Origin of the sequence: Marinomonas flavescens, from assembly GCF_004352835.1 — a bacterium.
Classification (GTDB): Bacteria; Pseudomonadota; Gammaproteobacteria; order Pseudomonadales; family Marinomonadaceae; genus Marinomonas; species Marinomonas flavescens.
The window spans coordinates 1-57671 of record NZ_SJSB01000012.1 but is presented as its reverse complement, the minus strand read 5'-3'; the positions used below and the strand labels follow the sequence as shown (position 1 = coordinate 57671).

Genomic DNA, 57671 nt, shown 5'->3' with positions numbered 1-57671 from the left:
TCTTGTAGAAAACGAAGCTGAATTTATGCGCAGCCAGCGTAAACTTCGTACTGTTTCAAAAGAAACAGGCCTAACGATTGCTCAGCTAAAAGAAATCAATCGCCGTATTTCTATCGGTGAAACTCGCTCTCGCCGTGCCAAGAAAGAAATGGTAGAAGCCAACCTACGCTTGGTTATCTCGATTGCGAAAAAATACACGAACCGTGGTTTACAATTCTTGGACCTTATCCAAGAAGGCAACATTGGCTTAATGAAAGCCGTTGATAAGTTCGAATATCGTCGTGGCTATAAGTTCTCTACTTATGCGACATGGTGGATTCGACAAGCAATCACGCGCTCAATTGCTGACCAAGCACGGACTATTCGTATTCCAGTACACATGATCGAAACCATTAATAAACTGAATCGCATCTCTCGTCAGATGCTTCAGGAAATGGGTCGAGAGGCCACACCAGAAGAGCTTGCTGCTCGCATGGATATGCCGGAAGACAAGATCCGTAAAGTGTTAAAAATTGCGAAAGAACCTATTTCAATGGAAACACCAATCGGTGATGATGAAGATTCTCATCTAGGTGATTTCATTCAAGATGATGGCGCAGAGTCACCAATTGATACAGCAACAATCGAAGGGTTACGTGAATCTACCACCATGGTACTAGCAGGCTTAACCGCTCGCGAAGCCAAGGTATTACGTATGCGCTTCGGTATCGATATGAACACTGACCATACCCTTGAAGAAGTTGGTAAGCAATTTGATGTAACTCGTGAACGAATTCGTCAAATTGAAGCAAAAGCATTACGTAAACTTCGTCACCCTAGCCGTTCAGAGCACCTAAGAAGCTTCTTAGACGAATAATTCATTGTTCTAAATTTTGCTATTAAAAGGCTATTGATCTTATCAATAGCCTTTTTTTATCTTCAATTAATCATAAGAAAAGAAAGCATCTTCTATCAAGCTGTCATAAACTAAAAATACAATCGAGCAAAAGACAGTGAGATTCAGCTTGAATAAACTTTATCGTGATAACAGACACGACAATTTTCTGAACGTTTTTCAGCAAGAAAAACGCTCAACAAAACCTCAACCAAGTGCCTCTAATACAAGCACTCGACATTATTTACGCCTAAATATTTTTTCAAACCCACCAATCAAACACGTACTTTCTAACCAATCAAAACTTCATAACAATTTTTTTGTTCCAAGGAGTAATGCTGTATGGAAAAAATTTACGTTCTAGATACCAATGTACTGCTTCACGACCCTTTAGCAATTTATGCATTTGCAGAGCATAAAGTTGTTATCCCTATGACTGTTCTAGAAGAACTAGACGTCATAAAAGATAGGCGCGATAAGGATGTCAGCAGAGAAGCACGACTCGCTATTAATATCATTGATAAAATGGTGGGTGATGCCTCACCTAAAGAACTACAAAGTGGCGTCCCTATCAAACAAGCGAATCACGCAGGAGACGACGTTTCTGATAAAACCACCGAAGGCTCACTCGCGGTTTTTCCAGATCAGAAAATCACCCACACCGACAACGTTCCCTTTCTTAATGGAAACCATGATCACGCTAATGACAATAGAATAATAAATGTTGCCCTAAGCTTACAAGCAACCAACCCAAGGGCCGCAGTCTGTCTTGTTACCAAAGACATCAACATGAGAATTAAAGCCAAAGGATCAGGTCTAGAGCGTGTTGAAGACTATAGAAAAGACAAAGTGCTTGATGATGTCGACCTAATGAGCAAAGGCTATATTCAATTTCCCAATAGCTTTTGGTCTACCGTTAACAACGTACGAACCGAATCTCATGGACTTCACACAATTCATTTAATTGAAAAATCCAGTATGCCAACCCTTTATCTCAATATGTTTATCATTGACGATGAAGACTTCGTCGGCTTTGTCGTCAACATTGATAAAGACTTCCTCTATATCTTAGACATCAACAAACAAAGCATCATGCACCAAAGCTTTTGGGGGATTAAACCTCGCAACTTAGAGCAAGCCATGGCTTTTTATCTACTACGCCATGACAATTCAGATCTAATGATCATGACTGGCCCCGCCGGATCAGGTAAAACATTACTAGCGCTTGCTTACGGCCTACAAGTCACGATGGAGGAAAAACGCTTTAATAAAATAATTGTGGCCCGCTCAACACCTCCGATGGCGGAAGATATTGGGTTCTTACCAGGTACCGAAGAAGAAAAAATGGCACCATGGCTTGCCGCTTTTGATGATAACCTAGAAATTTTACACGGCGCAGATGAGCATGCCTTTAGCAGCATTGATTACGTCAAACAAAAAGCCAATATCCAGTTTAAATCTCTTAACTTTATGCGCGGACGCTCTTTTAATAATGCACTAATCATTATTGATGAAGCTCAAGGCTTAACCCAGTTTCAATTAAAATCGATTGTTACTAGAGTAGGCAGCAATTCTAAAATCATTGTCCTAGGTAATCTTGCACAAATCGACAACAAATACATCAATCCACTAACATCGGGATTAACCTACCTTGTTGAAAAATGTAAGTCCTTTAAATACGCTAGTGTTATGCACGTTAATGGCATAGAGCGAAGCCGATTGGCAGAGTTTGCCGAAGAAAACCTTTAATCTTGCACTTCATGAAAAATCCTAAGCGATAAAAAAAGGGAAGGCTAATCGCCTTCCCCTTTTCTACACTTTCTACTTACAAAACACTGCCTACTGACTAACCGATTTAGCTAATTCAGTGATTTCTGCCCATTTACCCGCTTTTACTAAATCTGCTGGAACAATCCAAGAACCACCAACACAAAGCACATTTGGTAAAGCAAGGTATTCACGGAAATTATTTGCACCGATACCACCCGTTGGGCAAAATTTAATTTGCGACAAAGGTCCGCCGAATGCTTTCAGCGCTTTCACACCACCATTCACTTCTGCTGGGAAAAACTTGAAGTGGTCATAGCCATACTCCATACCCAAAAGAATATCTGAAATAGTCGCTACAGCAGGCAAGTAAGGAACATCATATTCTTTACCTACTGCTAGTAAATCTGCCGTCATACCTGGGCTGATTATAAATTGCGAACCAGCCTCAACAGCTTGAATATACTGTGCACGTGAGCACACAGTACCAGCTCCAACAATGGCCTCAGGCACTTCTTTTCGCAACGCAGTGATCGCTTCAAGAGCAACAGGAGTACGCAAAGTCACTTCTAAAACCGGAACGCCTCCTGCAACCAAAGCCTTACCAAGCGCAACGGCTTGTTCTACACTGTCTACTACAATAACAGGCACTACTGGTGTCGCTGTCATAACCTCAGCTGAAGTTAATGAAGTCGTCATAATCTATTCCTTCTAAACTTAATAGTCGTGCCAGTTACGGCCATCTTTAATCGGTAATGCCATAGAAGCCGCAGGGCCCCAAGAACCTGAAGCGTATTCTTTTGGACGCTCACTGGTTTGGTTCCACGCTGACATAATGCCATCAACCCACTTCCAAGCGGCTTCCACTTCGTCATAGCGCATAAACAATGTCGCATCATTACGCATTACATCTAAAAGCAAACGCTCATACGCCTCTGGGCTACGTTTATTATGGAAGGCTTCAGTCAAACTTAAGTTCAAATCAACGGGTTGAAGATTCATACCTTCACTCGCGCCAGGCACTTTATTCATGACAGTCAAAGATATTTTTTCTTCTGGCTGAAGACGAATAATAAGCTCGTTGCGTTGCAGCTGACGATTACTTTCATCACTAAAAATACTGTGCGGTACCGTTTTATATTGAATAACAATTTCAGAATAACGCTGACCAAGGCGCTTACCCGTTCTTAGGTAGAAAGGTACGCCAGCCCAACGCCAATTATCAATATCGGCACGTAGAGCAACAAAAGTTTCCGTACGAGATTCTGGGTTACTTCCCTCTTCATCAAAGTAACCAGTTACCTCTTTACCATTAACAACACCTTTAGCGTATTGGCCACGAACTGTTTTCGTGTAAGCATTTGCTCCCTCAATAGGACGCAATGCCTTCAATACTTTAATTTTTTCATCACGAACAGAATCCGCATCCATTCGTCCTGGAGGCTCCATAGCCACAAGGCACAACAGCTGGATAATATGGTTTTGCACCATATCTCGCATCGCACCAGCGTCATCGTAATATCCCCAACGCCCTTCGACACCAACCGTTTCAGACACAGTGATTTGCACGTTATCTATGTGCGCACTATCCCAAAGCGGTTCGAATAAGGTATTGCCAAAACGAATCGCCAACAGGTTCTGTACTGTTTCTTTGCCAAGATAATGGTCAATACGGAACACCTGTTGCTCCGTGAAGTTTTCCATTACTTCGTTGTTGATGGCTCTAGATGAGGCTAGATCACGCCCTAAAGGCTTTTCTAACACAACACGCATACGCTCTTTATTTAAACCATGCGTTGCCAATGAGGAACAAATAGAACCGAATAAACTAGGAGATGTTGCCAAATAGAAAACAACATCACGGTCATCACCACCTACTTTATCGTCATTTAAACGCGAGAAGTCAGATTCTTTCTGCGCATCGACAGACACATAACTTAAACGCGTTTTAAATTGAGACCAGGTCTTATCATCGCCCACGCTTGTAGGAACAAACTCGTCCAGCGCTCCGCGTACTTTATCTTGATAATCTTCTGCACTCATTTCTCGTCGAGAGGCGCCAATAATGCGTGTTGTTGGTGCTAACAATCCATCCATTTCAAGATGGTACAACGCGGGTAACAACTTGCGCATAGCAAGATCACCACCGCCACCGAAGATCACTACATCACAGGCTTTCAAACTTGCCTTCATATTCTTCATTCTCCAACTAGTCTAGGCTTTCGATACAAGATGAGACGCGTAACAAGCGCATCCCATCAGCCCTGGGTATTCAGACAGAACAACAAAGGTCGGAATCGGTGACACAAATTCTTTCATACGACCTTTTTCTTGCATGGCATTACGAAAGCCACTTTTTAGAATTTCATTCACATAACGCGGCACAATCCCGCCGGCAATATACACACCGCCACGAGACTCCACCGATAGCACAAGATCACCAATCACTCGACCTAAGAACACAAAAAACTGCTCTAATGCCGCTTCTGCAATAGGATCATTACCTGCTTTAAGCGCCGCGCCGATTTCTGGCGCTGTTAATCTACGATCGATACTTTGTTTAGCCGCTAACGCCTCGTAGATATTTTCTAACCCCATCCCCGATAAAACGCGCTCTGCCGACACTCGCTTATGACGAGTTCGCAAAAAGCGCAAAATATCATCTTCTTGCTCATTACATGTGGCCAAATCAACATGACCACCTTCACCAGAAAGTACGATATTAGGTCCCACATCCTGCGGCACCACACAAGCAACACCGAGACCGGTTCCAGCCCCTACAACCCAAGATGCTTCTTTTGAATCGACCGTAGACGACTCACCAACAACCACTAAATCGTCCGGCGTAAGCACCTCTAAACAGTGTCCTACAGCATCAAAGTCATTTAATAGTGCCACGGCTTTATGTTCGCCGAAGTAAGATTGCACTTCTGCTCGCGTAAACTGCCAAGAATTATTAGAAAAGCGAATAATAGGTAGGTCCACCGGACCGGCAATCGCAAGCACGATGGCGTCAATATTATCCATATCGACACTACAGCTATTGATGTAATCAGACGCAGCGTCAAAAAAAGTGTTGTAGTCTTTACAGGCAAATACACGAACTTCCTGAGGAATATATTCGTGTATTGGAACAAGAGCAAATCGAGCATTGGTGCCGCCTAAATCGGCGATCAAAGCGTGGGACATAAATGGACCCTATCTGATTTTTTTGAAATTTTATAACAAAATAACACTGAAAAATACCGAAAAGTGGAATTCTGGTGGAATAAAATGTAATAAAATTACATTTTATTTGATTCTATTTAGAAATTTAAAGACTTTTGTTGGCACCAGCCGCTTACGATTATTTTTATAATCATACAATCGTTCATCTGCCAGCTTCAACAGATGCTTATAGCTTGTAGGCGAATCACTGATCACACTAGCACCGCCGTAGCTGATGGTAATAGGTACTAAATTAGACTTATATTTTAGCGGATTAGATTGTAGGTATTCATGAATTGAATCAGCAATCAATAGCGCCTGATCGTAACTCTTTCCTGGCGTCACAAAAACAAATTCATCACCAGCAAAACGAAATGCTAAACCCTGCTTATGCACATATTTTAGCAAACGTTTGGCTATGTATTCCAATACCTCATCACCACAATTGTGGCCTAGCGTATCATTGATTGACTTAAAGGCATCACAGTCGATAAAAACAACGGTCAAATCTCTTTGTTGTTGCTTCGATCGAGAAAATTCACGATCCAACATAAGCTCCAACTGACGACGATTCAACAGCCCTGTCAAAGGGTCTCGCGTGGCCAAATATTCTAGTTTTTCGCGGGCTGTCACATTGCTTAAACAGATAGAGATTTTAATCGCCAACTGATCCAACAAGAAAGTATCTTTCGTCTCGGCATCATAACGAGTAATGTCGGAATCGGCCTGACAAAATAAACCAACCAACTCGCCGTCAATCGTTAATGGAGAAACCGCCATTGACGATATGATATCTCGATAGACAGGAGGAATAATCTCATGACATCCCGCAAGATCGTTATTAACCAATACGGTTTTGTTACTGGACTTAATGATATCAATCATCACATGACGACGAGTAAAAAGCACGCGATCTCTCAAATCCGGCGTTTTCTCTAAAGCTTCAATAAGATGAGATAAAGGGGCTTCATTGATTAAATTCACCCAAACGTAAGGCACGTTAAATTGCTTTTGAACTTCTCGAGTAAGTGTGGAAACAAACTGATCACAACGACCAATAGACAAAATACAACGCTCAATCTCAAAAAACTTAAGCGCAATTCTTTCATTGTGCCTTACATTGTCTATCAGCTCATTAATATCATGCATGTATCAAATGTCCCGACCGCCCTGTGGCGACATATAAAAGTCATAGCCATATTCAAAAAAGCAATTGATCTATATGCATTATAGTACGACGCTTCTAGCTTTTGAGCTATAAATAACATTAAAACAATATCAACCCATTCCAATTATATTCGCCAACCTCAACTTTTCACGAAGATAAAATAAATCGCTAAAGAGTTGTCACTTGAGCAATAAATATTTATTCACTTTTCTCTAACCTATTCACTTAAACGGCCGATAGCGTTAGCAACAGCAGCATGAGAGCGTAACATGAACATTAGAGACGTCGTCCAGACACAGTTAACCCAGAGCAATACGGCTGGCAAACCTGTATCTGGTAATGCTCAATTTGCTTTATTAATGAGCCTATTCAGCCAACCCGGCCCTGCTATCATGGATGCACCTGACACTCGTAGTATTCACGAGCCTCACGCGATTATTCGTCCAATCCAGTTTTCTAGCGGCATTATTGACAATCCATCTGCCAATATCGCTTTGCTCAAGGCATTAAATGAAGAACCCTTAGCGCAAGGTATGCCTTATCAATACAACACAGTAGAAGCACTAGAAAGCCAAATAAATACCCGTATTTAATATCTATCTAACGACCCGTGGTTAAAGCCATATCACAACGATGAAATAACCGACTCCAAGCCTGTGCATGATGCTGAGAAGCAAGCTGATAACGCCCCCAGAGACTTCCCTGCTGCCCCAACGACACTCTAGACAGGTACGAATTCAGTGCGACTGGTAAGGGCTTACCCACTGCTGCTGCTTGTTCAATTAAAGGTAATATTTGATAAGCACTGCCATTTATTCTTGCCATATATGGCTGTATGACCCTAATGTAATGCCGCTCAAACTGTTGTTTAAGGAATACCACTGGAGGCCCACAAACATCGGGCGACAGATTATTTATTGCACTTGATACGGCTTCCAAGAATCGACTCAGTTGCGCCACACTGTAAATCAATTGCCCAGCGTATTCACTGTCGCTTAGTGCTTTAAGATCCCCCTCAAACGCCTTGCCCTTTATTCTGGGTAAAGACGATAACTGCTCACCAACAGCATTAATATCACGCAATGAAGCAAGCAAGGTTTGGTAATGAGATAAGTCATTGTTAAGTGGTATAAAGCCATTAGACAAACTAAAAAAAGCTTGTCCTTCTGCACTATTAAACAGCGCATTAGTAAAAGCCATTGACAGCTCTTTTCGCTTAATCTCAGCAACACTCTTAAGCTTATTTGCCAATTGAGTATTTTCAATAGGACATGACTCAATCGCTCGAATGATATTAATCTCATATAAAAAACGCTGACTGGTAGGCATGACTCGACCTAGTACGCTATTTTTCTTACCGACTAAAAAACCCACGTCACACTGCTGTAATGAGAGAAAATCAAGTATGCTAACGTCAAATTGAGTTAAGGCTTGCTGTCGCTGCTGTAAAGGCGGATACAAATCAGGTGAAACAAAGTCTGGCACGGTAATTTGTATATATTTCGAGCGGGATAGATCATTTACGTAAGCCATTAATAATGACTCTGGCTGATACCGAGAAGTACAGCCATTCAGCATCAGCAAGCAACCCACTGCCAATACGACTTGAGGAAATATACGAATTAATATGAACAAGCTACTAATCCAAAAACGTGAAGAAATTTCTGAAACCCGCGTCGCAAAAATGGTTTTTCCTGGAACCACCAACCACTATGACACACTGTTTGGCGGAATCGCCTTACAATGGATGGACGAAGTTGCTTATATTGCCGCAACCCGTTTTGCGAGGAAACCTGTTGTTACTATTTCTACTGAACAAATAAATTTCACACAACCTATTCCTTCAGGTATTTTAATTGAACTGGTTGCTCGTGTTGTTAATGTCGGTAGGACATCTTTAAAAGTAGAAGTCTCTATATTTCTGGAGGCATTAGACAGCGATAAACGTACCAGAGCAATTACCGGGCATTTCAACTTTGTCGCAATTGACGCAAATAAAAAACCCACTCCAATTTTCCCTGAAGACGAATAAACGAAATCTAGCATCTAAAGATAAGTAAGAAGAAAGCTTATGCTTTCTCCTTACTTATCGCTTATGACGTTACTGAACTTTTTGTTTCGCTATTTCTGTTGCTAGCTCATCAAAGCTCTTTTTTGCTTGTAATTTCTGATAAATAGCCTGGTTATTTTTCATTGAAGTTCGCAAAATATCTGCTGATATATTTTCTGTTTGTTTAGGATCTAAACCAACTAATACCACCAAACCGCCACTTGGCGTTGGTAACTGACGCAATACGCGCGACCCTACAAGCGTTTGTTCTGTCACTTGTTTAGTCACAACACTGTTTACACGGTCAACGCTTTCAGCATCACCAGCTCCCGTCGTTTCAACGTATTGTTTCACCATGTTTTGCAAGTTTAAACTCAACACTTGAGCCAGCTCAACACGCGCTGCGGTTGCCGCCATTTGTTTCATATAATTTGGTCCAGCGGCTGATTTTTCACTATAACCAACAGCAGAGAGTTCAACACCTTCAACTGGCGCACCACAAACCCACTGAGGCGCTGCTTTATTGGAACCATCTGCAAACACACAGTCAGGCACAGGCTCGGCTTTATTAAGTACTTCTTTTGAACTACATGCGACCAATAACAACGCCACTGCTGCAACACCAAGTAACTTAAGCTTCATCATAACTTCACTCTCATATAAATAGTTTAGATTCTTTGTATAGTAGACGAATTCATATTATAAAAACAAAAAAAGGTGCCAGAAGGCACCTTTTTTAAACGTTATTACCAAACTAACTTATTCAGTAAAGTTCGCTTTTTCTTCTTCAGTAACGTCTTTCATAGACAATTTAATACGACCGCGCGCATCAACATCTAGTACTTTAACAATGACGTCTTGGCCTTCAGACAAAAAGTCTGAAACAGCGCGAATACGCTCTTCTGCGATTTGAGAAATATGAACCAAACCATCTTTACCAGGAAGAATGTTCACGAACGCACCGAATTCAGCAAGACGAACCACTTTACCTTTGTAAAGTTTTTCGATTTCTGCTTCTGCAGTGATTTCATGGATCTTCAATAAAGCCGCATCAGACGCCGCTTTATCCGCAGCATAAATACGTACTGTACCATCATCATCTAGATCGATGGAGGCGCCCGTTTGTTCAGTAATGGAACGAATCATCGCACCACCTTTACCGATTACATCACGGATTTTTTCTGGATCAATTTTGATCGTTGCCATAGATGGCGCATTTGGAGAAACTTCAGGACGCGCATAACCAATAACAACAGCCATTTCACGCAAAATGTGTTTACGCGCTTCCATTGCTTGAGTTAATGCGATATCCATGATTTCTTCATTGATACCTTCGATTTTAATGTCCATTTGAAGTGCAGTAATACCTTCTTCGGTACCCGCTACTTTAAAGTCCATATCGCCAAGATGATCTTCATCACCTAAGATATCAGTCAATACTGCAAAGCCGTCGTCTTCTTTAATAAGACCCATTGCAATACCAGCAACCGGTGCTTTAAGAGGAACACCAGCGTCCATCATAGACAAAGACGCACCACAAACAGAAGCCATTGAGCTTGAACCGTTTGATTCAGTGATCTCAGACACGATACGAATTGTGTATGGGAATTCATCTTCAGAAGGCAATACCGCTTGAACACCACGACGTGCTAGACGACCGTGACCGATTTCACGACGACCAACGCCACCCATACGACCACATTCACCTACAGAGTATGGAGGGAAGTTGTAATGCAACATGAAGCTGTCTTTGTTTTCGCCAGCTAGACCATCAGACATTTGGGCATCACGGCTAGTACCTAGAGTACAAGTCGCAATCGCCTGAGTTTCACCACGTGTAAACAAAGCAGAACCGTGAGTTTTGCTCAACAAACCAACTTCAACGTTGATTGGACGAACAGTTTTGTTGTCACGACCATCGATACGAGGCTGACCGTCAATAACACGACGACGAACAGTGCGTTTTTCAAGTTTAGAGAAAGCGCCTGTCACATCAGATTCAGAGAACTCGCCTTCTTCGGTAACCAAGGCAGCGACTGCAGCAGCACGAACTTCACCAAGTTTAGCGTAGCGTGCCATTTTTTCGCTGATGCCATAAGCTTCTTCAATTTGAGCTGCGTAGCCTGATGCTAGCGCCTCAGTCAAAGTGGCGTTAACAGCTTCCGCTTCCCATTCCCAACGAGGTTTAGCACACTCAGCAGCGAATTCAGTGATAGCAGAAATAGCAGATTGCATTTCTTTATGAGCATAAAGAACCGCACCTAACATTTCGTCTTCTGTTAGCTCTTGAGCTTCAGATTCAACCATTAGGACAGCGTCTTTTGTACCCGCAACAACCATGTCTAGCAAAGAACCATCTAGATCAGAGTAGCTTGGGTTAAGGATATAACCAGACTCATCGTTAAAACCAACGCGCGCTGCACCGATAGGACCATTGAATGGAATACCAGAAATTGTCAATGCGGCAGACGTTGCCAACATAGCCGCGATGTCAGCGTCTAAGTTAGTGTTTGTTGACATAACCATACAAACAACCTGAACTTCGTTCATGTAACCTTTTGGAAACAATGGACGAATTGGACGGTCGATCAGACGAGAAGTCAGTGTTTCTTTTTCAGAAGGACGACCTTCACGCTTTAAGAAACCACCTGGAATTTTACCAACTGCATAAGCACGCTCTTGGTAATGAACAGACAATGGGAAAAAGTCTTGACCCGGTTTAGCTGTTTTTGAACCAACAACAGTGGCTAAAACTTGCGCATCACCGATAGTACAAAGAACAGCACCGGTTGCTTGACGAGCAATGCGGCCTGTTTCTAAAGTTACGGTATCGTTACCGAACTGGAAAGTTTTTGTCGTAATACTCACACGTATTCCTTTTCATTAAAAAAATTACTTTCTCCCAAAGATCTTCTTTTAAAGCCAGTACTCATATGCACTCTTGTCGTCTTGTTTTCTCGTAACAAGAAAAATACATATGAAGTACAGGCTGTCCCTTGGGAGACCAATAAAAAAAGGGCCATAATAACTTATGGCCCTTCCTCAGTCTTAGCGACGCAGACCTAGTTTTTTGATCAAACTAGTGTAACGTGCAGCGTCTTTACGCTTAAGGTAATCCAACAATTTACGACGTTGGTTTACCATGCGAATTAGACCGCGACGAGAATGGTGGTCATGGATATGAGTTTTAAAGTGACCTTGAAGACCTTCGATGTTCTTAGTCAACAATGCTACTTGAACTTCAGGAGAACCAGTGTCGCCTTCCGCTACTTGAAACTCTTTAACCAATGCTGCTTTTGATACTGCAGTTAATGCCATAATCTATAACTCCAAATTAATATGCTATAAAAAATAAAGGGAAGCCGAGCATATTTTCAGTCACCCTATAGCCAGCAAGTTTAACACTCTTTTTAGCAGAACTCACTGCTATTTATTCGCGCTCTCGCTGGTATTTAATAGACGCTGTGGGCGAATATTTGTCTCTTTGATTTTACCCAATCCAAGGAAATCTTGACTGTCCTGATCGTAGAGTCTCACCAAGCAGCCTTCCTCTAATGAGATAGGGCTAGAAACAGTACGACCGAACAACATATCCTTCGTATCAAGGGTAGGTAGTTCTATGCGTTCTAAGTACTCAACCGCCGAATCCATTGGCATTAAGTAAGCATCAAGCGCGGCTTCACCCTGCTCTGCAATCGCCTCAAACTCTTCAAGGGTTAACATTCCTTCTGGGGAATATCCCGCCGTTGAGATGCGATGCAAAGACTTCAAGTGCGCGCCGCAACCTAACGCTTCACCAATGTCTTCGCCAATCGTTCTAATATAGGTTCCTTTAGAACACTGAATATCCAAGGTCAGCGAATCTTCCGTTCTTGACACTAAAGTCAGATCAGAAATAGTCACTTTCCTACGTTTGCGTTCGATGACAATGCCTTTGCGAGCATATTCATACAAAGGTTTGCCTTCGTGCTTTAGCGCAGAATACATTGGGGGAATTTGTTCTATGTCACCACGAAAACGATCCAGTACAGACTCAATCGCCTCTTCCGTTAAATCCGGAATGGGTTCCTCGGTCAGCACGTCGCCTTCACGATCTCCCGTTGTGGTTCTTTTGCCAAGCTGGATGCAGGTTAGATAACGCTTATTAGCGTCTAAAAGGAACTGCGAAAATTTCGTCGCCTCTCCCAGACACAAAGGCAACATTCCTGTTGCCAATGGATCTAAAGCGCCTGTATGGCCTGCTTTAGCTGCCCGGTACAAACGACGAACTCGCTGTAACGCCTGATTTGAACTTAAACCGATGGGCTTGTTCAGTAGTACAATACCGTCTACTGAACGCCATTTTGTTTTAGACATACCGACCAATTACTCGCTTTCGTTACCGTTTTTTGCTTCATCATCACGAATTACTTCGTCAATCAGAGCAGACATTCGTGAACCATTGACCACACTCTGGTCATAATGGAAGCGCAAATGTGGCATCACTCGAAGTTTTACTTCTTTTGCCAAACGGCCTCGTAAGAAACCTTTTGCACTGTCTAGCGCTTCTTGATTTTCAGCCAATACTTCTGGCTGATCGTCTTTGCCCAAAACAGTGTAATAAATGTCCGCATAGCCCAAATCTTTGGCTACACGCACTTCGTTGATAGTAACCAACCCTAAACGTGGGTCTTTTACTTCAAACTGGATCAAGGACGCCAGCTCCTTTTGGAGCTGGTCACCAATCCGACTAGTACGACTAAATTCGCCTGCCATGATTTTGCCCTATTAAAGAGTACGCGCAACTTCGACGGTTTCAAAAACCTCGATTTTATCGCCTACCTTAACATCGTTGTAGTTCTTCACACCGATACCACATTCCATGCCTTTGCTGACTTCGTTAACCACATCTTTGAAGCGGCGAAGAGACTCAAGTTCCCCTTCGTAAATAACAACATCATCACGCAATACACGAATTTGCTTGTTACGGTATACCGTACCTTCGACAACCATACAGCCAGCAATCAAGCCGAACTTAGGCGAGCGGAATACATCACGCACTTCCGCAGTACCTTGGATATCTTCACGAAGATCAGGAGACAACATGCCAGACAAAGCTGATTTCACATCATCGATAATATTATAGATAATGCTGTAATAACGAAGATCAATGCTTTCACGTTCAATGAACTGTTTAGCAGATGTATCTGCACGAACGTTGAAACCAAAGATAACCGCATCAGAAGCAAGTGCTAATGTTGCATCTGTTTCAGTAATACCACCAACGCCGCTAGAAACAACGTTTACTTGCACTTCATCTGTATTCAAATCAGTCAATGACTTGATCAAGGCTTCCAAAGAACCACGCACATCGGCTTTAAGCACAACGTTAAGCGTACGAACTTCGTCTTTACCCATTTCAGAGAACAAGTTCTCTAATTTCGCAGAATACTGACGAGCAAAGCGAACTTCGCGGTATTTGCCTTGACGGAAGTTAGCGACTTCACGCGCTTTACGCTCATCCGCAACAACGATGAATTCTTCACCGGCTTCTGGCGTGCCGTCTAGACCCAATATTTCAACAGGAATAGAAGGACCCGCACTTTCAATTGCTTCGCCATTTTCGTCCAACAAGGCACGAACACGTCCCATTTGTAGACCAGCTAAAACAACATCGCCTTTGCGTAAAGTACCGTTCTGAACCAACAAAGTAGCAACAGAACCGCGACCGCGATCAAGACGAGACTCAACCACAACACCTTTACCAGGAGAACTAGGTACGGCTGTTAATTCAAGTACTTCAGCTTGTAATAGAACCGCTTCTAAAAGCGCTTCAATACCTTCACCAGACTTAGCAGATACACCGATAAATTGAACGTCACCGCCCCATTCTTCAGGAACCACTTCTTGCGCAACTAATTCGTTCTTAACACGATCGATGTCAACGCCTTCTTTATCGATCTTAGTCATAGCGACAACCATAGGAACGTTAGCAGCACGAGCATGCTGAATCGCTTCAATAGTTTGTGGCATAACACCATCGTCAGCGGCACAAACTAGGATAACGATATCCGTAGATTTCGCACCACGTGCACGCATGGAAGTAAATGCAGCGTGTCCAGGTGTATCTAGAAAACTGATCATGCCATGTGGTGTTTCAACGTGGTAAGCACCGATATGCTGTGTAATACCACCAGATTCGCCTGCCGCAACACGAGTTGTACGAATGTAATCAAGTAGAGACGTTTTACCGTGATCTACGTGACCCATTACCGTTACAACTGGCGCACGTTTGATCGCTTCACCTTCGTAATCGATCGCTTCAATCATGTCGTTTTCAACGGCATTTTCATCGATGTACTTAACGGTGTGACCCATTTCTTCAACGATCAATGTTGCTGTATCGCGGTCAATAGTTTGATTTATAGTCGCCATGGCGCCCATTTTAAACAAAACCTTGATCACTTCAGCCGCTTTAACTGTCATTTTTTCAGCAAGCTCTGCAACCGTAATACTTTCCGGTAGAGCAACTTCATGGATTTTAGCAACTGTCGGTCGTTGGAAACCGTGCTCTTGTTTAGAAGGTTTTTTCCCCTTACGACCAAGCTTGCCACGACGCGCATAGTCATCGTCGCCATTCACATTCACACGTGAGCGCTTATTGTCTGAGGCGTTACGGCCTCGAGGTTTGTTTTCACCCTCTTGACGAGGTGCTCCTTTTTTACCTTTAGGCGCAACTGGCGATTTTTTATTATCCATCGCTGGTTGAGACGTTTTTTTCGTCACTTTAGGCTGTTTTGGTGCTTCCACGGGTTCTGCCGCTCCTATACCGGAGTTTTTCTGCTCCGTATCGTTTTGCACATCAACATTTGAAGGTGTATTTTTTACAGCCTCCTGACGTGCTTTTTCTTCGGCTTCAGCGTTAGCTTTTGCCGCCTTCTCTGCTTCAAGTTTACGTTCAGCTTCGAGACGAGCTTGTTCTTCGGCCTCTATACGCGCCTGCTCTGCCGCCTGACTTTGCGCTAGAACTTCTTGTTGCTTCTGAAGCTCTTCATCGCCGTCGCTGCGTTTCACATAAGTACGCTTTTTCTTAACTGCAACATTTACTGCTTTACCACCGTCATTACGAGATAAAGTGCTGGTTTTTTTGCGCTGCAATGTAATGCGCTGCGCCCCATCATCTTCGTCACCATGTTGGCGTTTTAAGTAGTTTAACAGTATTTGCTTTTCAACATCAGAGACTTCTTGACTTTCACTCTTTTGAGGAAGGCCAGCGTCTTTCATCTGAGCTAGTAGCTTATCGATTGGCGTTTTCACCAATTCGGATAGTATCTTTACGGTTTGAACTGTCATTAAGTTCCCCCTTATGTACTCAGATTTTATTCAGATTCAGCAAACCAAGGTGCTCGAGCGGTTAAGATCAAAGTCCCTGCTCGTTCTGCTGTCATGTCGTCAATGTCCAATAGTTCATCAACAGATTGCTCAGCAAGATCTTCCATTGTGATCACGCCTTTAGACGCAAGCACAAGAGCAAGATGGTTATCCATACCGTCCATCTCCAACAAGTCAGCTGCTGGCTTAGCACCATCCAACTGTTCTTGCGCTTGAAGCGCTTTGTTTAACAAGGCTTCTTTTGCTCGAGATCGCAGTTCGTTCACTAAATCTTCATCAAATCCGTCGATGTCTAACATTTCTTCCATTGGGACGTACGCAACTTCCTCTAAGGAAGTAAATCCCTCTTCAACCATTTGAATCGCCAAATCGTCGTCAATTTCCAAGCCTTCAACAAACAAGTCGATCAACTTCTGCGATTCTTCCTGCTGTTTCGCCTCAGCATCTTCGCTGGTCATCACATTCAAAGACCAACCAGTCAATGTAGACGCTAGACGAACATTTTGGCCATTTCGACCAATGGCTTGCGCAAGATTGTCACTTTTAACAGCAACATCCATAGAGTGCGCATCTTCATCAATGACAATAGAGTCAACTTCAGCAGGTGACATAGCATTGATGACTAATTGAGCTGGATTATCATCCCAAAGAACAATATCAACTCTTTCTCCATTCATTTCATTTGATACCGCTTGCACTCGAGCGCCACGCATACCAACACAAGCACCAATAGGATCAATACGGCGATCATTGGTTTTTACTGCAATTTTTGCACGTAGACCTGGGTCACGAGCAGCGCCGCGAATTTCAATCATTTCTTCAGAAATTTCTGGCACTTCTAATCGAAACAACTCAATCATGAACGCTGGTGAATTACGCGACAAAATCAATTGAGGGCCGCGACTATCTTCGCGAATCTCAAGTAATAATGCACGAACCCGATCATTCATACGGAAAGTTTCACGCGAAATAAGCTGATCTTTTGGCAACGCCGCTTCCGCATTTTCACCAAGATCAATAATCAAACTTTCACGAGTCACTTTCTTCACTTGACCATGAACAAGCTTGCCTACTTTCTCAGCATAACGAGCGACGACTTTAGCGCGCTCAGCTTCGCGTACTTTTTGCACGATCACTTGTTTTGCTGTTTGCGCAGCAATACGTCCAAACTCTTCGGACTCTACTTCTTCTTCGTAGATTTCACCAATGCCAACTCCAAGATTTTGCTCTTCAGAGTCGTCTATTGTTAATTCTAAAGCCGGTGTTGAATAGTCTTCATCAGCAACAATATTCCATTGACGGTATGTTTTATAATCACCTGTACGTTGATCAATAGAAACACGAATAACGGCGTCTTCTTCAAAACGACGTTTGGCAGCACTAGCTAAAGCAATTTCAACGGCTTCGAAAATAACTTGTTTCGGAACGTCTTTCTCGTTGGAAACTGCTTCTACTACCAAAAGAATCTCTTTGCTCATCCTTTTAGCCTCTCTTCAAGGTTAATTTTTAAAATTGTGGAACAACATTTGCCTTTTCGATCAAGTCGATTGGCAATAGGTATTCTTCTTGGTCAACACGGATAACGATATCGTCATTTTCGATACCCATTAACTGTCCTTTAAATTTACGTCGTCCATCAAAAGGGACACGCAAACGCAGAGAAACAATCGATCCGACATAAGCCTGATATTGAATTAGATCAAACAAGGGACGATCTAAACCAGGTGAAGATACTTCTAAGTTATATTCCCCTGTTATTGGGTCCTCAACGTCTAGGATAGAGCTGACTTGTCGGCTGACTTGAGCACAATCCTCTACATCTATCCCTTTCTCGGCTTCGGTTTCGATAAAAATGCGTAGCACAGAATCTTTACCCTGCGATAAATACTCCATCCCCCAAAATTGAAACCCCAAACCTTCTACGACAGGTCGGATTAGTTCTTCTAAAATCGTATATTTCGCTGACAATCGCTCTCTCCGAAACGGTATATTCTTAATTATGCAGAAACAAAAAACGGGCTCGAGGCCCATTTCCATTTATAACCAGTCACAGTCCAGATAACAAAAAACCCCATATAGGGGTCCTTAACGCTCGACTTAATAGGATCTTAAGAGAGCAACCATCCGTAAATGGTTTGTTATTCCTAAACACAATACTGAATAAAAATTGGTTGCGGAGGCTGGATTCGAACCAACGACCTTCGGGTTATGAGCCCGACGAGCTACCAGACTGCTCCACCCCGCGACAAACTAACGACACTATACAGGAATTATAGCATCAACTCAATATTGGTACCGATGGCCGGACTCGAACCGGCACAGCCTACAGGCCACCACCCCCTCAAGGTGGCGTGTCTACCAATTCCACCACATCGGCATAAACACACTACTTTCTAATTTACTATTTAGTACTTGGTAAATCAGAATTAGTATTTGAGGTTTTTTTCGTATCATCGCCTAATTTAGGCATATCAACTGCATCATGAACTTGAGCTGCTACTGGAGCCAGGTCAAGTGCACCTGAAACGCCCTTTGCTTTTTCACTAGCAAAATAAGCTAAGCCAAAACTTGTTAAGAAAAATACTAACGCAAACACAGCTGTCATACGACCAAAGAAACTACTATTACCTTGGCTACCAAATACGGTTTGAGAAGCGCCGCCACCAAAAGAGGCGCCAGCATCCGCACCTTTACCTTGTTGCAACAATACTAGGGCGATAATGATAACCGCAGCCAATACATGCAAAACTAAAACAAGTGCTTCCATTAATTAACCTGCCGCTTTTACTATTTCTAAAAATTCTTCTGCATCAAGCGATGCACCACCAACCAACGCACCATCTATATCCGGCATAGCAAACAAAGCATGGCTAGTTGATGCTTTTACACTGCCGCCATATAAAATCTGAACACGCTGAGCAATAGACTCTGAGGACTTAGCTATAAAAGACCTAATCCCACAATGCACTTCTTGCGCCTGTTCCGGTGTCGCTGATAATCCTGTTCCAATCGCCCATACTGGTTCATAAGCAATTACGATATTATTAAACGCCTCGATACCAACCAAATCTAAAACTGCCTGAATTTGCTTTTCGCAAATTGACAATGTCTGGCCAGACTCACGCTCTTCCAATGTTTCGCCGATGCAAAGCATTGGAGTAAAATTTTTCTTTAGCAAGGATTGCACTTTTAACGCTACGATACTGTCCGTTTCACCATAAATGGAACGACGTTCGGAGTGCCCAACTAGTACATACTTAACATCGAAATCCTGCAACATAGCCGCAGACACTTCACCAGTAAAAGCACCGCTTTCCTTTTCACTGACATTTTGCGCAGCAAGCTTGATTAAATCGCTATTCCCGCACAAAGTAGAAAATAAATGCAAATAAGGAAATGAAGGGAATACAACCATTTCTGAGTTAGATTGATCTGCCTTAAGTAGACCGTCTACAAGATTTTTAATTGACTCAGCTGAGCCATTCATCTTCCAGTTACCAGCAACTATTTTTTGGCGAATCATAACCTAACCCTTAAATTCGAGGCGCCCATTCTATGGAATGGAGCGCATTGTTTCAAGCATTTATTTTTACCATAGAAAAAAACACAACAGATAAGCAAACTACACTACTGAGAGACGACCGCATTCACTTCCGCCACCAAATAGTCTATTAGCTCATCAACTGTTTCATCATCACGCCCTTCAACCATTACTCGAATCAAAGGCTCAGTGCCAGATGCCCTAAGCAGCACTCGACCTAGACCATTTAAGCGCTCATTCGCAACAGCAACAGCTTTTTGCAAAGATGGAATTTCAGTGGGTACAAAACGCTTTTCTACTCGTATATTTTTCAGTTTTTGAGGAAACTTCACCAACCCCTTCAATAACTGCTCAAGCGTTTTCTCTTCTTCAATCATTGCTCTAAGCACTTGCAGTGCCGCAATAATACCATCGCCTGTTGTCGTGATAGACCGACAAACAATGTGCCCTGATGGTTCCCCACCTAACACCCAGCCATGTTGAACCAGCTTTTCATTAACATAACGATCGCCAACAGCAGCCCGACTAAAGCCTATGCCACTTTCCGAAAAAGCCAATTCAAGACCAAAGTTACTCATCAAGGTGCCAACAACACCACCACTGAAACGGCCAGTTTGCATTAAATGATTAGCGATAACATACAAAATATCATCACCATCGCGAACCACACCGTTATGGTCAACCAAAATCAATCGATCGCCATCACCATCCAGTGCAATACCAATATCTGCTTTCTCAGCCAATACAGTTTCACGCAGAAGCTCAGGCTTAGTTGCGCCACTCACTTCATTAATATTAAGCCCATCAGGACTAATACCAATAGCCACAACATCCGCGCCTAGCTCAGAAAATACGCGTGGTGCAACGTGGTATGTTGCGCCATCCGCACAATCAACCACAATTTTTAAGCCACTAAGCTGAAGGCCAATCGGAAAAGTGCCTTTACAATATTCAATGTATCGCCCAGCCGCATCTTCAATGCGTCTAGCTCGACCAATTAAACTAGACTCAACCACTTCCATTGGCTGTTCTAGAAAGTACTCAATCCGTTCTTCTATCTCATCAGAAATTTTTCCACCTTCAGCAGAAAAAAACTTGATACCATTATCTGTATAAGGATTATGAGAAGCACTGATAACAATCCCAGCACTGGCACGAAAAGTTCGTGTTAAATAAGCAATCGCCGGCGTAGGCATAGGACCAACCAAACGAACATCCGCACCAGCAGCAACAATGCCAGCCTCCAATGCAGATTCAAACATATAGCCAGAAATACGAGTGTCTTTACCGATAAGGATTTTCTTATCATTCTCTTTAAATACTTGACCTGCAGCCCAGCCAAGTTTCAACATAAATTCAGGTGTAATCGGCGCTTTGCCTACTTTACCTCGAATACCATCTGTACCAAAATACTTACGCATTAGCTCTCCCTCTCTATTCTGTACATCAATTCCAACATTTCGACATGAGGCTTCACATCATGAACCCTAAAAATACGAGCGCCTTGCGAGTAAGTTGAAGCATTCGCCCCCATAGACCCATAAAGGCGATTTTCAACAGAGGCACCCAGCACATCCCCTATCATGGTTTTTCGAGATAGCCCTATCAATACTGGGAACCCTTTCCTTGCAAAATCAACGGTATGATTCAATAACGTGAGATTGTGCTCCAAAGACTTTCCAAAACCAACACCTGGATCTAGGATAAGCTTATCTCGATGAATACCAGCAACTTCACACGCAGCAACGCGAGCCATTAAGTACGCAGCAACTTCATCGACCACGGAGTCATACACAAGGTCATTCTGCATAGTTCCTGGACTGCCTTTCATATGCATGAGGCAGACAGGCAAACCCGCTTGAGCAGCAGCGTCAATAGCTCCCTCTCGCTCTAATGCACGAACATCATTAATAAGACCCGCACCTAAACGCGCAGAACAAGTCATCACGCTTGGCGTACTAGTATCAACCGAAACAACAACATCAAAACGTTGCTTTATAGCCTCGACAACAGGAAGCACACGATCCATTTCCTCCTGAACAGAAATGGGAGTTGCACCAGGACGTGTAGACTCGCCACCCACATCAATAAAGCTGGCACCCTCGGAGATCATCTTACCAGTTTGCTGCAATGCTAAATCTAAGGAATTATAAGAACCGCCATCCGAAAAGGAGTCGGGTGTTACATTAAGTATCCCCATCACATGAGGAAGAGACAGGTCGAGAGACCTGCCTCCAAAGTTCATAACAGACATGAATTATCCGAAGAAGATAACGAGTAAGTTAAGACTCACCCGTTGTTTTAGGAGAAACTTCATTTGCTTGGTTTAGTGAAGCATCTAAATCATCACTTTTTTCAGCGTCATCAGCTTCTGCTACCGGCTCTTTTTTATCTAAATCTTTATCTGGTGAATTACCACTAGAGTCAGACCAACCTTCCGGTGGAGACGGTTTTTTACCATCCATTATTTCTTTAATTTGCTTCGCATCAATTGTTTCATAATGCATCAAAGCTTCAGCCATCACTTCCAATTTATCGCGATTATCATTCAATATTTGCGTTGATTTAGAATAACAGCGAGTAATAATATCTTGAACTTCAGCGTCAATTATTTTGCCCGTTTCAGGAGAAAAGTAATTAGCTTTGCTTCCTGTAGGACCTGAAATATAACCACCACTGTTATCATCTTCTTCGTATGCGAATGGACCCAGCTTTTCAGATAAGCCCCATTTCGTAACCATATTTCGCGCAATGCTTGTTGCCCGCTCAATATCGTTCGACGCACCAGTAGAAACACCATCAAAACCATGGATAATTTCTTCCGCAATACGACCGCCATACAAACTACAAACTTGGCTTTCAAGACCTGTCTTACTCACGCTGTATTTGTCTTCTTCTGGCAAATACATAGTCACACCTAAGGCGCGACCACGAGGAATAATGGACACTTTATAGACAGGATCATGCTCAGGCATTAAATAACCAATAATAGTATGGCCTGCTTCATGATAAGCCGTATTTAGCTTCTCTTTCTCATTCATCACCATGGTTTTACGCTCTGCGCCCATGAGAATTTTATCTTTCGCTAATTCCAGCTGCTCCATATTCACCAAACGGCGATTAGAACGGGCTGCAAACAACGCTGCTTCATTGACTAAGTTAGCCAAATCCGCACCAGAGAAACCTGGTGTACCACGTGCAATATTTTTTGGCTCAACATCATCATCACAAGGCACTTTACGCAAATGCACTTTAAGGATTTGTTCACGACCACGAATATCAGGTAAGCCCACTTGCACCTGGCGATCAAAACGACCAGGACGAAGCAACGCAGGATCTAGCACGTCAGGGCGGTTAGTCGCCGCAATAACGATAATACCCTCATTACCTTCAAAACCATCCATTTCAACCAATAGTTGGTTCAATGTTTGTTCGCGCTCATCGTTACCGCCGCCCATACCGGAACCACGATTTCGACCCACCGCATCAATTTCATCTATAAAGATGATGCAAGGAGCATGTTTCTTCGCTTGTTCAAACATGTCACGCACACGAGATGCACCAACACCAACAAACATTTCAACAAAGTCAGAACCAGAAATAGTAAAGAAAGGTACTTTTGCTTCACCCGCAATGGCTTTAGCAAGCAATGTTTTACCCGTACCTGGAGGACCACTCATCAAGATACCACGAGGAATTTTACCACCCAAACGCTGGAACTTGCTTGGCTCTCTCAAGAAATCAACCAATTCTTCGGTGTCTTCTTTTGCTTCATCACAACCGGCAACATCCGCAAAGGTTGTCTTAATTTGGTCTTCTGGCAACAAACGAGCCTTTGACTTACCAAAGGACATCGGGCCGCCTTTTCCACCGCCGCCGCCTTGCATTTGGCGCATAAAGAACATGAAAATAGCCAAAATCAACAAAATAGGAAAACTAGCAATCAGCAATTGAGTCCAAATGCTTCGACTTTCAGGCATTTTACCTTCAACAACAACCTTATTGCTTAACATGTCATCCATGATTTTAGGATCTGACGCCGCTGGGCGAACAGTTTCATAAGTATCACCGCTAGTTCGTGTTCCGCTGATGGTGTAACCATCAACTACCGCTTTTGCAATACGGCCATCATGAACTTCTTTAACAAATTCAGAATAAGCAATTCGTTTTGTATCAGATTTCGTATCAAAATTGTTGAATACGGTTAACAGCACAGCTGCAATAACCAACCACAACAGTATATTTTTTAGCATATCGTTCAAGAGCACACCTCTAAACGGTTATATTTGATGTTTCTAGTATACAGTACCAGAACACGCTTAATTAACCTTTGTATTGTCTTCCTAGTAAATAAACTTCGCGGCTACGAGCTCGCGATGCTTCCGGTTTTCGTGTTACAACGCTCGCAAACTGCGCACGCATAGCCTTGAGATATTCATCAAAACCCTCTCCTTGAAACACTTTCACCAAGAAGTTCCCGCCGGGACGCAACACTTGCCCCGCCATATCCAAAGCCAGTTCAACAAGATACATGGCTTGAGGCTGATCAGACGCACTATTACCACTCATATTGGGGGCCATATCTGAAATTACAAGATCTGCTTTCTCATCTCCCATTTCAGCCAAAATTGCTTCGTAAACCTCTTGCTCAGTAAAATCTCCCTGTATAAAGGTAACACCCGGTAAAGGTGACATTTCTAAAATATCAGACGCCACCACAGTACCGTTATCTCCAACCAGCTTTGCGGCGACTTGAGACCAGCCACCAGGCGCCGCACCTAAATCAACCACTCGGATAGCCGAACGAAATAATTTGTCTTTATCGTTTATCTCTATCAGCTTATAACTTGCTCTAGAGCGATAACCATCTTGTTGGGATTTTTTGACATACGGATCGTCAAAATGTTCCTTCATCCAATTATTGCTACTTTTTGATCTTGCCACGTTTTCATCATACCTAAATCAGTCAATATTCCGCTATAATATCGCTTAACCTCTAAAGCCTCCAATAAAGAGGGTTAACTAATATGAGAAAATTTTACTATGAGTCTGACAAACGCACAAAAAAAGCAATATCGCTTAATTGGTCACGCCCTTAACCCTGTTGTCATGATCGCAGGAAATGGCTTAACGGAATCTGTATTAACCGAGATAGACCGCGCCCTAGAAGATCACGAGCTGATCAAAATACGCATTAGCGTCATGGATCGTGAAGTAAGAACAGCACTGATTGCCGAAATCAGCAAAATCATGAAATGTGAAGTAGTTCAAACGATTGGTAAAGTGGCACTTTTTTACCGAGCGGCTTTAGAAGCAAATCCAAAACTTTCCAACTTGCTTCGTTAAGACAATATAGTGAAATAGCCGAACTGTTTAAAAAATAGGCTATTTCACTAAACTCTTCTTAAAACGAGCCGATATCCTTTTACACCTTAGTAAAGGATACATTCCATGCTATTTATAGAAGCTTTAAATAGAGCTGGCGCTCAACCTACTACAGCAAAACATCCAAGCAAGGTGAAAAACCGTCCTTTTAGTGCGTCTAATGACTCCGTGGATTTAAGCCCTGAAGCTCATGAAGTAAAAGAAATCCACCTAGACAGCCATCAAAAATCCCCCTTAACAGCGTCGTCCAGTATTTTCGCCAACCTTATTGAACACATTCTCAACCACATTTTAAATGAAAAACTTCTCATTCTATCGCCTGAAGAACTTAATATAGAGCACAAAGAATGGCAGATATTTTTACAAGTCCCACCAAGCAAAATCCAAACGGACTGTGCGCAACCAGACACAAGCAGCTATCAAGAACCTGAAATCAAAAAAAAGCCTCCACCTAAGCAATTGAAATTCCATATCCCCGTAAAGCCTACCTATGGAAACACTGTCGATATGACTGTGGTGCTATCTGCACACCAAGGCTCACCAGAAGTCCCTGCTATATTTTTTCTCTTACCAAAAGAAAACACATTGCCATTACTTAGAACGCCCTACACTCCTGAGTTCATTAGCCAACAGGTGACTTACTACCACATCCTATTGGATCAAGATGGCGAGCCAGATCAATTATCAAACTTATACCCCCTTCTCACACCACCACCCTCTGAAGAAGACATAAAAACACCTAACATCTTTGGATTAAGACTATGGAGAGTTCAAGGTGCAACACTTAAACCCGTTGTACTTGGTGATAAAAAAATAGGGCTTTTATACACTGGCCATTACCATCCGCTAGACGGCAACTCTGATGCTTTACAAGATAACGGTAAAAAAGCAAATTACCTCTACACAAAAGCATAGTTTTCTTAAAAACAGAACGGTTAACTCAGAACAAAAAAACCAATAAAAAAGGCCCTTCAAATGAAGAGCCTTTTTAAAATTCCAACATCAGTCTAGATGCTAAAACTTGCGCCACAACCACAAGTCGATGTCGCATTAGGGTTCTGAACGGTAAATCGAGAACCTTCTAGATTTTCTTTATAATCGACTTCTGAGCCAACTAGATATTGAAAGCTCAATGGGTCCACCACTAAGCTCACACCATCACGCTTAACTTCCGTATCGTCTTCTTGATGTTCTTCATCAAACGTAAAACCATACTGAAAGCCAGAACAACCTCCACCCGTCACGTAAACCCGCAACATAAGTCGATCATTTTCTTCTTCTTCAATCAGAGTTTGCAACTTAGCTGCCGCCGCCGAAGTAAACTCGATGGGATTTGCTGATTCAACAACACTCATTTTGATACCACTAAACCTAATTTAAGAATAATCAAATTATCCTCTTATCCTAGTAAAATAGTCAAGTATTGATCAATGCTCTCGCGTTGCACGGAACGACACATCTGGCCACTTCTCTTCGGCCATCATTAAATTCACCCGTGTTGGCGCTAAATACGTAAGGTGGCCACCGCCATCTATCGCCAAATTGTCTCGACATTTATTTTTAAATTCTTCAAATTTCTTTGGATCTTCACAATCAACCCAGCGCGCACTGTTTACGTTTACCGCTTCGTAGATACATTCAACTTTATATTCATCTTTCAAACGATAAGCCACTACTTCATATTGCAGCTGACCTACCGCACCTACGATCAGTTCATTATTTCGCTGTGGCATAAACAACTGAGTAGAACCTTCTTCTGAAAGCTGCTGCAAACCTTTCTGTAAGGCTTTCATTTTCATCGGATCTTTTAATCGAACACGACGAAAAAGTTCTGGGGCAAAGTGCGGAATACCAGTGAATTTAAGATCTTCACCTTCCGTAAAAGTATCACCGATCTGAATCGTACCGTGGTTATGTAAACCAATAATATCGCCAGAAAAGGCTTCTTCAACCCCTTCCCGATCGCCCGCTGTAAAAGATACGGCATCGGTAATTTTAATGTCTTTGCCCAGGCGACAATGACGCATTTTCATACCACGACTATAAGTACCCGAACAGACTCGCATAAACGCAATACGGTCACGATGCTTCGGGTCCATATTGGCTTGGATTTTAAAGATAAACCCTGAGAACTTTTCGTCCAATGCATCAACATTACGTGAATTAGTATCACGACCAATTGGAGATGGCGCCCACTCGACAAAGCCATCTAACATTTCACGAACGCCAAAGTTAGACAAAGCCGTACCAAAAAATACAGGGGTGAGCTCACCATCTAAATAGGCTTGCTGATCGAATTCATGGCTAGCTCCGCGAACTAATTCCACTTCATCAACATAAGCAGCCCACTCATCGCCAAGTAGTTCTTTCGCTTCGTCAGACTGCAAACCCTTGATTTGAATATCATCAGTTAACGTATGACCACGGCCACGAACAAAAACATGAATAGTATCGGTATAGAGGTTATAAACCCCCTTAAAGAAAGTACTCATACCAATTGGCCAAGTAATCGGTGCCGCGGCAATTTTTAGTACCGCTTCAACTTCATCAAGCAAATCAATTGGATCACGAATATCACGGTCCATTTTATTGATAAAGGTTAAAATAGGCGTGTCGCGCAGACGACAAACATCCATCAACTTAATTGTCCGATCCTCAACACCTTTTGCGCCATCAATGATCATCAATACAGAGTCAACGGCGGTTAACGTACGGTAAGTATCTTCCGAAAAGTCTTCGTGTCCAGGCGTGTCTAATAAATTAACAATACGGTCTTTGTAAGGAAACTGCATAACAGATGAGGTAATGGAAATACCACGCTGTTGCTCCATCGCCATCCAGTCAGAGGTGGCATGCTTATCGCCTTTACGACCCTTGACCGAGCCTGCTGTTTGAATAAGCTGACCAAGCAGAAGTAACTTTTCTGTGATCGTTGTTTTACCAGCATCAGGGTGAGAGATGATAGCGAAAGTCCGACGTTCATTGACTTTATTTATAAATTCTTGATTCGACATTATGTGTTTGTTCTTCTATTGCGTACACACGCTTTACTCCGAGAAACGGGCCATGCGTGGTACTGATATTTGAAATTTGCGAAATTATACCGAATCCTTTGCTTGCTGTAATTTTTTTTAAACAATCACGCCAACACAAAGAAGGAGCCTTAAGGCCCCTTCTATAAATAACCAATCAATTTAATCGTTAATTAATGTTGATCTGAGGATTCAGCTACCTCCGAAACGCCTGTTAATTCACCCTTTCTTTTTGAAAAAACACGACGAACCAAAACGAAAAACAATGGTACGAAGAAAATAGCCAGAATAGTAGCCGTTAAGGTACCACCAACAATACCCGAACCAATTGATACTCGACTGTTCGCACCTGCTCCAGAAGAGACAGCCAACGGTAAGGTACCTACAATAAAGGCCATGGACGTCATAATTATGGGACGCAAACGCAAACGAGCACCCTCTTTTGCTGCCTCCCAAACTGTCGCACCACGCATATAAGCCGCCTCAGCAAACTCAACAATCAATATGGCATTTTTGGACGATAACCCTATTGTTGTTAGCAACGCGACCTGAAAGTAAACATCATTTTCCAGTCCTCTAAAGTGCGCAGCAAGCACGGCACCGATTACACCTAAAGGTATAACCAAGATCACAGAGAACGGTACCGTCCAACTTTCATACAGAGCAGCCAAACATAGGAATACAACCAGAATAGAGATGCTATACAAAGCCAGTGATTGACCACTCGATTGCTGCTCTTGGAAGGACAAACCACTCCATGACCCTGACGTTCCCGGCAATTGACTCGCGATTTTTTGAATTTCATCCATTGCTTGTCCAGAACTCACACCTGGCGAACCACTACCTTGAATCTCATAGGAAGCAAGACCATTAAATCGTGACAAACTTTTCGCACCGTACGTCCATTGTGAGGTAGAGAAAGCAGAGAAGGGTGTCATTGTGTTATCAGCACCACGGACATACCAACTATTTAGATCGTCAGGTGAAGAACGGTATTTAGCATCGCCTTCAACATAAACCTTTTTCACTCGACCACGATCAATAAAGTCATTCACATAACTCCCCGCCCAGGCGGAGCTTAATGTTGCACTAATATCAGCAAGTGATAACCCAAGTGCAGAAGCTTTATCTTTATCTACATCAATATACAGTTGTGGCGCTTCAGATTGACCACCTAGACGAACGCCTGATAATAGCTTACTAGCATTCCCGTCTTGCAGTAATTTATCTCGCATTTTCAACAAAGTAGCGCGATCAGTATTGCCCGACGCCTGTAATTGAAAAGTGAAACCGTTGCTTTGTCCAAGGCCTCGAATCGAAGGAGGTAACAAAGAAAAGATTCGCGCATCACGAATTTTACCTAATGCAGCATACGAACGACCAACAATAGCGCTGGCACTATCTGCAGGATTCTGACGCTCAGACCAATCTTTCAAAGCAACAAAAGCAAGACCTGCATTTTGCCCCGTTCCCATGAAGTTGAATCCAGAAATAGTAAAGACGTGTTTCACATCTTTTTTCTCTGTCACCATGAAGTGATGCTCAACATCGCGCATCACTACGTTAGTACGATTCAGTGACGCGCCTTCTGGTAAGGACACCATGACTATTACGTAACCTTGGTCTTCAACTGGTAAAAAGCCCGTCGGCATTTTAGCCATCAAAAAGCCTAGACCAGCAACAAGAATTGCATAAGCAATCATCCAACGAACTGGACGATTAATAAGACGCCCTACGTGGTGTGTGTATGAATTTGTCACTCGGTCAAAGTTGCGGTTAAAGAACCCTGCTAACCCTTTGGTACTAGCGGAGTGCTTAGGCTTCAGCAAACTTGCACATAGAGCAGGTGTTAACGTTAAAGCCACTAGCACAGACAGAGCCATTGACGACACTATCGTAATAGAGAACTGACGATAAATAACCCCTGTCGAACCACTAAAGAAAGCCATTGGAAGAAATACGGCCGCCAATACGATCGCAATACCAATTAGTGCACTGGTAATTTCTTTCATCGACTTAATCGTCGCTTCCTTGGGCGAGAGTCCATCCTCTTCCATCACCCTCTCTACGTTTTCCACGACCACAATGGCATCATCCACCAGCAATCCGATCGAGAGCACCATACCGAACATCGTCAGTACGTTTATCGAATAGCCAAATAGATTTAAAACACCAAATGTCCCCAATAGAACAACAGGAACCGCGATCGCAGGAATAAGAGTTGCGCGCCAATTTTGCAGGAACACAAACATGATGATAACAACAAGAACTATTGCTTCAAATAAGGTCTTAACAACCTCTTCAATAGAGTCCTCGATGAAGGTTGTGGTATCTACTGGATAAGCCAGTTTGTAGCCTGCAGGAAGTGTGTCTTCAAGATCACTCATCACCTTCTTAACACCTTCTGAAGTAGAAAGTGCATTCGCTCCAGGCGACAACATAACAGCAATACCTGAGGCAGGATGGCCGTCTAGACGAGGAATAAAGTTATAAGATTCGCTTCCTATCTCAACTTTAGCAACGTCTTTCAAGCGCACGGTTGCACCTGTTGATTGATGCGTTAGGATGATGTTTTGAAACTCTTTAACCGTCTGCATTTTAGATTGTGCGGTTACCGTAACATTTAGCTCTTGCCCACTGACTGAAGGGCGACTACCAATATTACCACCAGCAATCTGTGTATTTTGAGCTTTAATTGCGTTAATAATATCGCTTGGCATCAACTTATAAGAAGCCAATTTTAAAGGATCCAGCCAAACTCTCATCGCATACTGAGAGCCAAATACTTGAATATCACCAACACCATTTGTTCGAGAAACAGGGTCTTGAACAGTCGATGCTAAATAGTCAGATATGTCGCTTGCAGTGTGCTTGTCTGTTTGGTCATAAATCGCTACAACCATTAAGAAATCAGAGTTCGCCTTCCTGACAGTCACGCCATTATCTTGCACCGATTGAGGCAAACGAGAGATAACTTCCTGAACTTTATTTTGCACTTGCACTTGTGCAATATCAGCATCCGTACCTTGTTTGAAGGTGACGGTAATTTTGGTAGTACCATTAGAATCACTAGAGGAAGAAAAGTATAACAAGCCATCTAGACCTGTTAGCTTTTCCTCAATCACTTGCGTAACACTGTTTTCTACCGCTTGCGCAGACGCTCCGCTGTACTTTGTTGAGATATTAATTGAAGGTGGTGCAACGTTAGGATACTGAGCAACTGGAAGCGTCATGATAGACGCTATCCCTGCCAGCATTATCACAATAGAAATTACCCAAGCAAAAACAGGGCGATTGACGAAAAAACGAGCCAACATAGACAGTTACCCTTAATTTGAAGACGATGTTTCTGAAGTGTTCATTTCTTTCATCGTGTCTGTTTTAGTATCAAACTGAAGCTGTGTGACAGATACCATACTACCCGGACGAATTTTAGAAGAACCTTCAACAATCACCTTGTCACCTTCTTTTAGTCCAGAAGTAACAAGCCATTGATTCCCAATAGCTCGACTTGTTTTCAATTGATGCTCTTCAACTTTGCCTTCTTTATTGACCACATAAGCAATAGGAAGACCTTTAACGTCGCGTAACACTCCTTGCTGTGGCACGAGCAAAGCAGCACTGTCTACGGCCTCATTCACCTCACCGCGAACAAACATGCCCGGCAGCAACTTATTATCTGGATTAGGGAATTCAGCGCGAAGCGTGACACTACCGGTAGATTCATCTACATTCAATTCTCGTGTTTTGAGAATGCCTTGATGGCCATAAGTAGAACCATCTTCTAATATCAACGATACTTTCCCATCGCCCTCTGTGATATTTGGCGTGGTTAGCAAATTACGCTGTTTAAGCTGATCTAGACTGGTTTGAGATAAATCCACATAGACAGGGTCCAAGGAACGTACTGTGGTCAAAGCATTTGCCTGACTTGCCGTAACCAAAGCCCCTACCGTGACTTTAGAAATACCGATACGTCCCGCTATTGGAGAACGTATTTTTGTATAATCCAAGTTGATTTTAGCGCTCTCTACAGAGGCTTCCGCTTTTTTCTTGCCAGCAGCCGCTTCTAAATAGGTAGCGTAAACATTGTCCAGATCCGATTGAGAAACATTGTTTTGCTTACGCAATGCTTTATAACGATCATAGGTCAACTGCGCAGACTTAAGGCTAGCTTTTGCCGAATCTAAACCCGCTTGCGCTTGGTTATAAGTAGATACGTAAGTTGAATCATCTAATTGGTAAAGAGGCTCACCCTCTTTCACATCCTGCCCTTCTTTAAAGAGGCGTTTTTTAATAATCCCGCTCACTTGAGGGCGAATTTCGGCAACAAGACTCGATGCTGCTCTACCAGGTAACTCTGTGGTAAGTACCACTTTTTGAGGTTTAATAACAACAACACCAACAGCCACTTTTGGCGCTGGAGCAGAAGCTGAAGCAGTAGGTGCCTGCTTCTCACAGCCAGCAAGAAGCATGATCAAAATTACGCCTGAGGCATATTTGAATTTAGACAACATCGAGGATTTATCCTTTAAGTACATTGAGAATGATCGTTCATTATCACTATAATCGAACACAAGAAACCGTTATACAAACAAAAGTGCAAATAAATGAGAACTAACTGCATCCAGAAAAATATGGAATATCGCCAGCGCATTATTGATGCACTGAAAAAACACGCTATCGAAAAAGGCTTCCATAAAGCCAGCATGAATGAAATTGCAAAATCTGCTGAGCTCAGTGTTGGCCAGATCTACCGCTATTTTGCACACAAAGATGACATTATTTGTGCCGTGGTTGAACAAACTACATTGCGCCATATCGAGTGCATGTCTAACTTCTTGAATAAAGACAATTGGCTTGCTCGTCATTTCTCGGAAAACGATCGAGAACAGCACGATATATTCATCATCAATATGGAAGTCCAAGCCGAAGCCGCTCGCAATAGCGTCATTGCAGATATATGCCATAAATCACATCAAGAATTACAAGGCAAAGCGGTTGATATCATGCAAGAACGATACCCAAATATGAGCAAAGAAGAAATTATTGCTCGCATCGAAATGCTCGTCACAATAGCTGAAGGGCTTTTCGTAAGATGGGACTATCAAAAACGCCCTTTTTCGAAAGTCACTATTGAACTCTACGACACTATACTAGAGAACATCTTACCTGATTAGAAAAGGATCCACATACAAGATATAACTTTTTAAGATGGCGTAAAAATCGCCCTAATCTGTGTCCATCGGCTGATTAACATCGCAAGAAAAATCAAGCCACAGCCCACAAGCTGAAATAATGACATGGCCTCAGAAAACCAAAGCGCAGCAAAAAAAGCAGTCCAAACAGGCTCAAGATTCATGATTACTGCTGCATGACTCGTAGGCGTTAGACTTTGCCCATAGGTTTGTAATAAAAAACGCAAACTCGTGGCAATCAAAGTGCTTGCTAAAAACCATCCAGCAACACCGATTGATATACTCACTGGCAAGCTTTCAGTAAATAGAGATAAGGCAAGCAAAAAAGCGCCTGCTACCATCAGCTGAATTGCCGTCAGAACCAAAACGTGAATACGCGTAGAGAGTTTAGAAAGTAGATTAAACTGCAAAGCAAATGTTAAGGCTGACCCTAGAAACAATAGCTGCGCGACTTCGTAACTCACACCATTGCCTAATGCCAAAAACCCCAACCCTAATATAGCGACAGGCAGAGCAACCCAAATGCTTTTTGGCGGATGATCTTTGAAAATAAACCGACCAAATACTGGTACTAACACCACACCTAAACTAGTGATAAAGGCGCCTACGCCTAAATTAGACGCCTTATCCAGTCCACTAATCCAGAACGCCATGGCGACCCCCATCACCACACCAACAAGTATCGCCTTTTTGACATCATGCCAAGCTAAACCACTAAAAAAGCGACGCCCTGCCAGAACTAAAACAAAGCCTGCAATTAAAAAGCGCGCGCCCATGAAAAAAAGCGGAGGCAACCCCGCCAATGCTTCTTTAGAAAAAATCCAACCTAATCCAGCTAAGACAGTGACAGATACCAATATTAATTCGGCTTTTAAGTGCGTTCCTTGTTTCAATTTAAGTCCTTTATGGCTAATTGTTAGCGATCAAGATCTATGCTTTGACTTACCTCATCAGCAGTCATTTTCTTTAGAGCAAAAGCATAACGAATAACGATACACCTATACATCCCCCTTCCCTTCAAATAAACAATAAAAAGCCCACTTTGAAAAATACACAAAGTGGGCTGTTAAACCTGTAATGCTCCAGTTATGAGTGTATTACTTTGCCAATTTCGCTCCAACTTTAGGCCAACGGAATAAAATAGACAGCAATGCAAAAACGCCTAATAACCAACTGTATTGCACATACCCCACCAATGACAAAGGAGACACCTTAGCCAATGAAGAAGCCAATAGAATTTGTGCGCCGTATGGTAAAACACCTTGCGTCACACATGAAAATATATCCAATAAACTAGCACTACGGCGAGGGTCTACGTTATAACGAGTGGAAATATCTTTTGCCACCGAACCATTAATCAAAATGGATACCGTATTATTAGCCGTGCATAAGTTAGTTAATGCTACAGAAGCACTAATACTCAACTCACCAGCCCGAGTCGAACCCGGTTTCGCACCAAAAAAGTGACTGATTTTTTCAATGGCAGAAACCAGCCAATCTAATCCACCTTGGGCTTTCATCAAAGCACCTAGACCACCAATGAACAAAGACAGGATTAAGATTTCTTGCATGCTGCTATAGCCGGAGTAAATATCTTTTGACCAGGTTGCAAGCGTATAACCGTCTTGCATCGTCAAGCCAATACCACCCGCTAGAATAATGCCACTAAACAAAACCAGCATGACATTTACGCCGGCCACGGCCAAACCTAATACCGCAACATAAGGCAAAACTCGAATCAAATCATAATCAAGTGGACCGGTAATTTGAGCAGAACTGCTTTGAAAATACAGCCAAAGCAATGTCAAAATAGCGGCCGGCAACGCAATCTTAAAATTCATTTTGAATTTATCGCGCATATCACAGCCCTGAGTACGGGTCGCTGCAATAGTAGTGTCAGAAATAATCGACAAGTTATCACCAAACATAGCACCACCAATCACAGTACCGACAGTGAGTAGCATAGGCAAGTCAGCTGTTCCTGCTACACCAATAGCAATTGGAGCAATGGCTGCAATGGTCCCCATGGACGTTCCCATAGACGTCGCAACAAAGGCTGCAATAACGAAAATACCAGGCAATACCAACGATGGCGGAACAACACTCAAACCAAAGTTCACCGTCGCATCAACACCACCGACGGCTTTCGCAACACTGGCAAAAGCACCCGCCAGCAAATAAATCAAAACCATGGTGGTAATGGTGTTATCTCCAACACCATTAATAAATGTTTCTATGCGTTTATTAAGAACACCTTTACCTAACAAAATAGCGAGCGCAATCGCAGGTAAAATGGCGACGGGCGCCGAAATTTGATAAAAAGCATAATCTACATCATGCGATTGATACCAAAGGCCGCTACCAACGAAAAGCACGAGAAAAAGCACTAGAGGCAAAAGCGCTAGTGGGGTTTTAGAAGTCATAATGTCTGTTGTTTCCAGATTAGATAATGTCCTCACAGCATTGACCGTGAGGTTAAGATTAGAAAGGCGGCGATGATAATGAATATTGTTACAAGAGGCCAATAACCATTTGTACTTTATTTGCTACAAAACATTATAACTGGCAGTAAAGAAGCATAAGATTTTATGATAAATAGTTATTAAAAGCTTGGGCAGCAATAACCTTATCGCTAATACTGGGCATAGATACTTGGTTAAATACTGAGCTGGTAACGCTAAATTAACACCTTAGTAATATCGTACCCATAGACAGGATCCAATTTAGCCTGAATGATACGCGGTGAAAGTCGTGAGGCTATTTTTACTGCGTTGAGTTTCATTCGCCCAAATGCACCACCATGCATATGATATAAGGCGGCATTGTCTTTAGACATCTTTTGGATGTTCGTTGCTCTTGGTTTACGCAACAACTCGTAACGATCTAACGCGTCTAAGACACTATATTTAACAAGCAGTTGGCTTAATGCATAAGCATCTTCAATCGCCATAGCCGCCCCTTGCGCCATAAATGGCAACATAGGGTGACAAGCATCCCCCAACAACACAACTCGCCCTTGATGCCAGGCAGGCAGTTCATCGCGACCATTCAAAGCCCAAAGAAAAGTACTTTTTGCATGGTCAAGTAACTGACTTACTTCAGGGTGCCAGCCAGCAAATGCGGTTTTCAGCTCCTCTACATCGCCCTCTTCACGCCAAGACTCTTGGTGCCAATCTTCTCGCTCTTCTACTGCGACAAAATTCACCAACTCACCGCCACGTAAATAGTAAGTAACAAAATGACGATTCGGACCAACCCAAACACACGCATCCGGTTGAATATGAACATCGTTAAGCTCACTCGCAGGAATAACGCCGCGCCACGCCACCTGTTTCATAAAAGTGGGGGATTCTTTACCTAACATCTGCTCTCGTATAACAGAACGAATGCCATCGGCGCCTATCAATAAGTCTGCACTGTGTTCTGATTTATCCGCCAAGGTCAGCGTCACTTGGTCACCGTTCTCTGCATAACGCTCTACACTGGCATCCAGTAATACTTCAACACCAAGATCTTCACAGGCCAAAATTAACACCTTGTGTAAGTCAGCTCGATGTAAATGCCAATACGGTGCGCTATATCGTGCTTCTGACGTCTTGCCCAATGGACTTTTTAAATAATACTCACCCGTTTTAAAATCTCGCATACAAGCATGTTGTGGCACAAAGGCATAAGGACGTAACTTGTCTTCTAAACCAAACTGTCGCAACACCTTCATGGCATTAGGACTCATTTGTAAACCGGCGCCCACTTCACCAATTTTCTTCGCCTGTTCAAACACAGTAATCTTGAAACCCGCAGTAGCAAGCGCCAATGCAGCACTCAATCCACCAATCCCTGCCCCAACAATGGCGATATGATTCATTTTATTCACTCAGTTTGTCCTATGCTTGTATAAATCGCGCTGCCTATAATAACCAAGATACTAGCGACTTTCAGAGAAAATGCCTTGCGTCTGATCATAGCAAGGCTTAAGAAGTCAAAATAACGATAGCGATAGCGATAGCCACATAGTGATGATGCCATTACTTCTTCGCACAGCACGTCTTGCGGTTAATGCTTTGCGTTTTTTTACACGCATAAGACGTTCTAAACGCCTACAACATAGCATGTACTGGGGATATAAGGTAAGCTCCACATTATATACGCACAGCCTGATTTACTCGCTTCGCACCCCCCTTTTTTAATAAATGAGAACACCTATGAGTTTCAACGCCCTTGGGCTATCTGCCCCCATCCTAAAAGCCATTGAAGAGCAAGGTTATACCACGCCTTCAGCTATTCAAGCTCAAGCCATTCCAGCCATATTGGACGGCCAAGATGTGATGGCCGCAGCCCAAACGGGTACGGGTAAAACGGCCGGTTTTACCTTGCCTTTACTCGAGCGCTTAAGCCAAGGCGAACCAGCAACAGGTAATCAAGTACGTACGCTTATCTTAACGCCTACACGAGAATTGGCCGCTCAAGTAGCTGCCAGCGTTCAGGATTACGGCAAACACCTTCCTCTTAAATCTACCGTTGTTTTTGGTGGCGTTAAAATCAATCCACAAATGATGGCACTGCGCCGCGGAGCAGACATTCTGATCGCGACGCCGGGCCGTCTGATGGACTTATTCAATCAACGAGCAGTGAGATTCGACAAACTAGAAATCTTAGTATTAGACGAAGCTGACCGCATGTTGGACATGGGCTTTATCCATGACATCAAAAAAATCTTGTCCGTGTTACCTAAAAAACGCCAAAACCTGCTTTTCTCAGCGACGTTCTCCCCAGAGATCCGTCAACTTGCTAAAGGTCTGGTAAACAACCCTATTGAGATTTCAGTGACGCCAAGAAACGCGACTGCCGTTTCTGTTGAACAGTGGCTTCACCCAGTCGATAAAAAACGTAAAACTGAATTATTGATTGAGCTAATAAACGAGGGTAAATGGGAACAAGTATTAGTTTTCTCTCGTACCAAACACGGCGCAAACAAAATAACAAAACTGCTTGAAGCCAGCGGCATTCGCGCTAGTGCCATTCACGGTAATAAGAGCCAAGGCGCACGTACTCGCGCTCTATCTGACTTTAAAAATGGCCGTGTAAGAGCCCTAGTTGCAACAGACATTGCCGCTCGTGGTCTTGATATCGAACAGCTTCCTCACGTTGTCAACTTTGACTTACCAGATGTGGCAGAAGATTACGTGCATCGTATAGGTCGTACTGGCCGTGCAGGCGCAACAGGTAAAGCTATTTCTTTGGTTGCAGCAGATGAGCTAGATCAACTTAGAGCCATTGAGCGTCTAACACAAAAACTGATCGAACGTCGTTATGTGGATGATTTCATGCCAACACACATGTTGCCTGACACAACACTGGATAATCGACCAATCAAATCAAACAAGCCGAAAAGATCAAGCCCACCGCGTGGCGATCAGCGTTCAGGCCAAGCAGCAAAACCAAAGCAACATACGGCTGGATCTGCTAAATTTTCTGGCGCTCGTCGTACTAGCAACGCTAACGCACCAAAAGCAGACGTAACACAGGGTCAAGGAATGCGCAGCAAGCCATTAGCGCCTGCTCGTCGCAACCGTAAACCAAGCCCAGCTCAAGACTAACTGCTCTAAATCGTGTCACCATGATAAAAATGGTGGCACGATGTCTGCAAGATTCCCTCATATCTACCGTTTTTACGGGTCTATCAGTGTGTTTACATTAAAACATTGTCTTTAATGTCGCTTTCTCACCACTAGAGATACTGCATTGGTGCGCCCAAAATCTATTTTGCACCATTTTAATGCATAGCGTTAACGCCATTCACTGTCCTGTCGAGATACGTATGCCTGTTTCACAAAAGATTTTTAAAGTCCGCCGCCACTACAATAAATGGGTTGCCGACCAGACTCTCGAAGACTTTGCATTACGCTATACCTCAAAACAAACACATACCATGAGTATTGAGCGTGTCGCTAATACCGCCCTAGGAGCCACCGCCTTTCTGGCATTGGAAGGGTTAGCCGCAGTAATAACACTTAACTACGGTTTTACTAATTCAATCGCGGCTATCTTTGCCGTTTTACTGGTGTTTTTTGTGACGGGTTTTCCGATCGCATACTATTCTGCCAAACACGGTCTAGACATTGATCTACTGACTCGCGGCGCTGGCTTTGGTTATTTAGGCTCCACGATAACCTCTTTGATTTATGCCACCTTTACCTTCATCTTTTTTGCTATTGAAGCGGCGATTCTTGCCTCTGCACTCGAAGTCCTTTTCAATATTCCTTTAGGCATTGGGTATGCCCTTTCTGCGGTGTTTGTCATACCGATTGTGACCCATGGTATTCGTGCAATCAGCCGCTTCCAATGGATCACTCAATATATTTGGCTGGCGCTGCAATTAACCGCCTTGCTCGTGGTGGTACTGAATGAATACGATCACTTCCAAGCTTGGACGGAATATACCGTCCCAGACTTACCCAGCAGTGGTAACTTTAATGTCATGTTATTTGGTGCCGCGGCTTCTATGCTCTTTGCCTTGATGGGACAAATAGGCGAACAAGTCGATTACCTTCGATTTATGCCTGAAAAAACAGAGGAAAATAAAAAACGCTGGTGGTTTTGGCTTATTGTGGCGGGACCGGGCTGGGTTTTTATGGGCGGTATCAAAATGCTACTGGGGTCGTTTCTCGCGTTTCTCGCGTTTTCAAATGGCGCATCCTTTGAGCAGGCAGCAGACCCAACTCATATGTACCAAGGCGTGTTTGAATTTTTAACAAATTCACCCATTCTTGCCCTAATCATGGCCGCCATCATGGTATTTATCTGCCAAATGAAAATAAACCTAACCAATGCTTATGCAGGCTCTATTGCTTGGTCGAACTTTTTTTCACGACTGACCCATAGCCACCCCGGCCGAGTCGTCTGGTTAGTGTTTAATGTCACCATTGCTCTACTCCTAATGGAACTCGGTATTTACCGAGCGCTAGAAGCCGTGTTGGGGGTCTTTGCTATTGCGGCCGTAAGCTGGCTAGGCTGCTTGTCTGCCGACTTATTAATAAACAAACCGCTAAAACTAAGCCCGGATTATGTCGAGTTCAAACGCGCCCATCTTTACGACATTAACCCTGTCGGCACGGGCTCAATGCTGATTGCAACAATTCTAGGTTTAATCAGTTATTTAGGTGTTTTTGGCGAAGAGATGAAAGCCCTCTGCCATTTTGTCAGCCTAGCAACGTGTTTTGTCTGCGTACCGTTAATTGCATGGCTCACCAAAGGAAAATATTACTTAGCAAGGCAATCTCCTGAGCTAGTCCCCCTTATTGAACTCGAAGCCTGTCAACATCCTACCATCACTTATAAAGTGTTAACCTGCGGCATTTGTGAAAATACCTTTGAAGTCGCAGACATGAGCTACTGCCCCGCTTACCAACAACCCATTTGCTCCTTATGCTGCTCGTTGGATGTACGATGCCTAGACAGTTGTAAACCCCACGCTCGTATTAGCCAACAAAGCATCTCGTTTCAAAGGATGTTCTTACCGAAAAAAGCAGTACGTTTGATCAACTCCCGCTTAGGTCGATTCATAACCTTGCTGGCGGTTATTAATGTCATCAACGCCGCTTTAATGGCGCTTATTTATCGGCAAATGGCACCACAAACTATCTCTGAAATAGCCCTGCTAAATCAAACCATGTGGACGCTGTTTTTTACTCTACTCATCGTCTCTGGAGTACTTTCTTGGCTGTTTTTACTCGCCCATGAAAGTCGAGTCGTGGCGCAAAAAGAATCCAACCGCCAAACACGAAAGCTCACCCGTGAAATTGACGCTCACCAAGAAACCGACAAAGCACTGCAATCTGCAAAGGAGTTAGCGGAGCGCTCTAATGCCGCTAAAAGTCGCTATTTAACCGGCATTAGCCACGAATTAAGAACCCCATTACAATCTATTATTGGCTACGCTCAGCTGCTATCCGATAAAGACGAAATGCCACCTCAACACAAACACGGCTTGGATATTATCCAGCGCAGTGGAGAATATTTAGCGGATTTAATTGAAGGGTTATTGGATATTTCAAAAATCGAAGCGGGGCGTTTAGACCTTTATCGCAACACCGTAGATTTGCCTGCTTTAATAGAACAGCTTTGTAATATGTTCTCTATGCAAGCAACCAGCAAAGGCATTCAATTTCAGAGCCACATTCTAGACCCGCTACCACAATCCGTCATGACTGACGAAAAGCGGCTACGACAAATCCTGATCAACGTATTATCTAATGCGATAAAATACACCAAAACAGGCCGTGTCGACTTCTCAATCCGTTACCGAAATCAAGTCGCTGAATTTGTGATTAAAGACTCAGGCCCTGGTATACCGGAGAATCAAATGGCTCGAATCTTTGACCCATTTGAACGCGTTCGTAATGCTGATACGGCTAATTTACCCGGCACAGGATTAGGCCTCACCATCGTAAAATTACTCACCGAAATAATGGGAGGAGATTTACAGGCAAAAAGCGTCGTGGGTGAAGGCAGTGAATTTAAAGTGAGCCTCATGCTTCCTTGGGTCAATAAAGAAACCAAAAGAGAAAGTACGCTACAACGAGTGATTGGGTATCATGGCTTCCAAAGAAAGCTCTTTGTCGTAGACGATGACCCTGTGGTGCGAGGTCTACTGTCAGACATACTAGTCCCTCTTAATTTCATCACCTATGAAGCCTATGATGCTCAGCATTGCTTGTCGCAATTAGCCGATGTGACGCCTGACCTTTTTATACTGGATATTTCCATGCCAGGAATGAACGGCTTAGAACTGGCAAAAACCTTGCGACAACGAGGCATTAAAGCACCGATTATCATGCTATCTGCCGATGCCCAAGAACAGCATCGCCAACCGGATGAAAAAGCCGCCTTTGACGATTATTTAGTAAAACCCGTGAACAATCAGATTCTATTAGAAAAAATTGCGGCCAATATCGATGTCGATTGGGTCTATCAATCACACAAACAACACACCAGCGCGCCAATAGAACAGCCTACAAAAATAGTACAGATATTTACGCCAGAACAAACAGTACCCGCCTCCAGCGATAAATTCATCGTGCCAGACCATGAGCTATTGCGTGAATTAATGGCCTTTGCCGAAATGGGGTATAAAAAAGGCGTCGGCACCACCTTGCAGAAAATATCAGAACTCAAACTACTTCCTGATAAAAACCAACAGACACTAGAGCAATTTTACAGAGCATTCCAGTTCGACTTACTGGCAGAGTACCTAGAAAAAAACAGCACAAGCGCAGCAATGAAAAACGCTCAATTGCTGAAGGAGAATAACAATCATGATTCAAACTAAAAACGATATTGTATTAGTTGTGGACGATTCTGCTGATGCATTGAGTCTTATTAACGACACACTAGAAGCTGCGAACATGGATGTATTAGTGGCTTTGGAAGGTAAACAAGCCCTAACCATTGCTAAACGCATTCGCCCAGACATCATCTTACTCGATGCCATCATGCCTAATATGGACGGTTTTGAAACCTGCAAAGCCTTAAAAGCAGACGCAAACCTTGCCTCTATTCCTGTGATTTTTATGACCGGACTAAGCGATACCGATGACGTGGTGCGAGGCCTAGAGGTCGGTGGTGTGGATTACCTCACTAAACCCATTAAGCCCAGCGAATTACTCGCCCGCATGAAAGTACACCTTAACAATGCTCGCCTCACCAGCAGCGCACACTTGGCGCTCGACAGTACTGGCCAACACTTAATGACCGTCTCTGACGATGGGGACATTATGTGGGCCACACCGCAAACATATGCTCTGTTAGCCAAAGCCCGAGCCTCTACCGAATGGCAGCACCAAGAACTAACACAACAACTTAAACAATGGCTTGCACGGCTACCTGAAATAGAAAGCGGCCTACCGTTAACCGGTTTAGATTATCCTCTGTCGGTAAAAATAGTCAGTGCGAAACAAGGACAAGAGCGATTGCTCAAGCTAGAGGATGGACGACGCCCTACCGGTCCCAACTTGTTAAAACAAGAATTGAAACTCACAGAACGCGAGTCAGAAGTATTGAACTGGTTAGCGAATGGCAAAACCAACAGAGACATTGCCCAAATATTGGAAATGAGCCCTAGAACAGTCAACAAACATCTGGAACAAATTTTTCCCAAATTAGGCGTAGAAAACCGTACAGCCGCAGCGGGAGTGGCATTAAAAATACTGGCTAATGCCTAAAACTGCCACCAGCCAGCTCACTTATTATTTGACTCTAAGAAGCACAAAAAAGAGCGATGGTTTACAGGCGAAGCTGGTTTTGATCGTCGCCAAAACTTGCCTAGTTCAGCGCACTGACAACGTGCCTCTGGGCTGAACAACTAAACTCAACTTAATCTGTCCACCCCACTTTTGACTAAATCATACGGTTCAAATCAGCGCCATCACATCCTCCAAATGCGGATAAGCTACCTGAGCACCACGTTTGGTAGTTGCCAACGCAGATGCCACAGATGCCTGCCGTGCAGCGTCTACGAGCGAATCGCCGCCTGCTAAGCGGGCTGCGACAGCGCCTGTAAAAGCATCACCGGCGCCAGTAGTATCCACGACATCTACCTTTGTCGGTGCAATCAGTACCGCGGGAGCCGAAGCATTGGTGGAATCTAGCACCACAGAGCCAGCCGCACCGAGTGTTACCAGCACCTTAGACAGCCCGCGCTCAGCAAAACTTTCCACTGCCCCGTGCCAAGCTTCAGCCGGCGCATCAGATGCGGGCATGTCGACACTATCCAGAAAGGCTGAAGCCTCATGAATGTTGACCAGCAACACATCAACCGACTTCGCCAACGCCTCGCTGATAGGTTCGTACGGCGAGAGGTTCAACAAAACTATTGCTCCGGCATCATGCCCGGCAGTAGCGGCAGCCAGTACGGTCTCCGGGGCTATTTCTAGGCACAGGCAGACCACGGCAGCGTCGTTAAACAGTGCTGGAGTCATGTGAGCAGGCTGTAGCATTGCATTGGCACCGGCGGAGATAATGATGGTGTTCTCGCCCTGAGCATCGACCGAAATGACGGCAACGCCAGTGGGCTCGGTGACGCGGAGGAGATGATCGGTATTGACCCCCGAACCATCAGCACAGGCCAACAGCATATTGCCATTGGCATCTTTGCCTACAGCGCCCAGCAACGTCACCTGACCGCCCAGACGAGCTGCCGCAACAGCTTGATTAGCACTCTTACCACCCGGATTCACCACAAACCCATTGCCCTGCAGTGTTTCGCCTGGATTGGGTAACCTGTCGCAGTAAATGGTCAGATCAGCATTGAGAGAACCAGCAACCACTATTTTCCTACTCATGGTGCAACCTCTGCATCAAGGGGTTTGGGCACTAACATAGAAGCCGCGAAGGCTGCGCCAGTGATGACCAGAGCCACGATAACAACCGTCAGGTAAGAGCCATGGTCACCCAGTGAAGCTGTGGCAACTAAGATAGCCGGTAGGATCAAGAAGCTGAGTCCAGCGCCGAGGTTGAAGGCACCTGCGTTCATACCAGGCAGGAACCCAGGGTTTCCCGCCGGAGACAACACCACACCAAGACCATTAAGCATGATATTAACAGTACCGGCATACATGATGCCCAACAACACGGTGCCAGTGATCATCCAAGCTAAGCTGTGCAGTCCAAGGAAACCAATGATAACCAGCGCGACCATGCTACCCAGCAGCCCCACTCGCAACATGATGGTGTAACCAATAACCGGCGCAAGCCGACCTGTGAAGGGGCCAAAGAGCCAACCCAACAGAGCATAAGGTGTCAGAATCAGCAAACTCATCTGTGTGGCGCCAATACCAAAGCCGGGATCGGTAGCCTGCACAAAAGCCGGAACAATACCGTTGATGACGGCAAAAATACCCGTCATGGTCAAAGTGGTGGTTAGCAACGGAGCCCAAGTGGAGCGCTGGCGCAGGTGCACAATCTCAACCATGGGGTGTGAGGATACTTTTTCCACACGCCAGAAAGCCATAAAGGAGAACGCAGCAAGCAGCGCCAAAGACAATGAGGCTACCAGCGGAATGGTGGTAATGCCGTCCACTAACTTGGTGGCCTCATTCAGCGCGGTTAATAGAGCGCCCACGGCGATGACGATAAAGAACACCCCCAACCAATCCATCTTGGTACCTTCGCCGGGCTTGGATTCCTTGGCTAGGAGCACGATGAGCAAGGTAGCGACGGCGGCAATGACCACCATGAGCCAGAAGATGCTGCGAAAACCAAAGTTCTCGGCAAAGTAGCCGCCAACAAAAGAGTCAATACCGGCAATACCACCATTGACGGCTGTAATCATGCCCATCAAGGCACCGTACTTCTTAGGGTCTTTAACTGCGGACCGGAGCATGATCAGACACAGCGGAACCGTAGGACCACTGACGCCTTGAATGATTCGCCCTACAAAGAGCCAAGTAATATCCGGAGCCATCGCTGAGATAATAGAGCCCACTCCCATCATAAGCATCATCCCGATCAGCACTTTTTTGCGACCAATAATGTCACTTAGGCGAGGAAGGAACAGCGAGAAGACGGCAGCCGCAGTGAAGAACCAGGTTTGCGACAGGCCAATGGAAGCTTGGCTGGCGTTAAGTTCCTCACCCATGGTGACCAGAGCAGGGCTAAGCATGGAAGCGTTGAGCTGGAAAGCCACACAGGCCGTGAGCAGCGCTATCATGAGAGCTATAATATTGCCGGGCTTACTCAGCGCTTCGGATGTTGTCGTTACCGTGCTCATACGTCGACCTCACCAATACGAACAAGTGCGTCAGTGACCATATTCCAAAACTTCGCATGGTCCAGCTTGACGGCCACCGATGTTTTGCAGTCCGTTGGGGGTGGAGCCCGAAAGTCAGCTACGGTCATGCCTAGAGTCAGTGTGCCAGTAAGTTCAATGTCTACGGGGACCTTTTGTATGACCATGACGGTGGGATCAATGACATAGGCCACCGCGCATGGATCATGAACCGGCGGATAGTCAAAGCCCTGCGCGTCCTTGTACGTCTGGGCGAAGAATTTCATCAGCTCCATGACGAACTTAGCAGGCTTAGTACCAACAGCTTTGATCGCTGCAACCACATCAGGAGTAGCGAGAGCCTGATGAGTGAGATCCAGTCCAACCATGACAACTTCCCAGCCAGCATTGAATACAATGTGTGCGGCTTCAGGATCAATCTTGATGTTGAATTCGGCCACCGGGCTCCAGTTGCCCACGTGGTAGCCACCCCCCATGAGAACAACTTCTTTTACACGCTCAATGATGCGCGGTTCCTTGCGTGCGGCCATGGCAATGTTAGTCAGTCCAGCGGTGGGAACAAGGGTCACCGTGCCTGGTTCATGGGCCATGATGATTTCAATAATTAGGTCAACGGCGTGGCGCGGATCTAGCTCAATGGTCGACTCAGGTTGTTCCGGACCGTCCATTCCGGATTCACCATGAATGTCAGGGGCCGTCTCGATACTGCGAACCAAGGGGCGATCACAACCTGCAGCAAAGGGGATTCCAGTGATGCCGGCAATAGTCCCCACGCTCAGTGCGTTGCGGGTGACCTTTTCAAGTGTTTGGTTACCCACTACCGTGGTCACGGCAAGTAAATCAATGTTGGGGTTGCCATGTGCCAAGAGCAAGGCCACCGCGTCATCATGCCCAGGGTCGCAGTCAAGAATTATCTTACGGGGCTGGGCGGCGGAATTTTGCTGTTTCATAGTATTCTCTCCACATCATGAGGCGGCTCCGGAATGTTCCGGTTACAAACTGTAACAAACAGTCTCACCGCCTGAGGGCAACGTCAAGCACCTAACTTGACCTACGTCAAGCATTTGACTGCTGTGGTGACTATGATCGTTCTTGGACGCCGGTACGACCAATCGACTCATGTCACTGCCACCAGTCAGCTCACTTATTATTTGACTCTAAGAAGCACAAAAAAAGAGCGATGGTTTAGTAAACCATCGCTCTTGAAACAGACCTAACTACTCACAAAACAGACCTAACGACTGATAAAATAACTTATTAAATAAAAGGTTCTATTAAAGGATTAAGCTTACCATCAGCCATTTCTCCCGGCTGTCTATCAGGAAGCCAACGCGCCATATCATCTCGACGGCCTTTATTCCAGCGGCCTTGGCTATCGGGATCTTCTATAATTTGGGTTTCATCAGCATACCAAATAATTGTCATGGCTTCCCGCATCACACTAGATTGATTTTCATTGGCTCCATGTAAGCACCAACCAGAGTGAAAAGTGGCATCACCAGCTTTCATATCACCATGATTAACTATTTCAAACCCTTTCTCTTGGCACATTTCACTGAGTATTTTTTCCGATTCATCTGATATAGGAATGTCCCCTAAATACCCAACCTTGCCCGTACCACTGGCAAAGTTAAGCGTTCCCATGTTCTTAGTAACGTCCACCAAGGGCATCCACATAGTGAGTATTTTATCGGTCTCTAATGGCCAATAATATTGATCTTGATGCCAAGGTGTTAGCCCACCATTAGGTTCTTTATATAACGCTTGATCATGGTAAATTCGAACTTTTTCCGTCCTCAATAGCTGTGCAGCAACGCTCGCAAATCGTTTTGCCATTACAAATTTAGCGACATCTGGATAATCTGGCCATAAATTCATAATCTGTAGAAAGGCTTTACCGTAGGTGTCTCTTTCTTGAAGTGGTTTTAAAGCAATTCGACTCTTACGATCCTCTACAGCCGAACGTATTGATTGACGACTTAATTCAACCTGAGAGGCATTACAAACATCATTGATTCGCACATGACCATTCTTATTAAACTCAGCGATCACGTCTTCTGATAGGTTAAGTGTTTGATCAAAACTAGTCATAATTGGCTTCTCCAAATAGTCATAAATATGCAATTAGAGTACAAAACCAATCCTTTAATAAAAACATCAGAATGACTAAAAAATATCAGATATTTGTACTAACCTGCTTTATTAACAGAACGCCCGACAAGATCATTCCGGTACTGTTTTGGCGTTACAGAGAATTGTTTTTTAAACACAGCAATAAAATGAGAAGGATTTGAAAAGTCTAGCTCATAGCTAATTTCAGTGATTGATTTATTACTCTGCGTCAACATACGAGCAGAGCTATAGAGTTTATGTCTAACCGTATATTCAGAAAAATTAAAGCGGAAAACACTCTTAAACAAACGAGAAAAATAAGACGTAGAAATATGACATAACTCAGCGGCTTCAACTAAAGAGAGCTCAACATAAGCATTATGACGAAACAAATCTATGACTGGCTCAAGACGCTCATAACCTTTGCTTGTGGTAATAGGTTGGGCATGCAAATAACTAACTGGCTTGGCATGCTCAACAACCCAAATAATTAATAATTTAAGCAAGGTTAAACTCATATTACTATGAGGGTCTTCTTCATAACTCTTTTTCAGCCATGTTAACTGTTGCTGAACATTCTGTAATTGTTCTTTATCTAAGCGTAAATGAATGCCAAATTGTAAAAAATCCGCTTCTTTAGTGAGATTATTATCTTCTAAAAATGCAGGTAAAAACTGCACTATCGTCCAAGACTTTTGCTCTGAGCTCAATTCGAAGTCGTGGGTTTCAAGCGCGGGTGTAAACACAATATCGTGATCTTTGAGCTGAGATTCTCCTTGAGAATAGAAGTACGAGCCATCTATTTCATCAAAAATAATAAATTCATGAACTTCATGAAAATGCATAAAACATGAGTAGCTCTCATTTTTTTCATACGCCACGCTGTGTACTTCAAATTGATAACCTTCTTGGATGCAGAAAGGCTCACAATAGGTTTGTGTTTTTATCATTATTTTATTCCAACCTAGACAAAAGTATTCAAAACATCAGATATCGATCATTATTCGAACAACAAGAGAGATAACAAAAACCGCAAATTCATGTCATTACGAGACAAACATTTAGCAGAATATCACATTCTTTACATGTTTTAATCTAGGCTAATAAGTGACATCACGCTATGCCACGAAAATTAGATGAATATTATTTTATATAACAAGGGTCAAGCTTGAGGGCTCTCACAAGTCTGATCGTAATATCCAAGCATTCGTAATCTACTCCATAGTCGCATTGCGAAAAGCGTTATGGTTTCTCACTGAGGCTAAGCGAGGCAATAATGACGATCAAGCGTTTAGAAGTGTCTAACCCAGCTTATACACCAAACAACACACAGTTTTTGACCATACATTCATCATATTTAGAGCGTCGTCACGATGTTTCAATTTATAACATTAACGCTCAAGGAAAAGACGTTCCCATCATCGTTTTATTGCATGGCGTCTACGGAAATCACTGGGTATGGATGCACTTAGGTGGGGTGCATTTAGTTTACGAAAAATTGAAAAAGGCTAACAACCTTGGCGAATTTGTTTTAGTTATGCCCTCCGATGGCGGCCTGCAAGACGGCTCCGCGTACTTACCTACAAGTAATCACGGTAACTATGAACAATGGATCATGGAAGATGTTTTAGATGCCGTTATAGACAATGTCGCTTGTGTTTCAAGTAACAGTCACATTTACCTAACAGGTTTATCCATGGGAGGTTACGGGGCATTACGCTTAGGTGCAAAATACGCAGATCGTATTAGTGGCATTTCGGCTCACTCCGCAATCACCAAACTCGAACAAATATGCCTATTTACCGATACACCGCTAGATCAATATGCCTGCCTTAACATAGAACAAGACAATCTTATATTTTGGATAACCGAAAATGCAGCAACGCTTCCGCCGCTGCGCTTTGATTGCGGAGAGGATGATTTATTGTACGAAGCCAATGTCGAACTACATAACACATTAGACACACTCAACATAAAACATCAATTTGAACACTTTACGGGGGAACATAGCTGGCCATATTGGCATCAGCATATTGAACAAACATTCCAATTTTTTAATCTCATTGAGTCAGAACAACCAGTCATAAAACACGATTAATGCCACTCTAAATAAAAAGAAGAAAGAGGCTATAACCATGAAAAAACTAAAATCCTTATTAACCCCACTCCTACTGGCAACGGCACTCATTAGTTCAGCCCACGCAAGCACACTCGTTATCAATTCAGACCAAGCCGATCCAGCGCCAAAAGCTGCTTTTCAAAAGATCATGGCGAAATTTGAGGCAGAAAACCCTGAGATCAATGTTGAATTCAATATATACGATAAAGAGGCTTATAAAACGGCTATTCGTAACTGGCTAGCCACCTCGCCTCCGGATGTTGTCTTTTGGTATGCCGGCAATCGAATGAAAACCTTTGTCGATCGGAAATTATTTACCGATGTCAGTGATATTTGGAAAGAGCTAGACCTCAAAAAGAGCATGCCATCTTCTGTTTCCTCCATGACTGTCGACGGTAAACAATGGGGTATCCCTTATACTTATTACCAAGTAGGCGTGTATTACCGTAAAGATATATTTGAAAAATACGGCCTTTCTGCTCCAAAAACTTGGCAAGATCTATTAAAAGTAAGTGCGACGCTCAAATCCAATAACGTAGAGCCTATTGCGATTGGAACTAAATTTTTATGGCCTGCAGCCGCTTGGTTCGACTATATAGATTTACGACTAAATGGACTTAAGTTTCATATGGACCTAATGGACGGCCGTATCGCTTATACTGACGAGCGAGTTCGTAATGTCTTCAAATATTGGAAAGAGCTGGTTGAACCAGGTTACTTCTTACAAAATCATGCTTCGTACTCTTGGCAGGAAGCGCAGCCATTCTTATATAATGGTTCTGCCGCTATGTATTTGATTGGTAACTATATTGCTCCTAACTTCCCAAAAAACTTAGACGGAAAAATAGGCTTTTTTCAATTCCCAATCATAGATCCTACAGTACCCGTTGCAGAAGATGCTCCTACCGATACGATCCATATCCCAGCCAAAGCAAAAAACAAAAAGGACGCGCGTAAGTTTCTTAAATTTATGGCTAGAGCAGATAACCAAACGCTCGTTAATGCCGCATTACTGCAAATACCAACGAATAAAAATGCGTCTATCGTAGACAATTATTTCTTAAATAAAGGCGTCGAAGTTCTAAATAACGCCAGTGGTACCGCTCAGTTTTATGACCGCGACACACCACCTAATATGGCTAAAGAAGGAATGAAAGGCTTCCAAGAGTTTATGGTTAAACCCGAACGACTAGACAGCATACTCAAACGTCTAGAAAAAGTTCGCCAACATACCTTTAAAGTAAAAGAATAAAGCAACAATAAATAAGCCCCTAGAAAGTTAGCACTCACTAACTCTCTAGGGGCTTTTTTATATGGTGAGTCTGTCTCGACTTGAACGATGGACCTGCCGATCATGGGCTTTAATACCTATTAATTGATGTAGTTTGATCTAGATTCATGAAATATATTTAATCATAAAAGACTACACATTCAAGACGCTAAGTCCGATGACTTAGTCATAGAAGTACAGCTTTCTAGTAGGAAATTCTTTCGTGTCTAAAAGCATCTCAAAGAGCATTTTATGATAGGCAGCTACACAAAATTAGTTACAGCCTTTTAACATTAGATTTACTTTTAGAAAAATCAGGTTTCTTTCATCATTTTCACTGAATTTAAACTTCCCTTTAGTAACAGCATTGAATCGTTCAAAGTAGTAGTCCAGAAGCGGATCATATCTACCCGTATAGATCCAAGTATAGAGCTTTGGTAGTTCATAACTTAACTCTCTACCAAGATCTGAACTATTATTCACATCAGAATCAGTTTCCAAATCAACGATATTCATTGATTGTAGATTGGCCTTGATCTCCTCAATAGTAGGTAGTAGCGACTCTTTATAAGTATCAGCTAGAAGCTCAAGCGCAGCATCAGTCACATTTGCTTGAAATATCATAATCAGGTCATCAATCTCACCGTTGTAATAGTCATTATCCAACCGCTTTTCTGATTCGATTTTTAGAACGTATAGCTGTTCTAATGGATCAGATTTAGTCTCAATAGACTGCTTAGAAAAGTTTGTCTGGTACTCTTTAAACAAGCTCTGAATCTTTTCAGCAATTACTTCAAGATAGTCATATTGTAGTGGCATAGTGAATTTGGCCACCTGATTAGAGATGATAAACTCATCTCATAACTTTACAGGTGAACAAATGACTAAACCAAGAAAACCTAATTTTAGCCCTGAATTCCGTTTAGAAGCGGCACAGCTTGTTATAGAACAAAATTATAGTGTCGCAGAAGCAGCTGAAGCGATGGGGGTGGGCAAATCGACCATGGATAAATGGGTGAGACAACTCCGCTCAGAGATCCGTGGCGAAGCTCCCAAAGCAACACCAATGACAGATGAACAGCGTCGAATTCGTGAATTAGAAAAGCAAGTTAAGCGCCTTGAAATGGAAAAAGACATTTTAAAAAAGGCTTCTGCTCTCTTGATGTCGGACGAGCTGAAAGGCTTGCGTTAATTCATCGACTGCAAGAGAGCTTTCCCGTTGATCATCTCTGTCAGTTATTCAATATTCATAGAAGTAGCTACAGGTATTGGCGTGATAAAGCGGTCGGTGAAACACCTGCTCGTATTATGCTCAAAGAAAAAGTTCGAGCCGCTTTTAAAGTGAGTGAAGGCTCTGCGGGAGCGAGAACGATCGCAGCCATTGTCACTCAGAGTGGTACAAGCTTAAGTCGGTATGTCGCAAGTAACTTAATGCGCGAACTTGCTTTGCTTAGCTGTCAACAGCCTAAGCATCGCTACAAACGAGCAAAGCAAGAGAGTTCAGTTGAGCCGAACCTTCTGGCTCGACAGTTCAAAGTGAGCTTTCCTAACAAGGTTTGGTGTGGCGACATTACCTATGTTTGGACAGGAAGCCGTTGGGCTTATTTAGCGGTTGTGATGGATTTATATGCTAGAAAACCAGTTGGCTGGGCGATGTCTCTGAGTCCGGATAGTGAGCTTATTAGTAAGGCCTTTATTATGGCTTATGAATTAAGGGGAAAACCTAAGGGAGTAATGTTTCATTCAGATCAAGGCAGTCAATACACAAGCTTAAAATATCGTCGTTTGCTGTGGCGGTATCAAATTCAGCAAAGTATGAGTCGCCGTGGAAACTGTTGGGATAATGCCCCGATGGAGCGTTTCTTTAGAAGCTTCAAAACAGAATGGATGCCTGAATTAGGTTACCGGACTTTTTTAGAAGCAAAACAGGCTGTAACGGATTACATAGTAGGATACTACAGCCAAACTAGGCCGCATCAGCATAATAGAATGTTGCCACCGAACAAAGCGGAAGAGTTGTACTGGAAAAACTATAAAACCGTGGCCAGTTTTACTTGACCACTACATATCGAGTTGTTAGAAATTTCAATAACTCACTTATGTAGACGTCCAGAGTTAAGTCTTCTTCACCAATTTCTCTACTGTATAAGTGAACAGTTAAATCAGCATTGTTTAAATAGCTCTTGAACGGCCAACTTGCAAAGCGTTTTGAGTTAGATTGATTCAACTCTACAGGATGAGCACCAAAGCAAGCTCTTAGAGTTTTAAAGTATGTATTGTCATCTTCTCGCTCAATTAGGCGATTGTGAAAACACTTCTTCTCACCTTTAAATGGAACTGTTTTTTCATTCACAAAAACTCTGTGCAGTTGGTTTACTGATGCCGAGATTAGGTCAATAGATGATATGAGGGAGTAAATCTGCATACACTTTACGTCTATGTTTGAATCGAACTTAGGTGCATTATCTAAGTGCCGCACTGAAACACTGATCCAATCCATACAAGAGCAAACGAGGTGAAAAAGATTCTTACCACCTTTATCTTTGTAAATTTGATAAACGAACTTTGAATTAGAATTAACTAAATCTCTAAAATCTGAGATTTTTTCATCAGTCACAATACCTTTCATTTCAACCACACACATCAATCCTAGAATTAGCCTAAATTACCACCAAAATATCGATAGTTCATTAGCTATCTGTGCCGAAGCATCCATCTGTTCGTGTCCTGAACACGGAAAAAATAAGAGGGTATTAGAGAAATATACGTGTTTAGCTGAGTGTTAAAACTCGTTTTAGCAACGCCCGTACTTGACTATATTTCACAGGCAATAAAAAAGCCCCTAGAAGGTTAGTTTTCACTAACGCTCTAGAGGCTTATTTTATATGGTGGGCCTGGAGTGACTTGAACACTCGACCTGCCGATTATGAGTCGGACGCTCTAACCAACTGAGCTACAGGCCCTAAAAACGATTCGTATTATAGCTATATGCTTAACTAATGCAAAGATAGAGAGGCAATTTTTATGTATTAATTCAATCAAATGCCAAAAAATATTGATTCATTACTATGATATCGCCTGTACTTGGCGATTTATCATTCCTGGTGCGATCCCCATTACTTTTTTAAAAGCACGCCGAAACGCCGCTTCACTCTGATAGCCAAGTTCATGACATAGGATGGCAATATTTTCATCACCTTGTTTGATACGCTGCGCCGCTAACCGCATTCGCCATGACGTCAAATAGGCCATTGGTGTCATACCCATCGTCGTTTTAAACAAGCCACTGAAAGCCGAACGGGACATCCCTGCTTTCTCCGCAAGACTGGCGACTTGCCACGCTTCATGTGGGCATTCATGAATGGCGACTATCGCTCGCGCTAATTTACTATCACTTAATCCTGCAAATAATCCAAATTGAATTTTTTTGGTTTGCATAAAAAGTCTCAACAATTGCACTAAATAGGCTTCCGCTAACCGCTCTACAACAATCTGCGATCCACAACGAGGTTGCATGACCTCTGTAAGTAATAACGAATTTAATGGCGATAGCTGTTGAGCCGCTTCATCCTCCCGTTCTACTTTCACCCATTGCCATTCAACATCAAGTAGTGGGTTTAGTGCTTTCGTACCAAAATCGAATTCGCAGATTAACAGCTTGTTATCCACGTTTTTGTTAGCGCTCTCTGTCTTAGATAACTGCACTTCAAGATCTAATCCCGAAGCCAACCAAATACCATCGCCAGTGTTTAATGCTGTCCGGTTGTTGTCTTTTGTTTTTAGGATTAACTCGCCACTTATCACGTACAACCAATAACTAGAATCAACAGAAAGAGACAAGCTACCTCGTGGCTCCAAAAAAAAGCAACTACTGACGGAAGTGGCCTTTGGACGAAAGGCGCTCAACACAGAAGAAAGTCGATCCATTATTCCTTAACCTTATAAAATACGATCTGCAATGAAATTAGCATTAATAAGCACCTATCGTATCAGGTTTTATCCTATTATGCCTTCATGGTAAAAATAACCAACTATGAGGACGCAGAAATGACCGTATTAAAACCTAGAGTTGCTACGCCTGAATTGGCACTTAACACGCTAACAGGCTCTTGGTCTTTGGCTGAGCAAACACCTGAGAATTTTACAATGGTGGTGGTTTACCGTGGCCTTCACTGCCCTCTTTGCAAAAATTATTTGAGAGAGTTAAGTCGTTTAGCGGATGATTTTGCGGCAAAAGGCGTCAGTGTTATTGCCCTTAGTAGCGACACGCAAGAGCGCGCTCAGCAAGCTTCTACTGAGTGGGAAATAGAAAACCTGACTATGGGCTACGGCCTGACCGTTGAGCAATCTCAAGCATGGGGATTACATCGCAGTGCTGGTCGCGGTTTAACCAGTATTGGTGTTGAAGAACCGGCTGAATTTACTGAGCCAGGATTTTTCTTAATTCGTCCAGATGGCACTTTATATTGGAGCAATATCAGCACTATGCCATTTGCTCGACCACACTTTAAAGAAGTGCTTGGCGCTATCGATTTTGCGGTAAGTAAAGACTACCCTGCACGAGGTGAATTAGTTTAATTTCATAATATTGAATTAACTATTCCAGAAAACATAAAGCAAAACTCTATTCGAGTTTTGCTTTTTTTAATTCGAATAAACCAAACATACTCAGGTATTTTAGTAGATTTAAAAGTTATATCTATAACTCATAAAAGTCTTAAAACAACTTACAAAAAACTTTATATGAAACAATTCATTAATATGTCTATTTTTAGTACTCATTAAAATACACATTATTCTTTAAAAACTAATAGCATAAAAAAAGCACGCCCTCAGAAAGGACGTGCAAAATCATCTACACTCATCTATCTAACACACTTACTTAACGCACTAACTCAAAACACTATTTTCCAATAGAAAACTTATTGTCATACTCACGGAAAAGATACAGCATAAAAATAGCGGCTAGCATTGGCCAAGCAGCAAAGAACAATAAATTGGCACCAGCCCAAGGGTCAAGGTAGCGTCCAAAAGAGACTAGAGTTGAGCTTAAGTGCATGATTAATATAATCAAAGTCACCCATCTTTTTTGAAAGCCAATCAAAAAGCTCAAGATCAAAGCCAGCTGCAACGCCCCGATAAGGTAAGTAATACTGTTACCCAAAGCAGGAATGGAGTAAAACACCTTCAGGACAACGGCCGCATGACCTGGGTTGATAAATTTATCTATTGTCCACATGAGCAATACTATAAATACGCCTAAACGCAAACCTAGCAAACTCCACTCTAACTTCTCTCGTGGTAAAGTAATTGTACTCATTCTAAAAACCTTTTTTATGTGAACTTTTATAAAATGTAACTTTGAACACGCTAATTAATGTACATTCCATATCACATTTATTATCTATGTTATTTAAACAAAGCATTTAATTCCAAGGCCACTTTAAAAGAATAATAAAATAAAACAATATTATTTTTTCTTATGATCATTTATTTCTATTTTTTAAAGTTTTTCACTAAATAAAGACAGAACTTTTATTATTATATCCTGAATTTAGTTGGAACTAATTCTGAATTTAGAGATCATCAGATGTTGTTATATAAAAACAATATTATGAAAAAACGAATAGAATGATGATCTACCCTCGTAACGGCACACTATAACTCTATATTCCTAAATTCAGATAATAAGTGCGACACTGCTAATCAGGTGTAGAAGAAGCCAACTGCTGAAGTTGGTATGATTCTTCTTACCACAGAACAAAGCAGTACCAACATGAATTATCAGCAGTT

General features: G+C 43.0%; 49 protein-coding genes and 3 tRNA genes (1 of these 52 running past the window's edge). 14 read left to right on the top strand and 38 right to left on the bottom strand.

Annotation, left to right across the window (positions count from 1 at the left end):
* Together rpoD and E0D70_RS12690 are read left to right on the top strand one after the other, a co-directional pair.
* Positions 1 to 856 carry the final stretch of an RNA polymerase sigma factor RpoD gene (gene rpoD, locus E0D70_RS12695; protein ID WP_133012662.1) on the top strand. Its footprint begins 986 nt before the window's first position, so the window shows 856 of its 1842 coding nt (coding positions 987-1842); the start codon falls outside the window, past its left edge; it ends in the stop codon at positions 854 to 856.
* Positions 857 to 1216: 360 nt separating this feature from the next.
* Complete coding sequence (locus E0D70_RS12690) at positions 1217 to 2623, top strand: PhoH family protein (RefSeq protein WP_133012661.1); 1407 nt, start codon at positions 1217 to 1219, stop codon at positions 2621 to 2623.
* Between the two features lie 90 nt (positions 2624 to 2713).
* Here E0D70_RS12690 and E0D70_RS12685 read toward each other — a convergent pair whose 3' ends face one another.
* The 4 genes from E0D70_RS12685 to E0D70_RS12670 all read right to left on the bottom strand — a co-directional run bounded on the left by E0D70_RS12685 (position 2714) and on the right by E0D70_RS12670 (position 6997).
* The gene (locus tag E0D70_RS12685; RefSeq protein ID WP_133012660.1) at positions 2714 to 3340 is read right to left on the bottom strand and encodes a bifunctional 4-hydroxy-2-oxoglutarate aldolase/2-dehydro-3-deoxy-phosphogluconate aldolase; all 627 of its coding nucleotides are present in this window, start codon (positions 3338 to 3340) and stop codon (positions 2714 to 2716) included.
* An 18-nt stretch (positions 3341 to 3358) separates the two neighbouring features.
* On the bottom strand, positions 3359 to 4834 hold the full coding sequence (gene zwf, locus E0D70_RS12680; protein WP_133012659.1) for a glucose-6-phosphate dehydrogenase: 1476 nt from the start codon (positions 4832 to 4834) through the stop codon (positions 3359 to 3361).
* A 21-nt stretch (positions 4835 to 4855) separates the two neighbouring features.
* Entirely contained in the window at positions 4856 to 5830 is a 975-nt protein-coding gene (gene glk / locus E0D70_RS12675; RefSeq protein WP_133012658.1) for a glucokinase, read from the bottom strand.
* A 102-nt stretch (positions 5831 to 5932) separates the two neighbouring features.
* Positions 5933 to 6997, bottom strand: coding sequence for a diguanylate cyclase (locus E0D70_RS12670; protein WP_133012657.1), 1065 nt, complete (start codon positions 6995 to 6997; stop codon positions 5933 to 5935).
* Between the two features lie 288 nt (positions 6998 to 7285).
* Here E0D70_RS12670 and E0D70_RS12665 point away from each other — a divergent pair, with 288 nt between their 5' ends.
* Positions 7286 to 7609: a hypothetical protein gene (locus E0D70_RS12665; RefSeq protein WP_133012656.1), complete on the top strand. Its 324-nt coding sequence runs from the start codon at positions 7286 to 7288 to the stop codon at positions 7607 to 7609.
* 7 nt (positions 7610 to 7616) lie between these two features.
* Here E0D70_RS12665 and E0D70_RS12660 read toward each other — a convergent pair whose 3' ends face one another.
* Entirely contained in the window at positions 7617 to 8651 is a 1035-nt protein-coding gene (locus E0D70_RS12660; protein ID WP_240537117.1) for a DUF3080 family protein, read from the bottom strand.
* On the opposite strand from E0D70_RS12660, the gene E0D70_RS12655 reads away from it, so the two are divergent.
* Positions 8644 to 9048, top strand: a complete 405-nt coding sequence (locus E0D70_RS12655) for an acyl-CoA thioesterase (RefSeq protein ID WP_133012655.1) — start codon at positions 8644 to 8646, stop codon at positions 9046 to 9048. The genes E0D70_RS12660 and E0D70_RS12655 overlap by 8 nt on opposite strands.
* A gap of 69 nt (positions 9049 to 9117) precedes the next feature.
* On the opposite strand, the gene E0D70_RS12650 is transcribed toward E0D70_RS12655, so the two are convergent.
* The 16 genes from E0D70_RS12650 to rlmE form a co-directional block, all read right to left on the bottom strand.
* Complete coding sequence (locus tag E0D70_RS12650; RefSeq protein WP_240537115.1) at positions 9118 to 9711, bottom strand: LPP20 family lipoprotein; 594 nt, start codon at positions 9709 to 9711, stop codon at positions 9118 to 9120.
* 114 nt (positions 9712 to 9825) lie between these two features.
* A complete protein-coding gene (gene pnp, locus E0D70_RS12645; RefSeq protein WP_133012654.1) occupies positions 9826 to 11934 on the bottom strand; it encodes a polyribonucleotide nucleotidyltransferase in 2109 nt (702 codons plus the stop codon).
* 180 nt (positions 11935 to 12114) lie between these two features.
* A complete protein-coding gene (rpsO, locus tag E0D70_RS12640; RefSeq protein ID WP_133012653.1) occupies positions 12115 to 12384 on the bottom strand; it encodes a 30S ribosomal protein S15 in 270 nt (89 codons plus the stop codon).
* Positions 12385 to 12492: 108 nt separating this feature from the next.
* Entirely contained in the window at positions 12493 to 13422 is a 930-nt protein-coding gene (gene truB, locus E0D70_RS12635; protein ID WP_133012652.1) for a tRNA pseudouridine(55) synthase TruB, read from the bottom strand.
* A gap of 9 nt (positions 13423 to 13431) precedes the next feature.
* Positions 13432 to 13821, bottom strand: a complete 390-nt coding sequence (gene rbfA / locus E0D70_RS12630; RefSeq protein ID WP_115896791.1) for a 30S ribosome-binding factor RbfA — start codon at positions 13819 to 13821, stop codon at positions 13432 to 13434.
* Between the two features lie 12 nt (positions 13822 to 13833).
* Entirely contained in the window at positions 13834 to 16398 is a 2565-nt protein-coding gene (gene infB / locus E0D70_RS12625; protein WP_133012651.1) for a translation initiation factor IF-2, read from the bottom strand.
* 26 nt (positions 16399 to 16424) lie between these two features.
* Positions 16425 to 17915, bottom strand: a complete 1491-nt coding sequence (gene nusA / locus E0D70_RS12620; protein ID WP_133012650.1) for a transcription termination factor NusA — start codon at positions 17913 to 17915, stop codon at positions 16425 to 16427.
* Between the two features lie 28 nt (positions 17916 to 17943).
* Positions 17944 to 18405, bottom strand: a complete 462-nt coding sequence (gene rimP, locus E0D70_RS12615) for a ribosome maturation factor RimP (protein WP_133012649.1) — start codon at positions 18403 to 18405, stop codon at positions 17944 to 17946.
* A gap of 200 nt (positions 18406 to 18605) precedes the next feature.
* Positions 18606 to 18682 (bottom strand) — tRNA-Met (locus tag E0D70_RS12610).
* Positions 18683 to 18727: 45 nt separating this feature from the next.
* Positions 18728 to 18814 (bottom strand) — tRNA-Leu (locus tag E0D70_RS12605).
* A 24-nt stretch (positions 18815 to 18838) separates the two neighbouring features.
* Positions 18839 to 19204, bottom strand: a complete 366-nt coding sequence (gene secG / locus E0D70_RS12600) for a preprotein translocase subunit SecG (protein WP_133012648.1) — start codon at positions 19202 to 19204, stop codon at positions 18839 to 18841.
* Between the two features lie 3 nt (positions 19205 to 19207).
* Entirely contained in the window at positions 19208 to 19960 is a 753-nt protein-coding gene (gene tpiA / locus E0D70_RS12595) for a triose-phosphate isomerase (protein WP_133012647.1), read from the bottom strand.
* Between the two features lie 104 nt (positions 19961 to 20064).
* Positions 20065 to 21399: a phosphoglucosamine mutase gene (gene glmM, locus E0D70_RS12590; protein ID WP_133012646.1), complete on the bottom strand. Its 1335-nt coding sequence runs from the start codon at positions 21397 to 21399 to the stop codon at positions 20065 to 20067.
* Entirely contained in the window at positions 21399 to 22232 is an 834-nt protein-coding gene (gene folP, locus E0D70_RS12585; RefSeq protein WP_133012645.1) for a dihydropteroate synthase, read from the bottom strand. The genes glmM and folP overlap by 1 nt, the downstream gene beginning before the upstream one ends.
* Before the next feature lie 28 nt (positions 22233 to 22260).
* Complete coding sequence (gene ftsH, locus E0D70_RS12580; RefSeq protein ID WP_240537123.1) at positions 22261 to 24231, bottom strand: ATP-dependent zinc metalloprotease FtsH; 1971 nt, start codon at positions 24229 to 24231, stop codon at positions 22261 to 22263.
* 70 nt (positions 24232 to 24301) lie between these two features.
* The gene (rlmE, locus tag E0D70_RS12575) at positions 24302 to 24922 is read right to left on the bottom strand and encodes a 23S rRNA (uridine(2552)-2'-O)-methyltransferase RlmE (protein ID WP_133012644.1); all 621 of its coding nucleotides are present in this window, start codon (positions 24920 to 24922) and stop codon (positions 24302 to 24304) included.
* 99 nt (positions 24923 to 25021) lie between these two features.
* On the opposite strand from rlmE, the gene E0D70_RS12570 reads away from it, so the two are divergent.
* The gene (locus tag E0D70_RS12570; protein ID WP_133012643.1) at positions 25022 to 25324 is read left to right on the top strand and encodes a YhbY family RNA-binding protein; all 303 of its coding nucleotides are present in this window, start codon (positions 25022 to 25024) and stop codon (positions 25322 to 25324) included.
* Positions 25325 to 25429: 105 nt separating this feature from the next.
* A complete protein-coding gene (locus E0D70_RS12565) occupies positions 25430 to 26278 on the top strand; it encodes a hypothetical protein (RefSeq protein ID WP_133012642.1) in 849 nt (282 codons plus the stop codon).
* A gap of 92 nt (positions 26279 to 26370) precedes the next feature.
* On the opposite strand, the gene erpA is transcribed toward E0D70_RS12565, so the two are convergent.
* The 4 genes from erpA to E0D70_RS12545 all read right to left on the bottom strand — a co-directional run bounded on the left by erpA (position 26371) and on the right by E0D70_RS12545 (position 32912).
* Complete coding sequence (erpA, locus tag E0D70_RS12560; protein ID WP_133012641.1) at positions 26371 to 26718, bottom strand: iron-sulfur cluster insertion protein ErpA; 348 nt, start codon at positions 26716 to 26718, stop codon at positions 26371 to 26373.
* Positions 26719 to 26790: 72 nt separating this feature from the next.
* The gene (locus E0D70_RS12555) at positions 26791 to 28377 is read right to left on the bottom strand and encodes a peptide chain release factor 3 (RefSeq protein WP_133012640.1); all 1587 of its coding nucleotides are present in this window, start codon (positions 28375 to 28377) and stop codon (positions 26791 to 26793) included.
* A 191-nt stretch (positions 28378 to 28568) separates the two neighbouring features.
* Positions 28569 to 31712: an efflux RND transporter permease subunit gene (locus tag E0D70_RS12550; protein WP_133012639.1), complete on the bottom strand. Its 3144-nt coding sequence runs from the start codon at positions 31710 to 31712 to the stop codon at positions 28569 to 28571.
* 12 nt (positions 31713 to 31724) lie between these two features.
* Positions 31725 to 32912, bottom strand: coding sequence for an efflux RND transporter periplasmic adaptor subunit (locus E0D70_RS12545; protein WP_133012638.1), 1188 nt, complete (start codon positions 32910 to 32912; stop codon positions 31725 to 31727).
* 93 nt (positions 32913 to 33005) lie between these two features.
* On the opposite strand from E0D70_RS12545, the gene E0D70_RS12540 reads away from it, so the two are divergent.
* The gene (locus tag E0D70_RS12540; RefSeq protein WP_133012637.1) at positions 33006 to 33575 is read left to right on the top strand and encodes a TetR/AcrR family transcriptional regulator; all 570 of its coding nucleotides are present in this window, start codon (positions 33006 to 33008) and stop codon (positions 33573 to 33575) included.
* Between the two features lie 29 nt (positions 33576 to 33604).
* Here the strand turns inward: E0D70_RS12540 and E0D70_RS12535 are convergent, their stop codons facing one another.
* From E0D70_RS12535 to E0D70_RS12525, 3 genes are all read right to left on the bottom strand, one after another.
* Positions 33605 to 34486, bottom strand: a complete 882-nt coding sequence (locus tag E0D70_RS12535) for a DMT family transporter (RefSeq protein WP_133012636.1) — start codon at positions 34484 to 34486, stop codon at positions 33605 to 33607.
* Positions 34487 to 34690: 204 nt separating this feature from the next.
* Complete coding sequence (locus E0D70_RS12530) at positions 34691 to 36016, bottom strand: Na+/H+ antiporter NhaC family protein (RefSeq protein ID WP_133012635.1); 1326 nt, start codon at positions 36014 to 36016, stop codon at positions 34691 to 34693.
* Positions 36017 to 36270: 254 nt separating this feature from the next.
* Complete coding sequence (locus tag E0D70_RS12525; RefSeq protein WP_133012720.1) at positions 36271 to 37458, bottom strand: FAD-dependent oxidoreductase; 1188 nt, start codon at positions 37456 to 37458, stop codon at positions 36271 to 36273.
* A 337-nt stretch (positions 37459 to 37795) separates the two neighbouring features.
* Between E0D70_RS12525 and E0D70_RS12520 the strand changes: the two genes are divergently transcribed.
* The 3 genes from E0D70_RS12520 (at position 37796) to E0D70_RS12510 (ending at position 43813) form a co-directional block, all read left to right on the top strand.
* Entirely contained in the window at positions 37796 to 39190 is a 1395-nt protein-coding gene (locus E0D70_RS12520; RefSeq protein ID WP_133012634.1) for a DEAD/DEAH box helicase, read from the top strand.
* 221 nt (positions 39191 to 39411) lie between these two features.
* Positions 39412 to 42921: an ATP-binding protein gene (locus E0D70_RS12515; RefSeq protein WP_133012633.1), complete on the top strand. Its 3510-nt coding sequence runs from the start codon at positions 39412 to 39414 to the stop codon at positions 42919 to 42921.
* Complete coding sequence (locus E0D70_RS12510; protein ID WP_133012632.1) at positions 42908 to 43813, top strand: response regulator; 906 nt, start codon at positions 42908 to 42910, stop codon at positions 43811 to 43813. Before E0D70_RS12515 ends, E0D70_RS12510 begins: the two co-directional genes overlap by 14 nt.
* A 189-nt stretch (positions 43814 to 44002) precedes the next feature.
* Here E0D70_RS12510 and E0D70_RS12505 read toward each other — a convergent pair whose 3' ends face one another.
* The 5 genes from E0D70_RS12505 to E0D70_RS12485 form a co-directional block, all read right to left on the bottom strand.
* Complete coding sequence (locus E0D70_RS12505; protein ID WP_133012631.1) at positions 44003 to 44932, bottom strand: ribokinase; 930 nt, start codon at positions 44930 to 44932, stop codon at positions 44003 to 44005.
* The gene (uriT, locus tag E0D70_RS12500; RefSeq protein WP_133012630.1) at positions 44929 to 46359 is read right to left on the bottom strand and encodes a uridine transporter UriT; all 1431 of its coding nucleotides are present in this window, start codon (positions 46357 to 46359) and stop codon (positions 44929 to 44931) included. Before uriT ends, E0D70_RS12505 begins: the two co-directional genes overlap by 4 nt.
* On the bottom strand, positions 46356 to 47327 hold the full coding sequence (gene uriH, locus E0D70_RS12495) for a uridine-preferring nucleoside hydrolase UriH (protein ID WP_133012629.1): 972 nt from the start codon (positions 47325 to 47327) through the stop codon (positions 46356 to 46358). Before uriH ends, uriT begins: the two co-directional genes overlap by 4 nt.
* Before the next feature lie 307 nt (positions 47328 to 47634).
* Positions 47635 to 48468: a phytanoyl-CoA dioxygenase family protein gene (locus E0D70_RS12490; protein WP_133012628.1), complete on the bottom strand. Its 834-nt coding sequence runs from the start codon at positions 48466 to 48468 to the stop codon at positions 47635 to 47637.
* 98 nt (positions 48469 to 48566) lie between these two features.
* Positions 48567 to 49439, bottom strand: a complete 873-nt coding sequence (locus E0D70_RS12485) for an AraC family transcriptional regulator (protein ID WP_133012627.1) — start codon at positions 49437 to 49439, stop codon at positions 48567 to 48569.
* A gap of 326 nt (positions 49440 to 49765) precedes the next feature.
* Here E0D70_RS12485 and E0D70_RS12480 point away from each other — a divergent pair, with 326 nt between their 5' ends.
* Both E0D70_RS12480 and E0D70_RS12475 read left to right on the top strand, forming a co-directional pair.
* Complete coding sequence (locus tag E0D70_RS12480; RefSeq protein WP_133012626.1) at positions 49766 to 50587, top strand: alpha/beta hydrolase; 822 nt, start codon at positions 49766 to 49768, stop codon at positions 50585 to 50587.
* A 37-nt stretch (positions 50588 to 50624) separates the two neighbouring features.
* Positions 50625 to 51860: an ABC transporter substrate-binding protein gene (locus tag E0D70_RS12475; protein WP_133012625.1), complete on the top strand. Its 1236-nt coding sequence runs from the start codon at positions 50625 to 50627 to the stop codon at positions 51858 to 51860.
* Between the two features lie 291 nt (positions 51861 to 52151).
* Here the strand turns inward: E0D70_RS12475 and E0D70_RS12470 are convergent, their stop codons facing one another.
* Positions 52152 to 52697, bottom strand: coding sequence for a hypothetical protein (locus tag E0D70_RS12470; RefSeq protein ID WP_133012624.1), 546 nt, complete (start codon positions 52695 to 52697; stop codon positions 52152 to 52154).
* Positions 52698 to 52722: 25 nt separating this feature from the next.
* Between E0D70_RS12470 and E0D70_RS12465 the strand changes: the two genes are divergently transcribed.
* Positions 52723 to 53936 (top strand): IS3 family transposase gene (locus E0D70_RS12465; RefSeq protein ID WP_133012623.1). Its coding sequence is split into 2 segments (ribosomal slippage): positions 52723 to 53032 and positions 53032 to 53936, totalling 1215 coding nucleotides; the frame shifts between segments, so codons are not numbered across the junction.
* Here E0D70_RS12465 and E0D70_RS12460 read toward each other — a convergent pair.
* The 3 genes from E0D70_RS12460 to E0D70_RS12450 form a co-directional block, all read right to left on the bottom strand.
* Positions 53929 to 54516: a hypothetical protein gene (locus E0D70_RS12460; RefSeq protein WP_240537113.1), complete on the bottom strand. Its 588-nt coding sequence runs from the start codon at positions 54514 to 54516 to the stop codon at positions 53929 to 53931. The genes E0D70_RS12465 and E0D70_RS12460 overlap by 8 nt on opposite strands.
* Positions 54517 to 54764: 248 nt before the next feature.
* Positions 54765 to 54841, bottom strand: a tRNA-Ile gene (locus tag E0D70_RS12455).
* A gap of 103 nt (positions 54842 to 54944) precedes the next feature.
* The gene (locus tag E0D70_RS12450) at positions 54945 to 55805 is read right to left on the bottom strand and encodes an AraC family transcriptional regulator (protein WP_133012622.1); all 861 of its coding nucleotides are present in this window, start codon (positions 55803 to 55805) and stop codon (positions 54945 to 54947) included.
* 120 nt (positions 55806 to 55925) lie between these two features.
* On the opposite strand from E0D70_RS12450, the gene E0D70_RS12445 reads away from it, so the two are divergent.
* Positions 55926 to 56456 (top strand): peroxiredoxin-like family protein, encoded by a 531-nt coding sequence (locus E0D70_RS12445; RefSeq protein ID WP_133012621.1) that lies wholly within the window; start codon positions 55926 to 55928, stop codon positions 56454 to 56456.
* Positions 56457 to 56781: 325 nt separating this feature from the next.
* On the opposite strand, the gene E0D70_RS12440 is transcribed toward E0D70_RS12445, so the two are convergent.
* Complete coding sequence (locus E0D70_RS12440) at positions 56782 to 57198, bottom strand: hypothetical protein (protein ID WP_133012620.1); 417 nt, start codon at positions 57196 to 57198, stop codon at positions 56782 to 56784.
* Between the last annotated feature and the right edge of the window lie 473 nt (positions 57199 to 57671).

What these genes read in the sequence shown, in the direction of transcription:
- ftsH (WP_240537123.1), bottom strand. Translation starts at nt 24,231, where the DNA reads ATGCTAAAAAATATACTGTTGTGGTTGGTTATTGCAGCTGTGCTGTTA.
- glk (WP_133012658.1), bottom strand. Translation starts at nt 5,830, where the DNA reads ATGTCCCACGCTTTGATCGCCGATTTAGGCGGCACCAATGCTCGATTT.
- E0D70_RS12510 (WP_133012632.1), top strand. Translation starts at nt 42,908, where the DNA reads ATGATTCAAACTAAAAACGATATTGTATTAGTTGTGGACGATTCTGCT.
- tpiA (WP_133012647.1), bottom strand. Translation starts at nt 19,960, where the DNA reads ATGATTCGCCAAAAAATAGTTGCTGGTAACTGGAAGATGAATGGCTCA.
- E0D70_RS12690 (WP_133012661.1), top strand. Translation starts at nt 1,217, where the DNA reads ATGGAAAAAATTTACGTTCTAGATACCAATGTACTGCTTCACGACCCT.
- E0D70_RS12450 (WP_133012622.1), bottom strand. Translation starts at nt 55,805, where the DNA reads ATGGATCGACTTTCTTCTGTGTTGAGCGCCTTTCGTCCAAAGGCCACT.
- E0D70_RS12505 (WP_133012631.1), bottom strand. Translation starts at nt 44,932, where the DNA reads ATGAGTAGGAAAATAGTGGTTGCTGGTTCTCTCAATGCTGATCTGACC.
- E0D70_RS12440 (WP_133012620.1), bottom strand. Translation starts at nt 57,198, where the DNA reads ATGAGTACAATTACTTTACCACGAGAGAAGTTAGAGTGGAGTTTGCTA.
- secG (WP_133012648.1), bottom strand. Translation starts at nt 19,204, where the DNA reads ATGGAAGCACTTGTTTTAGTTTTGCATGTATTGGCTGCGGTTATCATT.
- E0D70_RS12525 (WP_133012720.1), bottom strand. Translation starts at nt 37,458, where the DNA reads ATGAATCATATCGCCATTGTTGGGGCAGGGATTGGTGGATTGAGTGCT.
- rpsO (WP_133012653.1), bottom strand. Translation starts at nt 12,384, where the DNA reads ATGGCATTAACTGCAGTATCAAAAGCAGCATTGGTTAAAGAGTTTCAA.
- uriH (WP_133012629.1), bottom strand. Translation starts at nt 47,327, where the DNA reads ATGAAACAGCAAAATTCCGCCGCCCAGCCCCGTAAGATAATTCTTGAC.
- E0D70_RS12665 (WP_133012656.1), top strand. Translation starts at nt 7,286, where the DNA reads ATGAACATTAGAGACGTCGTCCAGACACAGTTAACCCAGAGCAATACG.
- erpA (WP_133012641.1), bottom strand. Translation starts at nt 26,718, where the DNA reads ATGAGTGTTGTTGAATCAGCAAATCCCATCGAGTTTACTTCGGCGGCG.
- folP (WP_133012645.1), bottom strand. Translation starts at nt 22,232, where the DNA reads ATGTCTGTTATGAACTTTGGAGGCAGGTCTCTCGACCTGTCTCTTCCT.
- E0D70_RS12480 (WP_133012626.1), top strand. Translation starts at nt 49,766, where the DNA reads ATGACGATCAAGCGTTTAGAAGTGTCTAACCCAGCTTATACACCAAAC.
- E0D70_RS12685 (WP_133012660.1), bottom strand. Translation starts at nt 3,340, where the DNA reads ATGACGACTTCATTAACTTCAGCTGAGGTTATGACAGCGACACCAGTA.
- E0D70_RS12655 (WP_133012655.1), top strand. Translation starts at nt 8,644, where the DNA reads ATGAACAAGCTACTAATCCAAAAACGTGAAGAAATTTCTGAAACCCGC.
- E0D70_RS12555 (WP_133012640.1), bottom strand. Translation starts at nt 28,377, where the DNA reads ATGTCGAATCAAGAATTTATAAATAAAGTCAATGAACGTCGGACTTTC.
- nusA (WP_133012650.1), bottom strand. Translation starts at nt 17,915, where the DNA reads ATGAGCAAAGAGATTCTTTTGGTAGTAGAAGCAGTTTCCAACGAGAAA.
- E0D70_RS12670 (WP_133012657.1), bottom strand. Translation starts at nt 6,997, where the DNA reads ATGCATGATATTAATGAGCTGATAGACAATGTAAGGCACAATGAAAGA.
- E0D70_RS12485 (WP_133012627.1), bottom strand. Translation starts at nt 49,439, where the DNA reads ATGATAAAAACACAAACCTATTGTGAGCCTTTCTGCATCCAAGAAGGT.
- E0D70_RS12650 (WP_240537115.1), bottom strand. Translation starts at nt 9,711, where the DNA reads ATGATGAAGCTTAAGTTACTTGGTGTTGCAGCAGTGGCGTTGTTATTG.
- E0D70_RS12490 (WP_133012628.1), bottom strand. Translation starts at nt 48,468, where the DNA reads ATGACTAGTTTTGATCAAACACTTAACCTATCAGAAGACGTGATCGCT.
- glmM (WP_133012646.1), bottom strand. Translation starts at nt 21,399, where the DNA reads ATGCGTAAGTATTTTGGTACAGATGGTATTCGAGGTAAAGTAGGCAAA.
- E0D70_RS12470 (WP_133012624.1), bottom strand. Translation starts at nt 52,697, where the DNA reads ATGCCACTACAATATGACTATCTTGAAGTAATTGCTGAAAAGATTCAG.
- E0D70_RS12570 (WP_133012643.1), top strand. Translation starts at nt 25,022, where the DNA reads ATGAGTCTGACAAACGCACAAAAAAAGCAATATCGCTTAATTGGTCAC.
- E0D70_RS12550 (WP_133012639.1), bottom strand. Translation starts at nt 31,712, where the DNA reads ATGTTGGCTCGTTTTTTCGTCAATCGCCCTGTTTTTGCTTGGGTAATT.
- uriT (WP_133012630.1), bottom strand. Translation starts at nt 46,359, where the DNA reads ATGAGCACGGTAACGACAACATCCGAAGCGCTGAGTAAGCCCGGCAAT.
- E0D70_RS12545 (WP_133012638.1), bottom strand. Translation starts at nt 32,912, where the DNA reads ATGTTGTCTAAATTCAAATATGCCTCAGGCGTAATTTTGATCATGCTT.
- E0D70_RS12520 (WP_133012634.1), top strand. Translation starts at nt 37,796, where the DNA reads ATGAGTTTCAACGCCCTTGGGCTATCTGCCCCCATCCTAAAAGCCATT.
- E0D70_RS12475 (WP_133012625.1), top strand. Translation starts at nt 50,625, where the DNA reads ATGAAAAAACTAAAATCCTTATTAACCCCACTCCTACTGGCAACGGCA.
- E0D70_RS12515 (WP_133012633.1), top strand. Translation starts at nt 39,412, where the DNA reads ATGCCTGTTTCACAAAAGATTTTTAAAGTCCGCCGCCACTACAATAAA.
- E0D70_RS12445 (WP_133012621.1), top strand. Translation starts at nt 55,926, where the DNA reads ATGACCGTATTAAAACCTAGAGTTGCTACGCCTGAATTGGCACTTAAC.
- E0D70_RS12565 (WP_133012642.1), top strand. Translation starts at nt 25,430, where the DNA reads ATGCTATTTATAGAAGCTTTAAATAGAGCTGGCGCTCAACCTACTACA.
- zwf (WP_133012659.1), bottom strand. Translation starts at nt 4,834, where the DNA reads ATGAAGGCAAGTTTGAAAGCCTGTGATGTAGTGATCTTCGGTGGCGGT.
- rbfA (WP_115896791.1), bottom strand. Translation starts at nt 13,821, where the DNA reads ATGGCAGGCGAATTTAGTCGTACTAGTCGGATTGGTGACCAGCTCCAA.
- truB (WP_133012652.1), bottom strand. Translation starts at nt 13,422, where the DNA reads ATGTCTAAAACAAAATGGCGTTCAGTAGACGGTATTGTACTACTGAAC.
- E0D70_RS12530 (WP_133012635.1), bottom strand. Translation starts at nt 36,016, where the DNA reads ATGACTTCTAAAACCCCACTAGCGCTTTTGCCTCTAGTGCTTTTTCTC.
- E0D70_RS12540 (WP_133012637.1), top strand. Translation starts at nt 33,006, where the DNA reads ATGAGAACTAACTGCATCCAGAAAAATATGGAATATCGCCAGCGCATT.
- infB (WP_133012651.1), bottom strand. Translation starts at nt 16,398, where the DNA reads ATGACAGTTCAAACCGTAAAGATACTATCCGAATTGGTGAAAACGCCA.